The organism is Sphingomonas folli, from assembly GCF_019429525.1.
GTDB lineage: Bacteria > Pseudomonadota > Alphaproteobacteria > Sphingomonadales > Sphingomonadaceae > Sphingomonas > Sphingomonas folii.
Window position 1 is genome coordinate 171,466 of record NZ_JAHXZL010000005.1, and the last position, 57,541, is coordinate 229,006.

The following is a 57,541-nucleotide window of genomic DNA, read 5'->3' on the forward strand; positions in this document are numbered from 1 at the left end:
CGCCGGCAGGAGTTCGTGATCGTCGGCTGGACCTCGTCGGACAAGCGCCGCGGCTTCCGCTCGCTGCTGCTCGGCGTCAACGAGGGCGGCGCGCTGCGCTACGCCGGCAAGGTCGGCACGGGCTTCTCTGCCACGCTGATCGAGGAGCTGGGCGCGAGACTGGCGAAGATCGAGCGCAAGACGCCGACGGTCGAGGCGCCGCGCGCGGCGGTGCGCGGCGCACATTGGGTCAGGCCCGAGCTGGTGGCCGAGATCGCCTTCGCCGAGACCACCCCCGACGGCGTGCTGCGCCACTCGAGCTTCCTCGGCCTGCGCGGCGACAAGCCGGCGCGCGAGGTGGTGGTGGAGCGCCCGGCGTCGGCGCGAGAGACCTCGACGCCGAGCACCTCGATCAAGGTGTCGAGCCGTGACCGCGTCATCTTCCCCGAGAGCAAGGTGACGAAAGGCGACCTCGCCGACTATTATCTGACGGTCGCGGGCATCATGCTGCCCTGGGCGGGCCACCGCCCGATCAGCCTGGTGCGCTGCCCGCAGGGGCGCGGCAAACACTGCTTCTTCCAGAAGCACGACGCCGGCTCGTTCGGCGACACCGTCCACCAGGTGCCGATCCGCGAGAAGGACGGCTCGACCGAGAACTACCTGTACGTCGACTCGGCCGACGGCCTCGTCGCCTGCGTCCAGATGGGAACGATCGAGTTCCACGGCTGGGGCGCGACGGTCGAGTCGCTCGAGCGGCCCGACCGCCTGGTGTTCGACCTCGACCCCGACGAGGGGCTCGACTTCGCCGATACCAAGCGCGCGGCAGAGCATCTCAAGGAACAGCTGGCCGAGCTCGGCCTGACGAGCTTCCCGCTGCTGTCGGGCGGCAAGGGCGTCCACGTCGTGGTGCCGCTGACGCCGGCGGCGGCATGGCCCGCGGTGCGCGACTTCGCCGAGCGGTTCGCGCGCGCGCTGGCGCAGGCCGAGCCCGATCGCTTCGTCGCCAACATGAGCAAGGCCAAGCGCACGGGCCGCATCTTCATCGACTATCTGCGCAACCAGCGCGGCGCGACCGCGATCATGCCCTATGCCGCGCGCGCGCGGGCGGGCGCCCCGATCGCCGCGCCGGTCTCCTGGACCGAGCTTCGCGACCTCGACACTGCCGCGCGCTGGCACGTCACCGACGCCGCCGAGTTGATCGCCCGCGCGAACGGCCGCTCGCTCAAGGGCTGGGGGGTGGCGGATCAGGTGCTGCCGGAGGTGTGAGGCGGCGGCGGCTCACTCCTCCCCGCTCGCGGGGAGGGGGACCGCTGGCGAAGCGAGTGGTGGAGGGGCCTTTCCCCTCACGCAGCGCCCGCGGAAGCCCCCCTTCACCATGCTGCGCATGGTCCCCCTCCCCGTGCCGGGGAGGATCTCGGATCACATCGGGCTCGCACGGTCCAGTCCCGTTATAATGGTCGCATGCACCACCCCCTCCTCCTCGCAGCCTTCCTCCTCGTCGTCACACCCGCTGCCGCCGCGACGCTCCCGCCCAGCTGGGTCGGCACGGTGCAGGGCCGGCTCGCCGCCGATGCCGCGCTCCACGCGCTGAGCGACCGGCTCGCCGCCAGCGACAGCGCCACGCTGGTGCTCGACGGCTGGTGCGCCGAGCATCAGATGGCGGCCAACCCGAAGATCACCGCCGAGCGGGTCCGCGGCGAGGAGCGCCCCGCGCCGCCCGAGATCCGCACCCTGCTCAAGGCCTCCGCCACCGAGCGGCTCGGTTATCGCCACGTGCGGCTGCGCTGCGGCACGCACGTCCTGTCGGACGCGGACAATTGGTATGTCCCCGCGCGGCTCACCACCGACATCAACCGCCAGCTCGACACCAGCGACACGCCGTTCGGCCGCGCCGCGCAGCCGCTCCGCTTCCGTCGCTACACCTTGTCCAGCCAGCACCTGTGGTCGCCGCTGCCGCGCCGATGGGAGACGTTGGCATCGTGGCGGTGGCCGCGGCGCGCCGAGGTCGACGTGGCCGATACCGTGATAGAGAACCACGCGGTGCTGCTGCTCCCCGACGGCGTCCCCATCAGCGCGGTGGTCGAGCGCTACACCGGCGCGGTGCTCGCTTACCCCGCGCCCCCGGTCGCGCGCTGAATCATCGCGCCGCGGCTTTGCACTGCACCGCGGCATCGCCTAGGGTCCCCCCTGCCCGTGCACGGAGGACCGAGTGGCGACCCAGCCTGCCCTGTTCGATGCCGGCACGAACGCGCGCCGCTGGCTCGACGATTACGCCGGGCGCGCCGACGACGCGATGCGCGCGGGCGCGCACCGCGCGTCGCTCGCGATGCTGGAGGAACTCGCCGCGGTCGCCGGCGACGACCTCGGCCACGCGCGCGAGCGGGTGCAGCGCCACGCCGCCGACATCGGCACTGGCTTCCGCATCATCGGCGAGGACAGCGAGCGCCCCTGGCCGGTCAGTCCGATCCCACTGCTGCTCGACGCCGACGAATGGTCGCGGATCGAGCGCGGCGTCGCGCAGCGCGCCGACCTGCTCGAGGCGATCCTCCAGGACCTGTACGGCGCGGCGCAGCTGGTCGAGCGCGGCCATCTGCCTGCCACGCTCGTCACCGGCAGCCCCTATTTCCTCCGCCCGCTCGTCGGCCTTCAGCCGCCGGGTGGCTATCACCTGCGCTTCGTCGCGGTCGATCTCGGGCGCGGGCCGTCGGGCGAGTGGCGCGTCCTCGCCGACCAGCTGCGCAGCCCCACCGGCGCGGGCTATGCGCTGGAGAACCGGCTGGCGGTGAGCCGCACCCTCGGCGGGTTGCAGGGCCGGCTCAACGTGCGGCGCCACGCGCCCTTCTTCGCCGCCTTCCGCGACGGGCTCGCCGCCGCCTGCCGCCGCAGCGACCCGCGCATCGGGCTGCTCACGCCGGGTCGCTACAATCCCAGCTACCCCGAACAGGCGCATCTGGCGCGCTACCTCGGGCTGCTGCTGGTCGAGGGCGACGACCTCGCCGCACTGGAGGACCGGCTCTACGTCCGCACCATCGGCGGGCTGAAGCGGGTCGACGCCTTGTGGCGGCGGCTCGACCCGCGGCTGCTCGACCCGCTCGCGTTCGACTCGCACTCGCGCATCGGCGTGCCCGGGCTGATCGACGCCTGGGCGGCGGGCAACGTGGTGCTCGCCAACGCCCCGGGCGCCGGCGTGCTGGAGAGCGCCGCCTTCGGCGCCTTCCTGCCCCAGCTCGCCACGCGGCTGACCGGGGCGGACCTGATCCTGCCCAACATCGCGACCTGGTGGTGCGGCCAACCGCGCGAGGCGCAGCATGTCGCCGCCGAGCTGTCGTCGCTGCTGCTCTCCTCCGCGTTCGGTGCGCGCACGCTCGGCCTGCCGGGCGAGGCGCCGGTGGCGGGCGCGGACCTCTCCGAGGCGCAGCGTGCCGCGCTGCTGGAGGCGATGGTAGCGCGCCCGCAGGACTATGTCGGGCAGGAGATCGTCCGCCTCTCGACCATGCCCGTGGTGATCGCCGACCGGATGGAGCCGCGCCCCTTCACGCTCCGCGTCTTCGCCGCGCGCGACCGCGACGGGCGCTGGCAGGTGATGCCCGGCGGCTTCGCGCGGATCGGCGCGCACCCGGACTCGCGCGCCGCGGTGATGGGCGAGGGCAGCTGGTCCGCCGACGTCTGCGTCCACGGCCGCGAGCCGGTCGCGCCGGTGTCGCTGCTGCCCGCGGTCGACACGCTCCACGTCCGCCGCAATCCCGGCACGCTGCCGAGTCGGGTCGCCGACAATTTCTTCTGGCTCGGCCGCTATCTCGAGCGCGGCGAGGCGATGCTCGCGGTGATCCGCGTGATGCTGGGCAACTCGATCGACGCCGACGCGGGCGCCGCGCTCGGCACCGCGACGGTCGCCAAACTGGTCGACGAGCTGGTCGGCGCCGGCGCGGCGCCCGCTCCGCCCTCGCTGCGCCGCGCCGACCTCACCCAGTTCGCGCGCACCGCGATGGAGGCGCGCGCCGACGGCTGGCAGTCGGTCGCCGCGATCAACGCGCACGCGCAGCGGATCGCGGGAGGCTCGCGCGACCGGCTCTCCGCCGACATGATACGGCTGCTCGACGCCCCTTTCCCCACGCACCGTGGGCTGCTCGACCGCGCCGGCTCGCTCCAGCGCCGCTATGCCGCGATCGCCGGCCTATCGGCCGAGCATATGGGGCGCACCGCGGCGTGGCGCTTCCACGACCTCGGCCGCCGCATCGAGCGCGCCCAGGCGATCGCGCGCGCCGCGCGCGTGTTCGGCACCGTCGGCGCGGGGCTGGACGACCTCTCGACACTGCTCGACCTCGGCGACAGCCAGATCAGCTATCGCCAGCGTTACCTCACCGGGATCGCGCGCGTGCCCGTGCTCGACCTGGTGGTGCTCGACCCTGGCAACCCGCGCGCGCTCGCCTTCCAGGTGGAGGCGATCCGCGACCATCTCGCGCGGCTTCCCGTGCTGGAGGACGACGGCATGGCCGAGGCGCAGCAGATCGAGGCGACCGAGCTCTACGCGATGGTCGCGCCCGAACAGGCGGCGACGCTCACCGGCGAGCTGCTGCTGGCGGTCGAGCGACGACTCGGGCGGCTGTCCGACGCGGTGGCGCGGCGCTATTTCCTGCAGGGCGCCGAGCCGCTGCGCGCGGGCGGGTTGACGCTGGCATGAGCGAGGTGCTCGCGTCGCCGTCGCTCGCTACCGACCCGGGGCACGCCATGCGCTACGACATCGTCCACGTGACGCGCTTCGAGTACGGCAACGCGGTCAAGTTCGCGCGCTGCAACCTGCGCCTGCGCCCGATCGACTGGCCGGGGCAGCGGGTCGAGTCCTACGCGCTGACGGTCGCGCCCACCGGCCGCGTCCAGCCCGCGCGCGCCGAGGCGGGACTGGCGCATGTCGCGCGGCTGGTGATCGAGGAGCCGGTGCGCTCGCTGACGATCGAGAGCCGCGCGCGCGTCACGATCGAGCGCGACGTGCCCGTGCCCCAGTCCGGCGACCCAACCCTCGCCGAGGTGGCGGCGCTGGCGCGCGCGTCGGGCGACCTCTCCGCCGCGGGACCGGCGGCCTATCTCTTCCCCTCGCCGCTGATCCCGCTCGATCCCGCGATCGCCGATTATTGCCGCGCCGATCTCGCCCCCGAGCGCAACGCGCTGGAGGCGGGGATCGCGCTGGCGCGGCGGATCCAGCGCGACTTCGTCTTCGATCCCGCCGCCACATTGGTCGACACGCCGCCGCACGAGGCGTTCCGCCAGCGCCGCGGCGTGTGCCAGGACTTCGCGCAGGTGATGATCACGGGGCTGCGCGCCGCCGGTCTGCCCGCCGCCTACGCCTCGGGCTATATCCGCACCTTGCCCCCGCCGGGGCAGGAGCGGCTGGTCGGCGCCGACGCGACGCATGCCTGGGTCCTGCTGTGGTGCGGTCCTGCGCGCGGCTGGGTCGGGCTCGACCCGACCAACGGCATATGGATGGCGAGCGACCATGTCGTCGTGGCGATCGGGCGCGACTATGCCGAGATCGCGCCGGTCGATGGCGTGGTGCTCGGATCGGGCGCACAGGCGATGGAGGTGAGCGTCGACGTCGCGCCGCTGGCGGACTGAGCCGCCGGCTCAGCCACGTCGCGCGATCGTGGTGATCGCATAGGCCGCGGCGCGGCGCGCGCTTCCCGCGAGCCCGCTCTCGCCCTCGGAGAAGCGCAGCCACAGCCGGCCCAGCGCGGCGAAGCCGAGCGTGCCCGCGATGCCGGCGACGCGATGCGCCATTCCCGCCAGCGCGGTCGGGTCGCGCTCGGCGCGCACCGCCGCCAGCATCACGCCGAAGCGTCCGAGCAGCGACTCGATCTCGGCGGCGCCGAAACTCGACTCGAGCCGATCGAGAGTCGCCAGCGTGCCGGCGCGGTGCCAGTCCGCCAGCGCGTCTGCCATGGCCGCGGGCGACGCGTCTGCCGCGACCGCACCGTCATAGCCGAGCGCGCGCCAGTCCTCGCGCTCGATCCAGTCGACGGGCGCGAGCGCGATGATCGGGAGGCATGACGCCCCGGGCCGCGCACGCAGCGCACTCGGTGAGACCGTGCCGCCGCCCACCGCCACCAGCGCGACATCGATCTCGTCGAGCGCGGGCAACGACGCGGGGCAGCGCACGCCCACCTGCCAACCGGGCACCGCGGGTGGGTCCGAGCCGGTTCCCACGAGCAATAGACAGTGAGTCTTCATGACCTGCATTAAAGTTCCCGCCATTACGGTCCAAAAACCGCTCGACAGCCCCGTCTCGGCGGGAAACCTTTGTACCGCAAAAAAGATAAGTAAATCGGTATGATGGCGGAACAGGAGCCGAGATTAGGGGGACGCGCCCTCGTCGCTGACGATCACCCTCTCACGCGCGAGGGGCTGTCGCTCGCCGCGCGGGCGGCGCTGCCGGGGGTGGCGGTCACGGCGGTGGGCACGGTGCGCGAGGCGCGCGACGTCGCGGCGCGCGGGCCGCTGCGCATGATCCTGCTCGACTTCCACCTGCCCGACGCGAACGGTTTTTCCGGCCTGCTGACCCTCCAGATGCACGCGCCGCGCACGCCGGTGGTGATCGTCACCGCGAGCGAGGAGCCCTCGCTGATCGAGGCGGCGCGCGCGCTCGGCGCGGCGGGCTATCTGTTCAAGAGCCTGGCGCTCGACACGCTGGCCGAGCGGCTGCGCCGCGTCGACACCGGACACACCGCTTTTCCCCCGATCAGCGGCGCGGCGCCTCAGCTGGGCGACCTGCGCGCGCGGATCGAGACGCTCTCGCCGGCGCAGCGCGGCGTGCTGCTCGCGCTCGCCGACGGCCGCTCGAACAAGCAGCTGGCGCGCGACCTCGACGTCACCGAGGCGACGATCAAGGCGCATATGACCGTGATCTTCCGCAAGCTGGGAGTCACCAACCGCGCGCAGGCGATGCTCGCGGTACAGCCGCTGCTCGGCGCCGCACCGGGATGAGCGCGGCGGTGCGCCCGCGGCCGCCCTCGCCCCGGCGCTTCCTCCTGGTCGCCGCGCTCGTCCCGCTGCTGATCGCGGCGCTGGTGGTGTGGACCGACAGCGAATATGCGCGCTCGCTACGGTTGCAGGCGGCGGCGTCCCGATCGTTCGACCGCGAGCGCGCGCAGGTGATGCTGCTCTCCGCGGTGAAGGACGCCGAGACCGCGCAGCGCGGCTATCTGCTCACCGGCAACGCTGCCTTCCTCGGCCCCTATGCACCCGCGCGCCGCGCCGCGACCCGGCTACGCGGCGTGGAGGGGGTCGCCTCCCCCGAGGTGGCCGCGCTCATCGACGCCAAGTTCGCCGAGCTCGACCGCACGCTCGCGCTGTTCCGCGCCGGGCAGCATGAGGCCGCGCGCGCGACGGTGGCCGACGGCGAAGGACGCCGCGTGATGGATCGGCTGCGCCTCGCCCTCGCGCGCGCAGGCACCGGCGAGCGCGCGCTGACCGCGCAGCGCCGTGCCGCCTTCGAGCGGCAGCGGCGCCAGCTGCGGCTGCTGCTCCTCGCCACCGGTGCGGTGCTCACGCTCGCGCTGGCGGTGACGCTGCGCTCGCTGTGGCGCTCCCGCCGCGACGCCTATGACGCCGCGCTCGACGCCTATGAGAATAGCGAACGCAACGCCGCGATCCTGCGCGGCACCAGCGACGCGCTGCTGATCCTCAATCCCAGCGGCACGATCGAGATGATCAACGCCGCCGCGAGTGCGCTGCTCGGCTATGCCCCCGAGGAACTCGAGCGGCGCGACGTCGCCACCGTGCTGCGGATCGCCGAGGGCAGCGGCGCCTTCCACGAGCGGATCGGGCTGCGCGACGGTCGGCTCGAGCGCGCGCTGCTGACCGACCGAGTCGCCCGCCACCGCGACGCCAGCGAGCGGCACGTCGACGTCGCGATCGGCGTGATGCGCGTGCCGAGCGGCGACCATCTCGTGCTATCGCTCCGCGACGCCTCCGAGCGCGCCCGCATCGAGCGCGCCAAGGACGATCTGATCTCCACGATCGGCCACGAGCTGCGTACGCCGCTCACCTCCGTGGTGGGGTCGCTCGCGCTGCTGCGCGGCGGTGCGGCGGCGGACCTGCCGCCGCAGATGGCGCGGCTGGTCGACATCGCCGACAATAACGCACGGCGGCTGATCCGCCTGATCAACGACCTGCTCGACGTCGATCGGATCGAGTCCGGTCAGCTCGCGATGGCGCGCGAGGCGATCGACCTGCGCGAGGTGGTGGCGCGCGCGGCGCTCGACAGCGACGGACTGGCGCGCAGCCGCGAGGTGTCGCTCGCCGACTCATCGGCGGACATGCCCGTGCCGGTCGAGGGCGACGCGGGGCGGCTGCTCCAGGTGGTCACGAACCTCGTGTCGAACGCGATCCACGCCTCGCCCGTTGGCGCGACGGTGACACTGGCCGCGCTGGTGGAGGGCGGCCGTGCGCTCGTCGCGGTAGACGATCGCGGCGGCGGCATCCCCGCGGCGGTGCGGCCGCGGCTGTTCGAGCGCTTCGAGAGCGGCCGCGCCGCCACCCACGCCCCGGCCTCGGGGTTGGGGCTGGCGATCTCGCGAGAGATCGTGCGTCGCCACGAGGGCGCGATCTGGTTCGAGGATCGCGTCGGCGGCGGGACGCGCTTCGCCTTCTCGCTGCCGCTGCTCGGCGCGCCCGACACCTTAGCCCGTCGGTCCGAGGCGCCACTGCCATTGATGCTCCACCTCGACGACGACCCGGACGTCCGTGCCACGGTCGCCGCCGCGCTGGCGAAGGTCGCCAGGGTGGTGCCGGCCGCCAGCCTCACCGCGGCGCGCGCGCGCCTGCGCGAGCGAGCACCGCGGCTCGCGCTGCTCGACATGCAGGTGGTCGACGGGCACGGCCCCGAGCTGATGCCGGACCTGGTCGATGCCGAGGGTGCGCCCGTGCCGGTGGTGATCTACTCGGGCCAGGCGGTACCGCCCGCGCTCGCCGCGCGCGCCGCCGCGGTGCTCACCAAGGGGCGACACGACCTGCCCGAGCTGGTGGCGACGGTGCGGCGGCTGCTCGCCGAGCAACGCGCGGGGGCGGACGCCTGATGGCGGTGCTGCGGCTGCTGTTCGTCGACGACGACGCCGACATCCGCACCATCGTCGAGCTCGCGCTCGGGCTCGACCCGACCATTACCCTGCGCGTCGCCGCCAGCGCGGCGGACGCGTTGCAGATGCTCACCGCGGCGCCGCCCGACGCCGCGCTGCTCGACGTGTCGATGCCCGACATCGACGGCCCCGCGCTGCTGGCGGCGCTGCACGACCGCATCCCCGACCTGCCCGTGATCTTCATGACCGCGCGCGGCCGCGAGCGTGACGTCGCGGGGTTGCGCGAGCTCGGCGCGCGCGGCGTGATCGTGAAGCCGTTCGACCCGATGTCGCTCGCCGCGCAGATCCGGACGCTGCTCAGCGGCTGAGCGTCGCCTCCAGCCGCGCGATCGCGCCGGCGAGCTGGCGCACGCTGAGCGGCGCGGCGAACTCGATCGCGAACGCCCCGTCGCGGCTCCAGGCGAGCTTGCCGCGCACGACCAGCTCGGCGTCGATCACCACCTCGATCGCGCTGCCCGCGTCGGCCGGCGGCGACCCGGCGACGCGGACCCCGCCCAGCCCGAGGTCGATCGCGCGGTGCTCGGTCAACCGCGCGTCGGTGACGAGCTCGACCGGCCCGTCATAGCTGAAACGCGGGCTGCGCGGCGTCTCGGCGACCGCGCGCAGCGTCTCCTCGCCGAGCGGCTCGTCGAAGGTGAGCCCCACCATCGGCTCGCGCACCCAGCGCACCGCGGCGGCGCGCGCGATCAGCCCGCGCGTCTCGATCGTCACCGCGGTGCCGATCGCGGGCGGCGGGTCGAGCTCGATCCCGGCGCCGCCCGGCCCGAGGTTGCGCACGGTGCAGACATGCTGTCGCCCCGCGATCATCAGCCGGCCGAGCGCGTAGAGCGTGCGCTCGCGCGGCGCCGCGCGCTGCTCCTCGCCCCCGCGCGACGGCACCTGGTCGGCCCCCTGGGTCATCCCGTCCTCCGTCATGCGCGCCGCGTACATCGTCATCCTGCCCGCCCCAACAATGATCCGACGCCGTCGCGGCCGAAGGTCAGCCGCCGCGTCACATACGGCCCCCGCCGCGTGCAGCGATCCTGACCGACGTCGCGGTCGCGATAGCCACTGACCTTATAGCCCGCGCCGATCCACAGGTCACGTGCCGGCGACACGGCCACGTCCGATCCGGCGCCGAACGCCGAGGCGTGGCCGGAGATGCCGCGCGGCACCGAGCCCCGCACGCCGAGCTCGAATCGCCGGCCGTGATCATGTCGCAGCTCGACGCCCATCACCTATGTGCCCAACGTGATCGTCCGCGCGCGGGGCACCGCGCACCCGACACGCGCGCTCGCGCCAGCGGCGAGCGTCGCCGCCGCGTCGCCTCTGTCGACGGTGGACACGATCGCGACGACGCGCGCGTCGGTGCCGCGTGGATCACCGCCTTCCCCGCGAACTTACCCCGTGCGACCGCCATCGTCGTGCCCCTGCCTCTCACCCCTCATGAGCGTGCGGGAGCGATCAGCGGCCGACCTGGTTAAGCAGGTGCTAGCGACACGCGTGGACCGTCGCGCTTTCGACCTATGTCTGAAGGGCCGGGCTCGGGATACGCCGAGACGAGCGGCTGCGGCGACCGCCGCCGAGCCATGATCTTGCTTTAGCGTAACGCCCCGCCCAGCATCGCCCCGCGACGGCGCCGGCTGAACGCGATGACGTCACCGGGGGGTGAGATGATGACCGATGCGCCCGCGATCCTGGTCGGCTGGAAGCGCGACCGCACGCGTCACGGCTTCGTCGTCACGCTGCAGCTGGCGCGCTCGGCCGAGGACGTGCGCCGGCAGGACTATGAGCGCGTGAGCCTCGTGGTGAACGACCGTCAGCTGCGCTCGCTCACCCGCGACCTGGTCCGCGCCCTCGACGATCGCGGGCTCGATACCTTCCACCGCCCGACCGGCTGGCGCCGCTGGACCGCGCTGCTGCGCGGCGGCGGACGGAGGAACTGAGCGGTCGTGCGCCTGCGCACGCAGGAGGCCGGGGCCAAGACCGTCGCACGCCGTCGACCCGGGCTCCAGCGGGCGCAGGCGCACGGCTCGCGCGTGACGCCGTCTCCAGCGAGCGACCCTATTTCCCCTCCCCCGGCTCGACGGCGTGGAGCGGCGCGTGGATTCGCGCGAAGGTGGCGGGCGGCAACTTGCTCTCGGCGCGGTCGTAGGTGAGCAGGCCGTTGATCTCCCCCTCGACGTCGCTGGTCTGGGTGTAGACCGCCGCGCTCAGGCCCAGCTCGCGCGCCTGGCGGATCACCTCGCCATATTTGCGCTCGTAGCGCGCCTGATAGTCGGCCTTGTCCTTGGCGGTCTGATAACCCCAGTTGTTGCGCGCGGGGAACCACAGATGCCCCGTGACCGGCAGGCCGATGCCGCCGAACTCGCCGATCACGATCGCGCGATGCGTCTGGTGGGTCGGCGCCTTGGGCACGTCCTCGTAAGTGTGGATGTCGTAGAGGTCCGAGCCGGCGTCGCCGGTGTCGAGCCAGCCCGACACCTTGTTGACCAGCCGGCTGGGATCGAGCTCGTGGACCATCTTGGCGAGCCGCGTCGAGGCATACTGCCCCCAGCCCTCGTTGTTGACCACCCAGGTGACGATCGAGGGATGGTTGCGCAGGTCGCTGATCATCCGCGTGAGCTCGTACTCGAACTCGTTGGTGGTCTCCTGCGGCATCAGCGCCTCGCCCTGCGACGAGGGACGGACGAACTGGTCGAGGCTCTCGTCCTCCTCGCCCGAGGGCATGTCCTGCCAGATCAGGATGCCCATGCGATCGGCCTCATAGTAATATTGCGCAGGCTCGACCTTGATATGCTTGCGCAGCATGTTGAAGCCCGACGACTTGAGATAGTCGATCTCGAAGCGGATCGCCTCCTCGGACGGCGGGGTGAGCAGCCCGTCGGGCCACCAGCCCTGATCGAGCGTGCCGTTCTGGAAGAGCGGCTTGTTGTTGAGCATCATCACCGGCTGACCCGGCACCTTCCCCGCGCCGATCGAGCTCTTGCGCATCGCGAAATAGCCGTCGACCGTGTCGCGCGCGCCGCCCTGCACCGCGGCGGTGCGATAGAGCGCCGCCTCCTGCGCGGTGAGGATCGTGTCGCCGCGCTGGCGATGCGGGCTGTTGTCCGGACCGGTGTACGGGCTGCGCACCTTCACCAGCTCGACCTTGAGATCGTAGAGGTAGGGATCGTCGGGCGACCACAGATGCGCGTCGGGGATCGCCAGCGTCGCGGGCCGGTTGCCGCGCACCAGCGTGGTCGCGACGGTGCGGCCCTTCTGCGAGGCGGTGATCCGCACCGCGTCGTCGTCGGCGGCGCTGCGGTTGAGCGCGACGTCGACCGACAAGGTGCCGCGGTCGATGTCGGGGGTGATCTTCATGTCCTCGACGTGGAGCGCGGGGACGGGCTCGAGCCACACCGTCTGCCAGATACCGGTGACGGGGGTGTACCAGATGCTGTTGGGCTTGAGCACCTGCTTGCCGCGCGGCTGCGCGCCGGTCGAGGTCGGGTCGGTGACCTGGACCACCAGCTCGTTGTCGCCGGGCTTCAGATAATCGGTGACGTCGAGGCTGAACGCGTCCGACCCGCCGCGATGCGCGCCGACGAGGCTGCCGTTGACCATGATGCTCGCCTCATAGTCGACCGCGCCGAAGTGGAGCAGCACGCGCTGGCCCTGCCAGTCGGCGGGCACCGCGAATCGGCGCTTGTACCACAGCCGGTCCTCGGGGGTGACCGGGCGCGCCACGCCCGACAGGCGCGACTCGATCGCGAAGGGGACGAGGATCTTGCCGTCCATCTCTGCCGGCTGCGGTGCCGCCTTGGGGCGCACCGCATAGTCCCACTGGCCGTTCAGGTTGAGCCACTTGCTGCGCTTCATCTGCGGGCGCGGGTAGCTGCGCCAGGCATTGTCGGGGGTGACCGCCCGACCCCAGCGCGTGACGAGGTCGCTGGTGTAGACCTTGCCCGCCGGCGCCGCGGGACCAGCCTGCGCCGCCGCCAGTGGCGAGGTCGCCGCGCCGGCGAGCGCCGCGAGGATGGTGGCCAGCTTGCTCATATCTCTCTCCCTGCGAGGCGTTCCGCCCATCTTGTCAGCGAGATGGCACAGGCGATCCGATAAAGGAAAGAGAATTGTCAGATTATTGGGTGTCGTGGTTCCGCGGGCGGAGGGACACCGTCACGTCAGAACAGCTTGATCTCCGCCAGCCGCATCGAGCGCGCCGGGGGCACGTCGAACAGCACGCGCACGCGGCTGGCAATGATCGGGCGCCACGTCGCGTGGGTGATGCCGTTCGCGACCGGCGCAGCACCGCGCGCCGCGAGGTCCTGCCATCGCGCGCCGTCCCACGCCTGAACCTTGTAGCCTCGCGGCGCGGCGAAGCGCGCGTCGTCGGCGAAGAAGGCGAGCTCGGCGCGCTCGAGCCGGGTCGGCTTCCCGAGATCGACCGCGAACCACTGGGGTCCGCCGCCGTCCGAGGACCAGCCGTTGGGCAGCTCGGGGAAGAACCACACGCGCCCGTCGACCGCGTCGTGGAGGTTCTCCGCCGCGGTGCCGCTCGACGCCGAGGGGTTGGGGAACTGGCCGCGCACCAGCTGCACCGCGCGATCGATCGGCCGCGCGATCGGCGCCGGCGCGGCGCGCGGCACCGCCACGGTCAGCCGTCCGAGCGTCGCGCGGTGCGCCAGGCGCCGGCCGTCGAGCTCGACCGTCAGCCCGCGCTCGCCATAGTGGCGTCCGTCGGCGTCCCAGGTCACGTCGAGGCGGTGGCCGTGATAGGGCACATCCTGGACGCGGAACCAGGCGAGCGCCTGCGGGTCGCCCACCGCGGGTAGCAGCGGGTTGACCGCGACCGTATCGTCCGCCTGCGGGCGGATGCCGACGAGGCCGCCGAGCACCAGGTCGACGAAGCCCGAGTGGAAATAATGGTGGCTGCGCGCGAGCCCGACGATCGGTCGGCCGGTATCGGGATGATAATCCTCCTCCAGGTCGAGCCGATCACCCTGATAGTGAAGCCCGGCATATTGCCGCAGCAGCCGCAGATAAGCGGAGCGCGACACGTCTCGCTGGTCGTAATGATCGAGCACATTGGCCATGCCGAGCAGCAGCTGCGTCGTCTGGAACGGCCAGCTCGGCCCGTTCCACTGGCACTCGGGTGCGCTGCCCTCGTAGCGGTACTGGCGCATGTAATGGGGATAGCTCGGCTCGACGGTGCGCGGCCCCGCCGCCCCGCCGAGTTCGTCGCGCGATAGCACGTGGCGCCACGCCGCGGCGAAGCGTGCGTCGTCGTCGGGGAGGTCGAAGGTCCAGGGGACGTAGCCGACCAGTTCGCGCCCGCGGATCGGCGCCCAGTAGCGGACATACTGGTTCTCCACTTTGTAGCGGTCGATGAAATGGCCGAGCGCCCGGCTCCACAGGTCGCGCTGCACCAGCGCCTTGATCGTCGCGGCGCGCGCGGCGAAGTCGGCGCTCGCGCCGCGGTCGCCCGCCAGCGCGTACAGTCGCGACAGCGCGCGCGCGTTGGCGAACATATAGCTGTTGACGGAGGGGCGGAACGAGTCGCCGCCGCGGAACCCGTCCTTCCCGCCCGAGGCGTCGATCGACGAGATCGTGTACTCGGTCGCGTCGAGCAGCGGCTCGACCCAGTAGAGCCGCTTGGCCGGATCGCGGTGATCGTCCCAGGCGTCGTACAGCCCGCGCATCGCGGCGAGATGACGGGTAGCCGCCGCACGATCGCCGTCGACGAGGTAGCGGCCCCACACCGAGTCCGCCATATAATCGGTGAAATGGCGGTCGTTCCCGCCGGCGTACATGTGCGCGATGTAGTCGTCGGCGAAACGCCGGTCGCGCAGCCAGCGGCCCTCGCCGAGGTGGAAGCCGGTGGCATCGTTCAGGCTGGCCCAGGGCTCGAGCTGCCACGATACGTCGTCGAGGAACTCGGTCGAGATATAGCCGCGCTCGCCGAGGTCGCGCTGGTGCGCGCGATACAGTTGCCAGCGATAGTAATAGACCGAGTCGAGCCGCGCGTCGGCGGACTCGAAGAAAGGGATGCGGTCACGATACCAGGGTGCGTCGTTGCCGAAGCGCTCGCGCGCCACCCGGTCGGCGTCGATCGCCTGCGCCGGCGCCGCGAGCAGCAGCGCCGCGGCGACGAGCCGGCGTGCGGTGCGGATCATCCTTCCCTCCCCTTGTTCCTCGGCCGTTGTGACAGCCGTGGCGACGCGCGCAACCCATGGCCGCCGCCGCGCCGGCCTGACCTCCTCGGGACGGTAGCGCTCTCAATAGTTCGGCCACAGCCCCGGCGTGGCGATCTCGAGCACGTGGCCGTCGGGATCGTTGAAGTAGACGCTGCGCCCGCCCGCGGGCCAGTGGATCTCGCTCAGCTCGCGGACGCCGTGCTCCCGCAGGTGCGTGCGCCAGGCGTCATAGTCCGACGCCGCGGTCTTGAACGCCATGTGGAGCGGGCCGGCGCCGTCGTGGCCCGGGATATGGCCCTGCGGCGTGTCCTCGCCCGCGGTCGACCGGCCGCGCGCGAAGATCAGCAGCACGCTCCCGCCCCCGGCGTCGAAGGCGGTGAGCCGCTCCTCGTCGCGCAGGATCGCCAAGCCGATCACGTCGCGGAAGAAGGCGATCGAGCGCGGCTTGTCGTCGACGTATAAAGCGGTCTCGAGTACCCCGTTGAGCTGCGGCATCGTCGTCTCCCGTCACGCGACGCCCGCGCGTCGCCGCTCGACGAAACGACGCGCGTCGCGGTGGCGATCCGCCTCGACGATCCCGAGGCCGTGGCGCCGCCAGCCGCCGCGCCGCGCCGCCGTTGGAGTCAGCCTGGTACGCCGCGATCGGGGCGAGCACGCCGCGCCGCGACGGGCGGACAAGGCTCGCGGTTCTCAGAGCAGCAGGCGCAGCGCGAGCGAGGTCGTTCGGCCGTTGATCGAGCGCGCCCGCACGATCCCGGTGGCGGGGATGGACGGGTCCTCCGCCTCGGTGAACCCGATCGTATCGAACAGATTGTTGCTATTGACCGAGAATTGCAGCCGTTCACCGAGGTGCCAGGTGGCGAAGGCACCGACGGTGGCGAAGCCGGGGAGCGTCAGCTGATTGACGTCCTGCGCGAAGCTGCTGGTCGTCCCCACGACATTGGCGCCGAGCTCGATCGGGCCGAGCGCCAGTTCCGGCGTCGCCTGGTAGATGAAGCGGGCCTGGCGACGCGGGACATGGCCGACATAGGCGGGGGTGATCTGATCGGCGACGATCTTGGCATCGGTGTAGGTGCCGCCGGCGGAGAGGCGGAAGACGCCGAGGTCGAGCCCGCCCTCGGCCTCGATGCCATGCGCGCGGTAGACGCGGTCGACGAACTCACCCGGCGCCGTGATCTGGGCGTTCTTCTCCCCCGTGCGCGCCCAGAAACCGGTGAGATCGAGATGCGCCTTATCGCGGCGGTATTTCAGCCCCGCCTCCGCCTGCTCGACGCGGTCGACCGCGGCGGTGGGATTGGTCGGGCGCCCCGTGACAGTGTTCAGCGACGGGCCGAACCACAGGCGGTCCGCGTTGGTCCGCCCCCCGCGACTGTAGCGCGCGAAGACCGCGAACGGCTCGGCGACGCGGAAGTTGATGCCGGACGAATAGGAGACGTAATCCCAGTCGTAATCGACGGGCGCCGGGCGATCGAGCGGGACCACCGCCACGCGCTGCTCGGCGCGCGAGATCCTGCCGTCACCGTTCATGTCGCGTGCGACGAGGCCGACACGACCGTCACCCAGGTCGGCACTGTAGATCAGCCCCTGGGCGTGACCGAGATCGTAGCGCACGCTGGCACCGATCGAGACCCGGCCGATCTTGTAGTTGAGCGAGCCGAACGGTGCGTTGGTGTAGAAGTCGACCCGGTGCCGCCGCCGACAGCAGTTCCCCTTGAAGGCGCTTCCGCTATAGCCATGGACGCCGTCCTGGGTCTCCGCCACGCCGTTCGCGTCGAAGACGTCGATCAGCGCACCGTCACCGTGGCCGCGCACCTCCATCACCCGCGATATCCACAGCCAATCGGTGTCGATGCTCTGTCGCGAGTCGTAGAGGCCGAGGGTAGCGGTCAACTCGCCCGGGCCGATCGGATCGACGCGGCTGCCCCGCAGATCGTTGACGATGTTGCCCAGCCGGTCGAGCTTGGCGTTGAAGATCACCGCCTTGGCAAGCAATCCGTTCCCCTCCCCAAGGAGATCGGGGCGCGTGACCGGTTGCCCCGCGCCGGGGCCGCTGGCGTAGCGCATCGTCGCGCCTGCCCCGGCGATGGTGGCGGCGATGTCGTTCGCGGCGCCCACCGCCGCCGGGAAGTCGCCCCCGGCGCGGCCGCGGATGGTGCTGTACCGGAAGCGATCGATCACGGTGAAGCCGGCGAGCGTCACCTGCGCCTCGGCGCCGACCGAGTAGACCGCCGATCGGCGGCCGCGACGCTCGTCGAAGATGCTCGGGCGGTTGTCGCCGTCGAGGGTCAGCGCGCGCAGGGCGTAACGTGACGCGAGCGCGTCATGCGCGATGTCGAAACCGGCGAGGCTCTCGTAATGCGGGTCGGCGTCGGTGCCGGTCACCCGCACCGGGTAAGGCCGGTAGCCGACGGTCTGATCGTCCAGCACCTTGCCGTACAGTCGCACGTGGCCGCCGTCGAACTCCCGGGTGAGGTTCAGCTTGAGCTGGCCGCCGCGGTTGCCGTCGTAGCCGATCCTGCGCGGCCCCTGGCCGTAGCGGAGGAAGCCGCCGAAATGGTAGCGCCACGTGTCCCCGAGCCGCCCGCCATAATCCACGTCGAGGCGGTGCTCGCCGTAGTCGACGCCTTCGAGCAGCTGCACCGCGCCGCCCTCGGTCTCGCCGGTCTTGGAGATCAGGTTGATCACGCCGCCGGGCGCGTTCGAGGCGAAGGTGGAAGCCGAGCCACCGCGCACGGAGGCGATCGTCGCCAAGTTGAGGTCGGCGCGCATGAACAGGTCGGCGTTACCGTAGACGATGTCGCCATATTCCAGCACGGGCAGGCCGTCCTCCTGGAGCTGCAGATACTTGCCCCCGCCCGTCGCCATCGGCAGGCCGCGGATCGAGAGGTTGGCGCCGCCCTCGCCGCTCGAGCTCTCCGAGCGGATGCCGGGGATGTTGCGGAACACCTCGGCGAGCGAGCGCGGCGCGATCTTGTCGATGTCGCTGGCGAGCAGCTGGCTGGTCGACACCGCGGTGTCGAGCCGGTCGCGCCCGCGCGCCACCGCGGTGACGACCACGTCGCGGCGCGGCGCCTCCTGCTCGGCGCGCTCCTCGCGGGCGCTGGTGTCCGCGGTCGTGGACGGGGCATCGGGCGTGGCCTGGGCGCGCGCACTCGCGGGCGCGACGATCGACAGGGGAGCCGCCGCCACGAGCAGGAGGGTCTTCATACGCATGTCAGTGGGTGTCCGTGATCGAAGGTGGAGGTCGTCCGGGGGCGGCGCCGCGCTCAGAGCAGCAGGCGCAGCGCGAGCGAGGTCGTCCGGCCGTTGACCGAGCGTGCGCGCACGATCTGGTCGGGGGGGATGGTGGCGTTCTCGGACTCGGTGAAGCCGAGCACGTCGAACGCGTTGTTGCAGTCGAGCGAGAGCTGCAGCCGCTCGCTGAGGTGATAGGTCGCGAAGGCGTTGACCGTGGTGAAGCCCGGCAGCTTCAGCTTGTTCTCGTCCTGCGCGAAGCTGCTCGTGGTGCCGACGACATTGGCACCGAGCTCGACCGGGCCGAGCGTCAGCTCGGGCGTGGTCTGGAAGATGAAGCGCGCCTGGCGCCGCGGCATATGGCCGACGGTGGCGGGATTGATCTGGTCGGTCGCGATCTTGGCGTCGGTGACGGTCGCGCCGGCGGTGAGGCTGAAGAGCTTGCCGGTGAGCGCACCCTCCGCCTCCACGCCATGCGCGCGATAGACGCGATCGATGAACGATCCGGGCGTCGTGATCTGCGCGTTCTGCTCGCCCGTGCGCGCCCAGAAGCCGGTGAGGTCGAGCCGTGCGCCGTCTCGGCGATATTTCAGCCCGCCCTCGACCTGCTCGACCCGATCGATCGCGGCGCGGCGGTTGGTCAGCGCGCCGGTGGCGACGTCGAGCCCGGGGCCGAACAGCAGGCGGTCCGAGTTGGTGCGCGCACCGCGGCTGTAGCGCGCGAACATCGCGAACGGCTCGGCGACGCGCCAGTTGATGCCGGTCGAGTAGGACAGGTAATGCCAGCCGTAGAAGACCGGCGCCGGGCTGCCGAGCGGCAGCGCCGCGACCCGACGCTCCGCCGCCGCGATCGTGCCGTCGCCGTTCATGTCGCGCGCGACCAGCCTGGCGCGGCCGCCGCCCAGGTCGGCGCCGTAGATCAGCCCGGCGGCGTCGCCGAAGTCGTAGCGCAGGCTGCCACCGATCGAGACCCGGCCCAGCTTGTAGTTGAGCGAGCCGAACGGCGCGTTGGTGTGATAGTCGACGCGGTGCTTACGACGACAGCAGTCGCCGAAGAAGCTGGCGCTGTAGCCATAGACGCCGTCCTGAGTGACCGGCACGCCCCGCGCGTCGTACACGTCGATCATCGCCGCGATACCGCGGCCGCGCACCTCCAGCAGATCGGACGTCCACAGCCAGTCGGTGTGAACGTCCTGGCGCGAGCGATAGAAGCCCATGGTGCTGGTCAGCTCGCCGCGCCCGATCGGATCGACGCGGCTGGCGCGCAGATCGTTGATGATACTGCCGAAGCTGTTGATCTTGGCGTCGAAGACGATGTTCTCGGCGAGCAGGCCGTTGCCCCCGCCGAGCTGTCCCGGGCGCGCGACGATCTGGCCGGGCTGCGCGCCGCTGGCGTAGCGCAGCGTCGCGCCGGCGCCGCCGAGCGCCGTCGCGATGTCGCTCGCGGCGTCGATCGTCGCGGGAAAGTTGGCGATGAAGCGGCCGGTGATGCTGGTGAAGCGGAAGCGATCGGTCACGGTCCAGCCGGCCAGCGTCGCCTGTGCCTCGACCCCGATCGAGTCGACCACCGGGTGCATGCCGTCGCGCAGGTCGTGGACCCGGCGGCGGTTGGCGCCGTCGAGCGTGACGTGGCGCAGCGCGTAGCGCGAGTAGAGCGCGTCGTGGCCGATGTCGAAGCCCGGCAGGCTCTCATAGCGCGGATCGGCGTCGGTGCCGGTGACCCGCACCGGATTGGGCAGGTAGCTCACCGCGCGGTCGTCGAGCGCCTTGCCGTAGACGCGGACATAGCCGCCGTCGAACTCCTTGGTGAGGTTCAGCTTGATCTGGCCGCCGCGGTTGCCGTCATAGCCGATCCGGCGGGGTCCCTCGCCCTGGCGGACGAAGCCGCCGACGTGGAAGCGCCAACCGCCGTCGAGCCGACCGCCATAATCCATGTCGAGGCGGTGCTCGCCATAGTCGAGCCCGGTGAGCAGCTGCACCGCGCCGCCATCCTCTTCGCCGGTCTTCGAGATCAGGTTGATCACCCCACCGGGCGAGTTGGAGGCGAAGGTCGAGGCCGAGCCGCCGCGCACCGAGGCGACGCTGGCGATGCCGAGGTCGGCGCGCAGGAAGATGTCGGCATTGCCGAAGACGAGGTCGCCATATTCAACCAGCGGCAGGCCGTCCTCCTGCAGTTGCAGGTACTTGCCGCCGCCGGTCGCCATCGGCAGGCCGCGGATCGAGAGGTTGGCGTTGCCCTCGCCGCCCGAGCTCTCCGAGCGGACGCCCGGGATGTTGCGGAAGATCTCGGCGACCGAGCGCGGCGCGATCCTGTCGATGTCGCTGGCGAGCAGCTGGCTGGTCGACACCGCGGTGTCGAGCCGATCGCGCCCGCGCGCCACCGCGGTGACGACCACGTCGCGGCGCGGCGGCGACGTCTCGCCGGCATGCGGCGTCGGCTCGTCGCTGTCGCCGGCGGGTGCCTGCTGCGCCGCGACGGGCTGCGGCGCGCCGATCGCGGTCGGCAAGCAGGTAAGCAGAAGCAAAGTCTTGAAATGCACGGCGCGCCCCCGGTAGCTGGCGCACCTATGATAAGTCAGTTTAGGAGATGCGTTGCGGCATCAGAGAAAGAACCGAAAGAGATGGAAAAGCCAAGCTACTGAATAGCCGCACGTTCTTATCAGTTTCTCTTCCCCGAAATCACCGATATGCGTCACTGTTCACGCTGACGACCGCGGATAACGCCCGATCAACCGAGTGAGCCCGGCTCGACCGCGCGGATCAATCGTTGCAGCACCGCGATCCGGTCGCGCTCGCGCGCGAGGTCGGCGGAGGGGTGGTGCGCCACCCGGTCGAGAAGGACGCGCATTTCCTTATGCCACGTCTCGCGCACGCTCGTCGTCATGATCACTCTCCTCACCGCGCCGTCGCTCGCGGCGCCACCGGGCCAACGCCGACGGCGGCGAAGCGATGCGAGGCGGGCGATCAGTCCTCGCCGGTCGCGCTCGCCGCGCGGGCGCGATCCGGCGTGGTGCCCTCGCCCACGAACGGCGTGAGGCGGAACGACACCCGCGTCGGCTCCAGCCTGGTGCGATACTGCGGCATCGGCAGCCCCGCCTGGCTCCACTCGGTGTCGCCGCCGACGCCCCATTGCGCCGAGTCGACCAGCAGGGTCACCTGGCCGTGCGGCACCACGTCGGTCGACTTCCACGTGCCCGGCGTGTGGCGGTCGAGGTCGGCGTAGGGGAAGGCCAGCGCGTTCATCATCAGCGGCTGGTCGCCCTGCACCCGTACGCCGCGCCCGCCGCCGGAGAGCTCCATCCACCGCACGTCGACCTTGTTGCCGGTCTCCTGCGGGCGGATGAAGTCGTGGTTCTGCTGAGCGATCATGCCGCGCCACAGTCCGATGGGGGCCGAGGTCCGGCGATCGACATAGCTCTCGTGCGGGCCGCGGCCGTACCATTCCACCTCGGTCACGTCGGTCGGCATGGCGAAGGCGAGCCCGACGCGGAACGGCGCGGGCAGGTCGGTCTTCACCGGCGTGAACTGGCCGTCGACCGCGACGCTGCCGTCGGCCGCCATGGCGTAGCGCGTGGTGAAGGTGGCGGCGCCGTCGCCCAGCGCATAGTCGACCGCCACCTCGGCGCCCGCGTCCGAGCGCGCGCTGCGCACCGCGGTGACGCGTCGCGTCTCGCTCATCGCCTTCCACATGGCGAGCTTGCGGTCGGTACCGATGCCGATGTCATTGTCGGTCACCGCGCGCCAGAAATGCGGCGCGCCGCCGCTCGCGACGGTGCGCCCGCCCTGCGCATAGTCGCGCACCAGTCCGGTGGCGCGATCGATCGTGAGGGTCGCGCCGTTCGCCGACAGCGTCACCGCGCCGCGTGCCTGCTGGAGCGTCACCGCGCCCGTCGCCGCGGCGGCCGCGCCGGCGCCCCCGGGCTGCACCTGGAACTGCTCGAAGCCGAGCAGGGTGCCGCCCGCCACGCCGGGGATCGCGGCCTCCTTCGCGCGGACGTTGACCGTGACGAAATACTCCGACCCCGCCCGGCGTTGATAGCCGGAGAGCGGCAGCGTGATCGTCTCGGCGCCCCGCGCGGGCGTGGCGAGCGGCGCCAGCGCGCCCTTCGCGACCGGCACGCCGTCCTCCTCCAGTTCCCAGTCGAAGGTGAAGCCCGACAGGTCGCGGAAATCGTGCCGGTTGCGCACCGTCACGCGGCCGGTGGCGGGATCGAAGCCGTCGAACTGCGCGGGCGCGTAGACCTTGCGCAGCTCGTACAATTGCGGGTTGGGCGTGCGGTCCGACTGGAGCAGCCCGTCGCCGAACTCGATATCGCCGCCCGGGTTGGGGCCGTACTCGCCGCCGTCGCCCCAGTAGCGCCGCCCGTCCTTGGTGTAGCGATACATCGACTGGTCGACCCAGTCCCAGACGAAGCCGCCCTGCAGCTTGTCCGGATGGGCGTAGATCGTGTCCCAATATTCCTTCAGATTGCCGCCGGTCTGGCCCATCATGTGCGCGTACTCGCACTGGATCATCGGCTGCTTGAAGCGCCAGTTGACCGCATAGTCGCGCATCTTCTCGACGGTGTCGTACATCGGCGCGTAGATGTCTGCGAAGTAATTGGGTCGATGGTCGTGGACGCCCTCCCACGTGCCCCAGCCGAGGTAGCTGAGCAGCCGGGACGGATCGCGCCGCTTGGCCGCCGCCGCGCCCGCCTCGAAGTTCGGCCCGATCCCGGCCTCATTGCCGAGCGACCAGAAGATGATCGAGGCGTGGTTCTTGTCGCGCTCGATCATGTTGGTCACGCGGCTGACGTGCGCGTCCTTCCACGCCGGATCGAAGCCGATCTGATATTTGGCGCGGTCGTCGGGATGGTTGTTGCCCGCCTCCATATAGGCGTGGCTCTCGACGTTCGCCTCGTCCATCACATAGAGGCCGTAGCGGTCGGCGAGTTCGTACATATACGGGTCGTTGGGATAGTGCGACATGCGCAACGCGTTGATGTTATTGCGCTTCATCAGCTGGACGTCGCGCTCCATCGACTCGCGCGTGATGGTGTGGAAGGTCTCGGGATCATGCTCGTGGCGGTTGACGCCGCGGATCGTGATCGGCTTGCCGTTCACCGTCACGCGTCCGTCGATGATCGCGACGGTACGGAAGCCGATCTGGCGCGCGCTCGACTCGATCAGTGCCCCCTTGGCGTCGTACAGCTCGACCAGCAGCGTGTAGAGGCTCGGCGTCTCCGCGGTCCAGGGGCGCACGTTCGCCACCGTGCCGCGCAGCGTCACCGCGCGCGCGCCCGCGCCGGCCGGCACCGCGGCGCGCGCCTGCTGGAGCAGGCGGTCGCCGTCCATCAGCACGTAGCGGGCGCTGGCCGCGCCGGTCCCGCCGACCGCCACCTCGACCGCGAGCGTGCCGTCGCGATAGGCCTCGTCCAGCCCGGCGTGGACGAACACGTCGCGCACGCGCGTCTTCGGCGCGGCGAGCAGATACACCGAGCGCTCGATCCCCGAGACGCGCCAGAAATCCTGATCCTCGAGATAGCTGCCGTCGGACCAGCGGTGGATCTGGATCGCCACCGTGTTGCGGCCCGGCTTGACGAAGCGCGTGACGTCGAACTCGCTCGGCAGCTTGGAATCCTCGGAATAGCCCACCGCCGCGCCGTTGACCCAGACCTCATAGGCCGATCCCGCCGCGCCGACGTGAAGGATCACGTCGCTGCCCTGCCAGCCCGCGGGCACTTCCACGTCGCGGCGGTAGGAGCCCACCGGGTTGGTCGCGCGCGGGATCAGCGGCCGGTTGGCGGGAAAAGGATACGTCACGTTGTTGTAGCGCGGCTGGTCGAAGCCCTGCGCCTGCCAGTCGCCGGGGACCTTGATGTCCTTCCACCCCGCCACGTCGTAGGCCGGCTTCTCGAAGCCCGCGGGCAGGTCGTCCGAGCTGGGTGACAAAGCGAACTTCCACGTCCCGTCGAGCGTGACGTAGCGCGACGAGCGCGCCTCCGCACCCGCCAGCGCGAGCGCGCGAGTCTCGTACGGGAAGCCGGTGGCGTGAGCGGGCATCTTGCCGCGCGCGTTCACCGCCGGGTTCTCCCAATCGGGCCGCGACGGGTCGACCTGCACCGGCTGTACCTGCGGCACGTCCTGCGCGGCGGCCTCCGAACCCAGTGGCGCGACCAACGAAGCGGCGGCAACGCCGGCGAGCAACAGCGAGCGCATTCCCTCTTTCCTCCCCCAGCGGATGGCCGTCCGCCATCCCGCTGTTGTCTGACAATAATACCACGCCGCGACCGCACAAGCGGTCTCGCGCAAGTGGCTGAAGTAGAGGCCAAAGCTCAGGAGGACTCGGGCGCGGCGACGGTGTCACGCCAGTTTCACGCGCCCTTCCTAGGGCCGCACCCATGATCCGTCTCACCCGCGCGCTCGCGCTCGCCGCCCTGCTCCCCACCGCCGCCGCCGCGCGCGACGCCGCCCCCCTGCGGCTCAACGACCTGCAGGTGATCGGCACGCACAACAGCTACAAGCGCGCGATGCCCGCCGCGACGATGGCGCGGCTGCGCGCCGCCGACCCGAAGCTCGCGGACGCGCTCGATTACGCGCACCGGAACCTCGACGAGCAGCTCGACAAGGGCGCGCGTCAGCTCGAGATCGACGTCAATTACGACCCGAAGGGGGGCCATTACGCGCGCGGGTCGGACGACCCGCAACTACGCCGGCGGGGCTACAAGGTGCTCCACATCCCGGCCATCGACAATTCATCGAGCTGCGTGCTGCTGACCGAGTGCCTCACGATCATCCGCCGCTGGTCCGACGCGCACCCGCGCCACGTGCCGATCATGCTGATGTTCAACGTCAAGGACGAGCAGAACGCGGCGCGCGGCGGCATCGACTCGGTGGTGCCCGACGCCGCCGGCTATGACGCACTCGACGCCGAGATCCGCTCGGTGCTGCCGCCGTCCAAGCTGATCACGCCCGACGACGTGCAGGGCCGCTACCCGACGCTGCGCGCGGCGGTGCTGGCGAACAACTGGCCCACGCTCGCGAGGGCGCGCGGCAAGATCCTGTTCGCGCTCGACGAGACACCCGCGAAGGTGGCGCTGTACCGCGGCGCGCGGCGCTCGCTCGAGGGGCGCGTGTTCTTCATCAACACCGACGAGGCCTCGCCCGCCGCTGCCTATCTGACGCTCAACGAGACGATGGCAGACGCGGCGCGGATCCGCCGCGACGTCGCCGCCAACTATCTGGTGCGCACCCGCGCCGACGCCGAGACGCGCGAGGCACGGCGCAACGACACGCGCCGCCGCGACACCGCGCTGGCGAGCGGGGCGCATTATGTGTCGACCGACTATCTGTGGCCCGACCCGCGCTTCGCCGGGGGGTATCGAGTCTCGCTGCCCGGCGGCGGCGTGGCGCGCTGCAATCCGGTGCGACGGCCGACGGGGTGCGCGGTGGACGAGCGCTGAGGCGCTTCGACCAAGGTCGCACCGCGTCGCTAACCGTGCGCTAACGGCCTCGCCCTAGGGCGAGGTGATGACCGCGCAGTTCCTCATCGACGTCGACGTGCCGCACGCGCTGATACGGATCACGATGGCGGGCTTCTTCGACGCGCCCGCGATCGCGCGCTTCGTGACCGCGCGGGACGCCGCGCACGCCCGGCTCACCTGCCCGGCCAACGCGCATCTCACCCTGGTCGACATCCGCGCGATGGACATCCAGGCACAGGACAGCGTCGCGCAGTTCCGCGCGGTGCTGGCGGATCCTCGCCATGCCTCGCGCCGCCTCGCCTTCGTGGTGGCGCGCTCGCTCGCGCGCTCGCAGATCCGCCGCGCCGCCGCCGAGCGCGAGGCCTGTTATTTCGAGACGGTCGAGCAGGCCGAGGCCTGGCTGCTCGGCGCGGCCTCGGCCGCGGCGTAGCGCCAGCGGCCTGGGGGAGCAGCGCCTGCTCCCGCCGATGCCGCCGATGTGCTCGCTCCGCGCGACCATGCCGCGCGCGACGGCGCAGGCTGCCGTGGCCCAGCGCAGCCCCGCGGCGCGGCTGGGACGGCGGTTCCGCGACCCGCTCACCTCCCCCGACTCGGCCCCCGCCTGCATCTAACCGTCGGACTGCATGCCGTTTTTCCGTCGCGACCCACCGCTTTGCGCTGTCCTACACGGAACAAGCGTGGAACATGGAGTCGACGGCGTGACCCGATTCGGCGATCACGCCCGCTGCGACGGAGGTAAGCCGACCGCCATGCGAGGACCCGTTCCGCCCTCAGCCGCGCTGGCCGTCGCGCTGCTACTCACCGGCTGCGCCACGAACGCGGTGCGGATCGAGGCCGCCGGCGACGTCGCCGCGCGTGGGGGGGAGGCGGTCACCGCCACCGCCGCCTATCTCGACTCGGTCGAGCAGCGCCGCCGCGACGCCGCCGCCGCGCTGGTCGCGAGCGACGCCAGCTGCCTCCCCGCCACGCCGCTACGGATCCAGGTGCCGACGAGCGCCGCCCCCCCGCCGGCGCCGCTCTGCTTCGACGGCGACACCCCCGCCCCCGGCTACACCGCGCTGAGCATCGACGTCGGCACCAGCCCGCGCGCGCTGCTCGCGCCGCGCGTCGCGCTGATCGCGGCGGTCGGCGACTATATCGAGGCGCTGGCGACGATCCTCGCCGAGCCCAAAACCGACGTCTCGTCCGAGCTGACCGCCTTCGCCGAGCGGGTCGGCCGGGTCACCGCCGCGGCGGGCATGCCCGACACCGACCCGGCGTCGCCGCGCGGCGCGGGCCTGGTCGCGCTCGCCGCCTTCGCCGCCGAGCTGGCGCACGAGGCGCGTACCGCCGGTCGCGTGCGCGCGCTGGTGGAAGCGCGCGGCGACACGGTCGACCGCGCCCTCGCCGAGCTGCGCGGCGAGGTGGAGGGCTGGGGCCGCACCGCGGCGCGCAGTGCCGAGGACCTCTACGGCAACGCGCTGTTCCGCACCTATCTGCGCCAGCGCGCCGACCTCACCGCCGAGCAGCGCGAGCAACTCGCCGCGCGCGTGTTCGCCGCGCGCGAGGCGGCGCGCACCGGCCCCGCGCGCGTCGCCGCGGTGGCGGACGCGCTGGCGCTCGCCGCCACCGCGCAGGCCGACCTGCGCGCGGCGCTGACGGGGCGGTTGACCCCGACGCAGCGCCGCGCCGCCGCCAAGCTCAACCTCGATCGGATCGCGCGCGCGCTCGGCCTGGTCGCCACGATCGCGCGCCCGCTGTGAGGAGGACGGCATGACCCGCTATTCCGAGGCGCTCGCCGCCGCCAACGCGCTCGCCGACCAGGTGCAATCCTATGTCGCCGACGGGCGCTTCCTGCCGCGCTATTTCGACCGGCTGTTCGGGCTGCGCACCGCGCTGGGCGACGCGCTCGACCATTTCGCCGCGACGCTGATCACGGTGCCGGGTGACGCCGCGGTGTTCGCCGCCGTGCTCGACCGCGCCGTCGAGGCGCGGCGCGAGGGCGAGCGGCTGATGCCCAGCGACGTGGCGGTCGAGCGCTACGCCGCCGCGGTGTCACGCGCCACCGCCGCGCTGCGCGCCGAGCTGCCCGGCGCCGCCGCCGCCCCGGCCGCGCCGCTGCTGCGCGGCGCGCTGCGGCTCGACCGCGCGCCCGCCCCGCCGGATCGACCGACGCTGGGGCTGCCCGCGGCGACTATCCCGGCCGAGCCCTATTACACCAGTCTCGCCAAGCTGTTCCCGGTCGAGGCGGTGGCGCTCTACCCGCTCGCCCAGACGATCGCGGGCGAGGACCGGTCGCTGCGGCTGATCCTGATCGCGGTGATCGGCCTGTTCGTCGTGGCGCTGCGCTGGCTCGGCACGCAGGACAGCGGCGGCCAGCCCGACCCGTCCGCGATCGCGGTCGCGCTCGCCTCGTTCCTGCTCTACGCGGCCTCGCTCGGCGGCTTCGGCTACCTGCCCGGGGGCGCCGAGCAGACGCGCCAGCTGCTCGCGTTCGCTACAATGATCTGGGTCGCGCTCGCGCCGCTGCTGCTGCGCCGCGCGCGCCGCTGATCTGCCCCCGCCGCTGATCTACCAAGGAGAGACGCCGATGTGCACGCTCACCCACCGCCACGCGATCCACTGTATCCTGCCACCCTACATCCTCTCGCGCATCGCCGAGCACGGCTCGCCCGAGCTGCGCGGCAAGGCGATCCGCGCGTTGTTGGTGGACCCCTCGATCCGTATGGTGCGCGCCACCACCGCGGGTCCGGTCATCGGCAGCGTCGCGCGGCTACGCAGCGCCGCGGGCAACGTCCTGACCCCGAGCCCGCTGCGCACCATCCGCGACGCCAAGGGCAAGCCCGAGGCGCCCGGCGCCACCGTGGTCCGCCGCGAGGGCGAGGCGCCGACCGGCGATCCCGCGGTGGACGAGGCCTATGATGGGCTCGGCGCCACCTTCGCGCTCTACTGGGAAGCCTATCAGCGCGACTCGATCGACGACGCCGGCCTGCCGCTCGACGCCACCGTCCACTACGACCAGGACTATGACAACGCTTTCTGGGACGGCACGCAGATGGTCTTCGGCGACGGCGACGGGGAGCTGTTCAACCGCTTCACGCTCGCGCTCGACGTGATCGGCCACGAGCTGACCCACGGCGTCACCGAGCGCGAGGCGGGCCTGGCCTATTTCAACCAGTCGGGCGCGCTCAACGAGAGCATCTCCGACGTGTTCGGCTCGCTGGTCAAGCAGAAGGCGCTCGGCCAGGACGCCGCCGCCGCCGACTGGCTGATCGGCGAGGGGCTGTTCACGCCCAAGGTGAAGGGCAGCGCGCTACGCTCGATGAAGGCGCCGGGTACCGCCTATGACGACCCCGTGCTCGGCAAGGACCCGCAGCCCGCCCACATGGACGATTTCGTCCGCACCAACCAGGACAATGGCGGCGTCCACATCAACTCGGGCATCCCCAACCGCGCCTTCTACCTCGCCGCGACCGCGATCGGCGGGAACGCCTGGGACCGCGCCGGGACGATCTGGTATAATGCGCTGCTCGACCCCAATGTCAGGGCCAACACGGATTTCGCCGGCTTCGCGCGCGTGACGGTGGACGTGGCCGGGCGCTTGTACGGGGCGGGCAGCGCCGATGCGACCGCGGTCGGCGCGGCGTGGAGCGATGTCGGAGTGAGCTGATGACGGACGAGGCGGGGTGCGGCGGCGAGGCGCGGATGCGGGTGGACGGCGGCTTCGCGCATCTGCCCGGTCGCGCGAGCGACTCGTGCGTGCCGCTCGAGCGACTGCCCGGTGACGAGCGCGCCGAGCTGACGCGACTCGCCGACGCGGCCGGCTTCTTCGACTGCGCGCCCGAGCCCGCCGTGGCGCGTCCCGACGCACGCACCTACACGATCGGGCTGACGATCGACGGCCGCAGCCGCGATTTGCAGGTCGCCGAGCCGATCCGCGATCCGGCGCTGGCGGCGCTGGTGTCGACCGTACGCCGCATCACGCGCGAGCGCGGCGGCGTCTAGCCGCGACGGTCAGGCGACCGCGGCGACCCGCTCGTCGCGCGCTTTCTCGGATCGGCGGCTGCGCGACGCCATCGCGATCCAGGCGGCCTCGGCGCGCAGGCAGCGGTCACGCACGTTGTCGAGCGTCGCCGATGCCGCTTCCTCGCGGCAGCGGTCGGCGTTGGCGGTGAAGGTCTCGCTGTCGCGCATCATCTTTTCCTCCTCGCCGGCGCGGGCGAAGTCCCGGGCCGGGCGGCCGCATCGGTCGCGATCGTCGGCAGCGAGCGCGGCGCGCGTGCTGGGTCGTTCGCCGCGACGATGATGCGCCTCCGCTTATTGCCTCAACGCGCCGTCGCGCGATCCGGGCGCATGATGGTTGAGATATACCGACGAGACTGCCGCCGGTGACATGGCCCGGCCCGCGGCCGCGGCCGAGCGCGCGCGAGCGGTCGAGCGCGCTCGCCGCCAGCGCGGCGTGGCGCATCCCGGACCGCGTCCGAGTGGACGGCGAGATGATCTGGGTCCCCGTCATTGATCCGCGTCAGCCTGGCCGCGGCGAAGGGAACGCCCCGCCCCGCTCACCCGTATCCTCATCCTCAGTCACCCGCGGGAGAACGCATCCATGGCGCTCAGCCCGCGCCTGTCCGGCCAGGTCGCCGCGCGCGCGCATCACTCGCCCGCCGCCAAGCTGCTGCGCAAGGTCGAACCCTTCTTCGCGATCGGCCAGGTCTCGGGCGGGCCGCTGCTGATCGCCTCGCTGGTCGCGCTCGTCGCGATCAACTCGCCGTGGAGCGCGGATTTCGCGCGGTTGTGGGATCGGCCGCTGCGGGTCAGCTACGGCAGCTGGGCGATCGAGCGATCGGTCGCCGAATGGGTCAACGATGCGTTGATGCCGTTGTTCTTCCTGATCATCGGCACCGAGGTGAAACGCGAGTTCGTCAAAGGGGCGCTGAGCTCCTGGCAGACCGCGGTGTTCCCGGTCGCGGGCGCGATCGGCGGACTGGTGGTGCCGGTCGCGCTCTACCTCGCCTTCAACTATGCCACCCCGACCCAGCACGGCTGGGGCGTGGTGGCGGCGATGGACACCGCTTTCAGCCTCGCCATCGTCGCGATGTTCACCACCCGGCTGCCGCCCGCGGTGCGCGCCGTGCTGCTCGCCTTCGCCGCGATCGACGACGTGTTCGGGCTGCTCGTCATCGCGGTGGCCTACACCAGCGCGCTCCACGCCCATTTCCTGCTGCTCGCCGCGGCGGGCTATGGCGCCATGGTCGTGCTGCTGCGGCTGCGCTGGGTGGCGCCGATCCTCTACGTCGCCTGCGGGCTGGTGGTGTGGGTCGGCGTGCTCGGCTCGGGCGTCCACCCGACGATCGCGGGGGTCGCGATCGGGCTGCTGCTACCCACCAGCTCGCGCCTGTCCGAGAAGCGCTTCGTCGAGCGCGTGCAGCAGCCGGTCGACGAGCTCAAGGCGGCGCAGCGCGCGGCCGACCAGGCGCGCGACGAGGGGGAGGCCGAGCAGCATCGCGGGGAGGCGCAGCAGTCGCTCGGCTATCTCCACGAGATGGCCGCCGCCACCGACGAGGCGGCGGAGCGGCTGGTGCGCATCCTCACGCCCTGGGTGTCGTATATCGTGCTGCCGCTGTTCGCGCTGTCGAACGTGCGGATCCACTTCTCGCGCGAGCTGATCGGCGGCGCGCTCCACTCGCCGCTCGCGCTCGGCATCGTCGTCGGGCTCGCGCTGGGCAAGCCGATCGGCTTCCTCGGCGCGACGTGGCTGGCGACCCGGATAGGACAGGCGCGGCCGCCCGAGGGGGTGACCTGGCGGATGGTGCTCGGCATCGGCGCGGTGGCGGGGATCGGCTTCACCATCTCGCTGTTCATCGCCGAGCTCGCCTTCGCCGACGCCGGGCTGACCGAGATGGCCGCGCTGGCGGTGCTGGCGGCGTCGCTGGTGTCGGGGCTGTTCGGCTATGGCGTGCTGTGGCGTGCCGCCGCGACCGCCGCGGCGGCGGAACCTGACGCTTGATCGCTTCCCGTCCGTTTCGGCTGACCCGGCCGCGCCCAAGCCGCGGAGGGTTCAGGGGCGTCGCCCCGACGTGGGAGAGGCGTCAGGCCGCCTCCTCGTACGGCACCCCGGCCGCGGCAGCGAGCAGCCGCTTCTCCAGCGCGCGCAGCCGCGCCCCCGGGGCCAGCTTGTCGCCGGTGAGATCGGTCAGGTAGAAGACGTCGACCGCGCGCTCGCCATAGGTGGCGACATGCGCCGAGTGGATCGTCACCTTCGACAGGAACAGCGCGTGCGCCAGCTGGTTGAGCAGCGCCGGCCGATCCCGCGCCGCCACCTCCACGACGGTGAAACGGTTGGAGGCCTTGTTGTCGACCAGCACGTTGGGCTCGATGCGGAAGGCGTCGGCGCGCGCGCGCGGCAGCGGCTTGGCGCGCAGCCGGTCGGTCAGCTTGCCGCGCCCCGCCAGCGCGTCCTCGATCGCGGTCTTGAGCCGCTCGAGCTGCCCCGCCTCGTCGAAGGGGCGGCCGAGCGGGTCCTGCACCAGGAAGTTGTCGAGCGCCATGCCGTCGCGCGTGGTGTGGATGCGCGCGTCGATGATGTTGCCGCCGGCGACGTGGATCGCGCCGGCGATGCGGCTGAACAGCCCGGGATGGTCGGCGGCATAGACCGTCACCAGCGTCGCACCGCGCTCGGGATAGACCTGCGCGTCGATCGACAGCGGCGCGTCGCCCGCGCGCGCGACGAAGGCGGCGTTGTGCGCGAGCACGTCGCCGGGCTCGGCGATCCAATAGGCCTCGGGCAGGCGGTGCGCATAGGCGGCCAGATCGACCTCGCTCCACGCCATCGCCGCGCGCAGCCCGTCCTGCTTGGCGAGCAGCCGCTCGCCGCGGCCCTTCTGCTTGTGGCCGAGCCGCAGCACCTCCTCAGCGCGATCGTAGAGGTCGCCGAGCAGCTGGCCCTTCCAGCCGTTCCACGTCCCCGGCCCCACCGCCCTGATGTCGACCACGGTGAGCACCAGCAGCAGCCGCAGCCGCTCGGGGCTCTGCACCACCTCGGTGAAGTCCAGGATCGTCTTGAAGTCGGTGAGGTCGCGCCGGAAGGCGGTGGCGCTCATCAGCAGGTGGTGGCGTACCAGCCAGGCGACCGTCTCGGTCTCCGCCGGGCTGAGGCCGAAGCGCGGCCCGAGCCGCTCCGCCACCTCGGCACCCAGGATCGAGTGATCGCCGCCGCGCCCCTTGGCGATGTCGTGGAGGAACACCGCGACGTAGAGCACGCGGCGCGACACGATCTGCTCGATCACCGCGCTGGGCAGCGGGTGTTCCTCGGCGAGCTGGCCGTGCTCGAGCCGGCTGAGCAGGCCCAGCGCGCGGATGGTGTGCTCGTCGACCGTGTAGTGATGGTACATGTCGAACTGCATCTGCGCGACGACGCGGGCGAAGTCGGGCACGAACTGGCCCAGCACGCCGGCCTCGTTCATCCAGCGCAGCGCCAGCTCGGGGTCGGCGTCGCCGGCGAGCAGCTCCAGGAACAGCGCGTTGGCACGCGAGTCGCGGCGCACCGTCGCGGCCAGCTTGGCGTCGCGCGTGGCGGCGCGCATCGCCAGCGGGTGGACCTCCTTGCCCTGCTGCGCGGCGAGCGCGAACAGCTCGACCAGCCGCACCGGATCGGCGCGGAGGAAGTCGTCGTCGGGCAGCGCGATCCGGCCACCCTCCACGGTGAAGCCGTTGAGCTTGCGCGGGGCGCGACGCAGCCGCGGCAGACCATAGCGGCGGCGCGGCGCGAACCGTTCCTCCAGATGCGCGAGGAACAGTCCGGTGAGCGAGCCCACCGCCTTGGCCTGGAGGAAGTAGAATTGCATGAAGCGCTCGACCGCGGGCTTGCCCGGACGTGCGGCGTAGCGCATCCGCTCGGCGATCTCGCGCTGATAGTCGAAGGTCAGCCGGTCCTCGGCGCGGCCCGCTATCAGGTGGAGATGGCAGCGCACCGCCCACAGGAAATTGTCGGCGCGATGGAAGGCGCGATACTCGACGCGGGTGAACAGGCCGATGTCGACCAGCTCGGCGGCGCGCTGGACGTCATACACATATTTGCCGATCCAGAAGAGCGCGTGCAGGTCGCGCAGCCCGCCCTTGCCTTCCTTGACGTTGGGCTCGACGACGTAGCGCGTGTCGCCCATGCGGACGTGGCGCGCGTTGCGTTCGGCCAGCTTGTCGGCGATGAACTGGCGCTCGGTGCCGCGCCGCACGTCCTCGTTGAAGCGCTTCGCCGCCTCGGCGTACAGCGCCTCGTCGCCCCAGACGTAGCGGCCCTCCAGCAGTGCGGTGCGGACCGTCACGTCGGCCTTGGCCTGGCGCACCATCTCGTCGAGCGAGCGGCTGGAATGGCCGATCTTCAGCCCCAGGTCCCACAGGGTGTAGAGCATCGACTCGATCACCTGCTCGGCCCAGGGCGTCTGCCTGCCGGGCGTGAGGAAGCCGATGTCGACGTCGGAGAAAGGCGCCATCTCGCCGCGGCCGTAGCCCCCCACCGCGATCAGCAGCAGCCGCTCGCCCGCGGTCGGGTTGTGGACCGGGTAGAGCCGCTGCGTCGTCACCTCGGCGAGAACGATCAGCAGCTGGTCGACCAGATAGGCCTGGGCGTTGGCGGCCTCGAGCCCGCGCGACGGCGTCGCGGCGAGGCGTCGCGCGATCTCGGCGCGGCCGGCATCGAGCGCCTCGCGAAGCAGCTGGCTCAGCCCGCGCCGCAGCGTCGCGGGGTCGTCGCCGGGAAGCGCCGCGGCGGCCTCGGCGAGCGCGCGGCGGCTGACGATCGCGCGGCGGTGGGGAAGATGGTCGAAACGCCCGGTCATGCGCGCTCCCATAAGACCCGGAGGTGAGCGAGTCGCCCCCCGTCTCGCCTCGCCGGATGGCGCGCGGCTCTCGCACTCCCGCCAGCCTTGTCCCGGCTTGGTCCGGGATGACGGGGGAGGCCGCGAATGGTCGAGCCACGCCCGACCCGAGATTGCCCACAAGCGCCTTCAATCCCGCGCCGTCCCGCTCTACCATCCGCCGCATGGCAGCACAGAGCGAGCACGCGCGACTGGCGCAGGCGGGATATGCGGCGTTGCAGCGCGGCGATGCGGCCACGGCGCGCGACGCGTTCGAGGGCGTCGCGGCGGCAGGCGTGGCGACACCGCAGCTGTGGTTGCTGCTCGCCCAGGCGCGCGCGGGCACCGGCGCGGAGCGCACCGCGGTGGCCGCCGCGCTCGATCGCGTGCTCGCGGCCGAGCCGCGCCACCGCCAGGCGCTGGTGCTGCGCGGCGACTATGCCGAGGACGATCGCGCCGCCTGCTCCTTCTACGCACTGGCGCTGTCGGGCGCGCCCGAGGCCGAGCGCGCGCAGCCGCTGCTCCGCGCCGCGCAGGAGCGGCTCGCGGCGGCGTCGCGGCGGTTCGCCGATCACCTGCGCGCACAGGTCGCCGCCGCCGACGCGGGGCCGCGCTTCGCCGAGGCGGTGGCGCTGGTGACGGGCGAGAAGCAGCTGTACCTGCAGCAGCCGACGAGCTTCTTCTTCCCCGGCCTGCCGCACCGTCAGTTCTTCGACGCGGACGAGTTCGACTGGGCGCCCGCGCTCGTCGACGCCGCGCCCGCGATCCGCGCCGAGCTGGAGGCGCTGATCGCAAGCGGCAGCGGCTCGGCGCCCTACGTCCAGGCCGATCCGACGCGCGCCAGCCGCGGCCACGCGCTGCTCGACGACCCGCGCTGGAGCGCCTTCCACCTCCTCGAGAACGGCGTGCCCCACGCCGATAACGCGCCGCGCTGCCCCGCGACGCTCGCCGCGCTGGCCGGCGCGCCGCTGCCGCGGATCGCGGGACGTTCGCCGATGGCGCTGTTCTCGGTGCTGCGGCCGCACACCCACATCCCCGCGCACAACGGGATGCTCAACACGCGACTGATCGTCCACCTGCCGCTGATCGTACCCGAGCGCTGCCGCCTGCGCGTCGGCAACGAGGAGCGCGCGGTGCGCGCGGGCGAGCTGATGATCTTCGACGATTCGATCGAGCACGAGGCGTGGAACGACAGCGACGAGCCCCGCGTGGTGCTGCTGTTCGAGGTGTGGCGCCCGGAGCTCACCGCGGCGGAGCGTGCCGGGCTGACGACGCTGTTCGGCGCTGTCGGTCTGTACCAGGGCGGGCAGTAGCACGATCGCTGGCCTGTCGACCCGCTCGCCTGGCAGGAGCGCGCGGCGACGAGCGGCTGACCCGAAAGGAGAAGAACCGCAACGGCGCGACCGCTTCCCCTAGGTGCACCCGCCCTATAAGCCTGGGGGCGGGGACTATCGGGGGGCACGTCGGGATGCGACGCACAGCGTTCGTGGCAGCATTGTTGGTGGGCGTCGCGTTCGCGCCGCGGGCGAATGCGGGCGAGCGTCCGCTCTATGAGGGCGCCCCGTCATGGGTGTTAGCCGCACCCGCGATCGACGCCGCCACGCTGACCGAGGGCTCGCCGGTTCTGCTCCGGCTCGACAATCAGCAGCGGCTGGAGGGCGGGCGCGTATGGAGCTACTTCGACACCGCGACCCGTGCGGCCTCGCCGCAGCAGCTCGCCGAGATCGGCAACATCAAGCTGGCATGGCAGCCCTCGCAGGGCGATCTGATCGTCCACGCCGTGGAGATCATCCGCGGGTCGCAGCACATTGATCTGATCAAGCGTGGCTCTCCCTTCACCGTCCTGCGCCGCGAGACCGAGCTCGACCAGCGCATGATGGACGGCTCGCTGACGGCGACGCTCGCCGCGGAGGGCTTGGCGGTCGGCGACGTGCTCCGCGTCGCCTTCTCGGTGACTCACGCCGATCCGACGCTCAAGGGCGATGTCCAGACGGCGGCACCGCTGCTCGCCGAGCCCGTGTCGATCGGCTTCGGGCGGGTGCGACTGAGCTGGCCGGAGACCAGCGAGATCCGCTGGAAGTCCTATGCCGCCGGGGTCGAGGCCAAGCCGGTGACCGCCGGCGGCTATCGCACGCTCGACATCGCGCTACCGCTCGCCAAGCAGCCCGAGCTGCCCGACGATGCGCCCGCGCGCTTCCGCAAGCTGCCGCTGCTCGAGGCCACGTCCTTCGCCGACTGGGCCGCCGTGTCGAGGGCGATGGCACCGCTCTACGCCACCGACGGCCTGATCGCCGCCGGCTCGCCGCTCGCCGCCGAGGTGCGCCAGATCGAGCGCGCGAAGCCCTCGCCGCTCGAGCGCGCGGCGCTGGCGGTGCAGCTGGTGCAGGACAAGATCAGCTACCTGTCGCTGGGGATGGATACGGGCAACTACATCCCGCAGACCCCGGCGCAGACCTGGGAGCGCCGCTACGGCGACTGCAAGGCCAAGACGCTGCTGCTGCTCGCGCTGCTGCGCGCGTTGCAGATCGAGGCGGAGCCCGTCGCGGCGAACCTGCAGATGGGCGACATGGCGTCCGAGCGGCTGCCGAGCCTCGGCGCCTTCGATCACGTGCTGGTGCGAGCGACGATCGACGGCAAGTCGCTCTGGCTGGACGGCACCGCCGCGGGCACGCGGCTCGCCGATCTCGGAGACACGCCCCGGCTCGGATCGGTGCTGCCGCTGCGTCCCACGGGAGCAGCGCTGATGCCCGTGGTACTCCACGCCGACGCGCGTCCCGACCTGACGATCGCGGTGGATCTGGACGATCGCGGCGCACTCGACACCCCGACCATCGTGAAGGCCGCGATCACGCTGCGGGGGCGTCTCGCCGAACAGGTCGGGACCGCCGCGGCACAGGCGAGCCAGACCCAGCGCGCCGAGATGGTGAAGCGGCTGCTGGGGCAACAGGTCGGCAACGGCAATTACATCGATCCGACGATCCGCTACGACCCGGCCGAGGGCATCGCCGTGGTCAGCGCGACCGGCATCGCCTCGACACGCTGGACCCGGCGCGACGGCCGCTATCGGCTGGTGCTGGACGCCGCGGTCGGGAAGCTCGACTTCACGCCCGATCGCGCGCGCGCCGCGTGGCAGTCCATCCCCGTGGCGCTGTCGGGTCCCGCCAGCATCGTCTATCGGACGACCCTGCACCTCCCCGACGGCGGCAAGGGCTTCGCGGTCGACGGCGACCGCACCTTACCGGAAACCTTGGCCGGCACGAGGCTGAAGCGCTCGCTGGTCATGAGCGGTGACACGATGACGATTGAGGACCGCATCGATCAGGTCGGCGGCGAGATCGAGGTGGCGCAGATCCCCGCGTTCCGAGCCGCGGTGGCGCAGGCGCGAAGCCGCCTCCTCACCGTGCTCGCGCCGACCGGTCCGGCGGGCACGCGGGCCTATTACGAGAGCGCGCGCAAGGCGGGGGCGCTGGCGCCGACCGACGCCATGTTCGCGCGCGTCGTCGCGGACGATCCGAAGGACGCGGACGCTCTCACCTGGCGCGCCCGCTATCGATCGGCGACCGGCGACCGCGCCGGCGCCATCGCGGACTATGGCAGCGCGATCGCGATCGAGCCGGGGACGGGGCGTTACCTCTCGCGCGCCGCGCTCTATGCCGCGCTCGGCGACGAGACCCGCCAGCACGCCGATCTCGACGCCGCCTACAAGCTCGACCCCGAGGCGGACGAGGTGTTGAGCGCGCTGGCGAACTACCGGGCGAATCACGGCGACGGTGCCGGTGCCGTCGCCATGCTCGACCAACGGATCGAGCGGGCGGGCAGCAAGGATCGCTATGGCTGGATCGTCTCCAAGGCCAGTGTCATGGCGGATGCCGGCCAGCGCGATGCCGCGCTGGCGCTGCTGGACACGGTGATCGCCGAACGTCCGGGCAACGCCGACCTGCTCAACATGCGCTGCTGGCTGCGTGGTACCGGCAACGTCGCGCTGGAAGCGGGTCTCAAGGACTGCACCAAGGCGATCGAGCTGGCCGACAATCCCGATGCCGCGCTCGATAGCCGGGCGATGATCTACTACCGGATGAACCGCTTCGAGGACGCGCTCGCCGACGTGAGCGCGGCGCTGACCGACTCGCCGGACCTCGCCGCGAGCCTGTACATGCGCGGCGTGCTGCTCGGTCGGCTGGGTCGGAAGGGCGAGAGCGAGGCCGCGCTGGCCAACGCGCGGCTGGTCTACCCGCAGATCGACCGCGACTATCGCCGCTACGGCATCGCGCCCTGACGTGAGGCGCCGATGAGCGCGCGACCGCGGGCGCCTCACCCCTCGCGGGCCAGCGCCTTCAGCCGGTACAGGGTGTCGAGCGCCTCGCGCGGGGTCAGCGCGTCGACGTCGAGCGCCTCCACCTCGGCGCGGATAGCGTCGCACTGCGCCTCCTCCGCCTGCGCCGCGGCGGCGAACAGCGGCAGGTCGTCCAGCCCCGCCGCCAACCCGCCGGTCCGGGCGCGCCCCGCCTCCAGCTTGGCCAGCACCGCCTTGGCGCGCTGCACCGTCGCGGGCGGCATCCCCGCCAGCCGCGCCACCGCCAGCCCGTAGCTGCGGTCCGCCGGCCCGTCGGCGACCTCGTGGAGCAGCACCAGCTCGCCCTTCCACTCGCGCGCGCGGACATGGTGGAGCGACAGCGACTCGCAGCGCTCGGCCAGCCGCGTGAGCTCGTGATAATGCGTGGCGAAGAGGCAGCGGCAGCGATTGTCCTCGTGGATCGCCTCCACCACCGCCCAGGCGATCGCCAGCCCGTCATAGGTGCTGGTGCCGCGCCCGACCTCGTCGAGGATGACGAGGCTGCGCTCGGTCGCCTGCGCCAGGATCGCCGCGGTCTCGACCATCTCGACCATGAAGGTGGAGCGCCCGCGCGCGAGATTGTCCGAGGCGCCGACGCGGCTGAACAGCCGGTCGACCAGCCCGAGCCGCGCCGAGGCGGCGGGGACATAGGCGCCCGCCTGCGCCAGCACCGCGACCAGCGCGTTCTGGCGCAGGAACGTCGACTTGCCGCCCATGTTAGGGCCAGTGACGAGCCACAGCCGCGCCGCCTCGCCGCCGAGCGCGCAGTCGTTGGCGACGAAGCGGTCGCCGCTTCGCGCCAGCGCGGCCTCGACCACCGGGTGTCGACCCTCGCGGACGTCGAAGCACGCCTCCTCGGCGAAACTCGGCCGCGCCCAGGCGCCCTCCGCCGCGCGCTCGGCCAAGCCAGCGGCGACGTCGAGCCGGGCGAGCGCGTCGGCGGTCGCGGCGATCGCCTCGCGGCCGGCAAGCGCGGTGGCGGTGAGCTCCTCCAGGTGCGCCGCCTCCGCCGCCAGCGCGTGCGCGCCGGCCTGGGTGACGCTGGCGGCGACCTCGTGGAGCTCGGGCGCGTTGAAGCGGACCACGCCCGCGAGCGTCTGGCGGTGCGTGAAGCCCGAGTCGGCGCGCATCAGCGGGTCGGCGGCGCGCGCGGGCACCTCGATATGATAGCCGAGCACACCGTTGTGGCGGATCTTGAGCGCGGCGATCTTCGTCCGCTCGCGGAAGCGCGCCTCCAGCGCGGCGATGGCGCGGCGCCCACCGCTGCCGGTCTCGCGCAGCGCGTCCAGCGCGGCGTCGTAGCCCGCGGCGATATAGCCGCCGTCGCTCGCCTCGATCGGCGGCGCGGGGACGAGCGCGCGCTTGAGCAGATCGATCAGCGCGCCGTGGCCACGCAGCCGCGGTGCCAGCTCGCGTAGCAGCGCGGGCGCGGGCTCCAGCGCGCCGAGCCGCTCGCCGATCGTCCAGGCGCCGTCGAGCCCGTCGCGGAGCTGGCCGAGGTCGCGCGGGCTGCCGCGCCGCGCCGCCAGCCGCCCGAGTGCACGGCCGATGTCGGGCAAGGCGCGCAGGGCGGCGCGCACGCGCTCGCGTAGGCCGACGTCGTCGTGGAGGAGCTGGACGAGGTCGAGACGCGCCTCGATCGCCTCGCGTGCCATCAGCGGCGCGCCGAGGTCGGCGGCGAGCAACCGTGCGCCCGCGCCCGTGACGGTGCGGTCGACCGCGTCGAGCAGGCTGCCCTTGCGCTGGCCCGCGGCGGTGCAGGTCAGCTCGAGGCTCTCGCGCGTGGCGGCGTCGATCGCCATCGCGTCACGCGCGGCGGCGAGCACCGGCGGGCGCAGGAACGGCAGCTGGCCCTTGGCGGTATGATCGAGATAGGCGACCAGCCCGCCCGCCGCGGCCAGCGCGGCGCGGCCGAACTGGCCGAAGCCGTCGAGGGTCGCCACCCCGAACAGCCGCCTGAGCCGCGCCTCGCCCGCGCCGCTGTCGAACTCGCCGCGGGGGCGCCGCACCGTGGCGGGGGCATCGCTCTCCTCGGCGGCGATCACCTCGGCGGCGCCGAGCCGCGCCAGCTCGGCGGCCAGACCGGCGCGGTCGCAGGCGATCACCTCGAAGCGCCCGGTCGAGACGTCCGCGGCGGCGAGCGCCACCTCGCCCCCGGCATCGCCCACCGCGACGCACCAGTTGGCGGCGCGCGAGTCGAGCAGCGTCTCCTCGGTCAGCGTGCCGGCGGTGACGACGCGGACGATCGCGCGATCGACCAGCGCCTTGGAGCCGCGTGCCTTGCGCGCCGCCTCGGGCGTCTCGGTCTGCTCGGCGATGGCGACGCGGTGCCCCGCCCTGATGAGGCGCTGGAGATAAGCGGTCGCGGCGTGGACGGGCACGCCGCACATCGGGATCTTCTCGCCCGCATGCTCGCCGCGCGAGGTGAGCGCGATGTCGAGCACCTGCGCGGCGACGCGCGCGTCGTCGAAGAACAACTCGAAGAAATCGCCCATGCGGTAGAACAGCAGGCAGTCCGCCGCCTCCGCCTTGAGCGCGAGATATTGCGCCATCATCGGCGTGGGGGCGGTCATGCGGTCTGATCCGGGAGGCGGGCGCGGTGACGGGTCGGACGCACGAAGACCCGCGGCCCGTTCATCTCATCGCGCAGGATAGAGGGAGGCACGGTCGTCATCTCGCGACGACCATCGGCACCCGGCCGGGGGCGCGGGAAAGCCCGCAGGCTCGCTCCGCGGGCGATCAGCCGTTCAGCGACCCGCCGCGCGGCCTGATCCTCATGAGGAGCGGTGAAGTGGAAGAAGCGGTCGAGATCATCGAGCACCGCATTGCGCCAGATATTCCTAGCCATCCGAGGCAGCGAGCCACTCTCCGAACGCCTGGCGCCGCGGCATGCCCCAGCTCGCGCGCCACAAGGCGACGACACGCTGCTCGACGCCGTCCGCATAGCGGGCGCGAGCGCGCGCGATCGCCTGCGGCAGCAGCTCGTCGACACTCTGGTCATCGGTCACGGCGGGACTCGTCATCTGTCGGAACATAGCCACGCGGTCTTCCCTCTGCCAGTCGGCTGCGAGCGGCTGGCGTCAGCTTGGACGTCGTGCACCGTGGCGGACGGACAGGACATAGACCATGTCGCCGGCGACGTCATACCGCAGTAGATAGGGCGGCACCGTCGCCAGCTCTCGTGAGCCGTCGCGCATGGGTCGCCCTCGTTTCGGAAAGTCGCTTAGGCTGTCCGCCACGCGGTGAAGGCGCTGTTTCAGGCGCTCAGCCGCGGCGCGGTCGAACAGCTCGATATAGGCGACGATCTGATCGACCTCAGCCAGCGCAGCCGCCGACCGGATGACCTCAGCCATCCCGCTGCGCGAGCCACTCCCTGAACGTGGTACGCCCCGGCTTGCCCCAGGTCTCCATCCACTCGGCGACGATCGCGTGGGGGTAGACGCGCCCGGCCGCGACGTCGGCGCGAGCGCGCGCGATCGACGCTGCCTCCGCGAGCTCATCATCGTGGTCGAAGATGCCGTGCTCGCGCGCCATGCGCCCTCCCTACACTCCCTGACCCGACACCACCACCGCCGCTTTGACCGCAAACGGCGGGATGCGCCCCCTCCCCGCTCCCGCTACACCGCTCGCATGCTCTACCGCACCACCATGGACTCGCCCGTCGGCACGCTCACCCTGGTCGCCAGCGACGAGGGACTCGTCGCCGTCCTGTGGCCCGACGACGCGCCCGGCCGCGTCCGCCTCGCCGCGACCGAGGACCGCCCCGACCATCCCGTGCTCGCCGGCGCGGTGACCCAGATCGGCGAGTATTTCGCCGGCGAGCGCCGCGCCTTCGACCTGCCGCTGGCGCCCAGCGGCAGCGCCTTCCAGCGCGCGGTCTGGGCCGCGCTCGCCGCCATCCCGCACGGCGAGACGCGCAGCTACGGCGAGATCGCCCGCTCGATCGGCCGCCCCACCGCCAGCCGCGCGGTCGGCGCCGCCAACGCGCGCAACCCGCTCTCGATCGTGGTGCCGTGCCACCGCGTCATCGGCAGCTCGGGCACGCTCACCGGCTTCGCCGGCGGGCTCGCCGCCAAGCAACATCTGCTCACGCACGAGCGACGCTAGCGAAGGTTCCCAAAGCCCCCGGCCTTCCCTAGAGGAAGGCCATGACCGACGATCGCACCGCCACCGAGACGCGCCACGACCAGTTCTCCGAGCGCGAGGCCCTGCTGTTCCACTCGGAGGGGCGCCCCGGCAAGATCGAGATCGTCGCGTCCAAACCGATGGCGACGCAGCGCGACCTGGCGCTGGCCTATTCCCCCGGGGTCGCCGTGCCGGTGCAGGCGATCGCCGACGATCCCGCCACCGCCTATGATTACACCGCCAAGGGCAACCTGGTCGCGGTGATCTCGAACGGCACCGCCATCCTCGGCATGGGCAATCTCGGCGCGCTCGCCTCCAAGCCGGTGATGGAGGGCAAGGCGGTGCTCTTCAAGCGCTTCGCCGACGTCGACTCGATCGACATCGAGCTGAAGACCGAGGACGTCAACCGCTTCATCGACGCGGTCGAGCTGATGGAGCCGAGCTTCGGCGGCATCAACCTCGAGGACATCAAGGCGCCCGAGTGTTTCATCATCGAGCAGACGCTGCGCGAGCGGATGAACATCCCCGTCTTCCACGACGACCAGCACGGCACCGCGATCATCTGCGCCGCCGGTCTGATCAACGCCTGCCTGCTCACCGGTCGCCAGCTGTCCTCGGTCAAGGTCGTCGTCAACGGCGCGGGCGCGGCCGCGATCGCCTGCACCGAGCTGATCAAGGCGATGGGCGTGCGCGCCGACAACGTGCTGATCTGCGATCGCACCGGCGTGATCTACCAGGGTCGCGACGACGTGAACCAGTGGCAGTCCGCGCACGCCGCCAACACCGACCGGCGCACCCTCACCGAGGCGCTGCACGGCGCCGACGTGTTCCTCGGCCTCTCCGCCGCGGGCGCGCTCAAGCCCGAGATGGTGAAGGACATGGCGCCCGCGCCGATCATCTTCGCCATGGCCAACCCCGAGCCGGAGATCCGCCCCGAGCTCGCCAAGGCGGCGCGCCCCGACGCCATCGTCGCCACCGGCCGGTCGGACTATCCGAACCAGGTCAACAACGTGCTGGGCTTCCCCTTCATCTTCCGCGGCGCGCTGGACGTCCGCGCCACCGGCATCAACGACGAGATGAAGATCGCCGCCGCCAACGCCATCGCCGAGCTGGCGCGCGATCGCGTGCCCGAGGAGGTCGCGGTCGCCTATGGCACGCGCCACACCTTCGGACCGGAGTATATCATCCCCGCGCCGTTCGACCCGCGGCTGATGGAGATGGTGTCGGTCGCGGTCGCGCAGGCGGCGATGGACTCGGGCGTCGCCACCAAGCCGATCACCGACATGAACGCCTATCGCGACACGCTGCGCGCGCGGCTCAACCCCACCACCGCGGTGCTGAGCCTCGCCTACGAGGGCGCCAAGGCCAACCCCAAGCGCGTGCTCTTCGCCGAGGGCGAGGAAGAGGTGGTGCTGCGCGCCGCCATCGCCTTCAAGGAGGGCGGCTACGGCATCCCCGTGCTGGTCGGGCGCGAGGACGTGTACGACAATCTGCGCGCGCTCGGGATCGACAACCCCGAGGAGTACGAGCTGCACAACAGCCGCGTCTCGCCGCTGGTGCCCAAGATGGTCGACTTCCTCTACCAGCGGCTCCAGCGCCGCGGCTTCCTGCGCCGCGAGGTGGAGCGGATGATCAACCAGGACCGCAACATCTTCGGCGCGGTGCTGCTCCAGCTCGGCGAGGCCGACGCGATGATCACCGGCGTCACCCGCCCCTGGGCGCAGTCGATGCGCGAGATCAAGCGCGTGATCGACCCGGCGCCGGGCCGCACCGCCTTCGGCATCCACGTGCTGGTGGGCCAGTCGCACACCGTCTTCATCGCCGACACGACGGTGAACGAGCGCCCCAACGCCGAGGAGCTCGCCGACATCGCCGAGCAGACCGCGACCGTGGCGCGGCAGATGGGGCACGAGCCGCGCGTCGCCTTCCTGAGCTATTCCACCTTCGGCAACCCGACCGGCCAGTGGCTCGACAATATCCGCGAGGCGGTGAACGTGCTCGACCAGCGCCAGGTCGGCTTCGAGTATGAGGGCGAGATGGCGCCCGACGTCGCGCTCAACCCGAAGCAGCTGGCCAACTATCCCTTCGCGCGGCTGTCGGGGCCGGCCAACATCCTCGTCATGCCCGGGCTGCAGTCGGCCAACATCTCGGCCAAGCTGCTGCGCGAGCTGGGCGGCGACGACATGATCGGGCCGATGCTGGTGGGCATGGAGAAGCCCGTGCAGATCGCGCCGATGACCTCCACCGCGAGCGAGCTGGTGACGCTGGCGGTGCTCGCCGCGGGCGGCATCGCGCGCTGAGGCGCGGCGCCGGCGCGCGGGTCGCGCCGGCGGTGGCGGTGGCGACGCGGGCGCGGGCTGAGCCCGCTGTCCGCGGGCCGCTGCGCCACCTCGGTTCGAGCCGCCGTGCCATGGCGTGACCGCGCTTCGCCCCAGGTGGCCCACCGTATGCGCCGCGTCGCCCCACGTCGCTCCAACATGACTCAACATTCGCCCGCGGTCGGCCGGCGCCGCTCCAACGTGACTCAACATTCGCGTCGCCCGGTCGTCGCCGCGGCACGGGCGTCAAGCGCTTGGAGTCACTTCCTTTCGCCCGCGTGGCCCTCGCGGCAGCCTTCGGCGAATGTTGCGAATGTTGAGTCGCTGGCGCGTTCGCGGCGACGCGCGCGGCGATCGTCATGGTACCGGGCACCGGCGCACGCGCCGGCGATGAGACAGAGCGTCCACGCTCCTGCCACATCGCGCGCAGCGTAGGACAGTCGCCGCCACCGATCAGACTGTGCTCGTGAGACGTCCGCTCCAGCGTGTTCCTGCGCGCGCAGGAGCGCGGGGCCACGCACGTCGCGCCCGAGCCCAGGGGCAAGCGTCGAGGCGCTACCGCGCGCCTGGCGCCTCCGCGGCAGTCCAGAACCTCGACAGGTGCGAGAGGTATCGCCGCGAGAGGCGGCCGGCACGCTCACGGCAGCAGCAGCGACGCGTCCCCATACGAGTAGAAGCGATACTCTCGCGCGATCGCGTGCGCGTAGGCCGCCTGCATCCGCTCCAGCCCGATCAGCGCCGAGACCAGCATGAACAGGGTCGAGCGCGGCAGGTGGAAGTTGGTCATCAGCCCGTCGACGCCGCGGAAGCGATAGCCCGGCGTGATGAAGATCGCGGTGTCGCCCTCGAACGGCCGCACCTGCCCGTCCTTCCCCGCGGCGCTCTCGATCAGCCGCAGCGAGGTGGTGCCCACCGCGATCACGCGCCCGCCGCGCGCGCGCACCGCGTTGAGCCGGTCGGCGGTGGCCTGGTCGATCCGCCCCCATTCGGCGTGCATGCGGTGGTCGGCGGTGTCCTCCGCCTTGACCGGCAGGAACGTGCCCGCGCCGACGTGGAGCGTCAGCGTCGCATGCTCCACCCCCGCCGCGGCGAGCCGCTCGAGCAGCGCGGGCGTGAAGTGCAGCGCCGCGGTCGGCGCCGCGACCGCGCCGGGCGCGGCGGCGAAGATCGTCTGGTAATCCTCGGCGTCGCGCGCGTCGGCGGCGCGCCGGCCCGCGATATAGGGCGGCAGCGGCATCCGCCCGGCGCGCTCGAGCAGCAGCTCGACCGGCGCGTCGCCGGCGAAGTCGAGCGCCCAGCTGCCGTCGTCCGCGCGGTCGCGCGCGGTGGCGCTCACGCCCGCGCCGAAGTCGATCGCGTCGCCGTCGCGGAGCCGCCGGGCGTTGCGCACGAAGGCGCGCCAGCGGCGCGGCCCCTCGCGCTTGTGCAGCGTCGCGCCGATCCGCGCCGCGCCGCGCGTGCCCTCGAGCTGCGCGGGGATCACGCGCGTGTCGTTGAACACCAACAGGTCGCCCGCGCGCAGCAGCTCGGGCAGGTCGGCCACGACGCGGTCGTCGAGCCCGTCGCCGCGCACCGCGAGCAGCCGCGCGGCGTCGCGCGGGCTCGCCGGGCGCAGCGCGATCCGCTCGGGCGGCAGGTCGAAGTCGAAGAGGTCGACGTTCATCGGCGTCGCGCGCGCCGGCTCAGCGGCGGCGCGGCGCCGGCCTGGGGCGGGACGCCGGGGCAGTGGTCGCCGCCCCCGCCGCCGTCCCCGGCAGCGTCGGCGTGGTGCCCGGCAGTGTCGGCAGCGTGGCCGGCGCGGCGGCGGGCAGCGGCTGATAGGCCGGCGGGTTGTCCGAGGCGATATAGGCGTGGACGATCCGCGACGGGTTGGCCGGCGGCTCGCCGCGCTCGATCGCGTCGACGTAGTTCATCCCCGATGTGACGCGGCCGAACACGGTGTACTTCTTGTCGAGCGAGAAGCGCGGCTGGAAGATGATGTAGAACTGGCTGTTCGCACTATCCTCCTTCTCCGCGCGCGCGGCCGCGACCGATCCGCGCACGTGCGGCAGATAGTTGAACTCGGCGGGCAGGTCCGGCAGCTGGCTGCCGCCGGTGCCGTCACCCTTGGGATCGCCGCCCTGCGCCATGAAGCCGTCGATCACGCGGTGGAACACGAGGCCGTCATAGAAATGCTGGCGGGTGAGCTGCTTGATCCGCTCGACCATCTTGGGCGCGACGTCCGGGCGCAGCGCGATCTCGACGCGGCCGCCGGTGGAGAGGTCGAGCAGCCAGATGTTGGTCTTGTCGCCCAGCGGCGGCGGCGCGAGCCGCTCCTGCGCCGCGGCGGGGGCGGCGGTGAGCACGGCGGCGGCGAAGAGGGCGGACAGGAGGGCGGACGGGCGCATCGGTGCTTTCGGGTCTGTCGGGAGGGAGTCAGCGGCGGCGTCTAGACCAGATTCACGCTTGCGCCAAACTGAATGGCGGAGGCGGTGCGGTGCGGCCACGCCTGCACGAGGCGATCCCATCGTCATCCCCACTTCCATCATCCCGGACTTGGTCCGGCATCCATCTCTCCGCATATCGCGCGGCCGGTGAGTTTGCGGAACGGTGGATCCCGGACCGAGTCCGGGATGACGGGAGAAGAGAGCGGGATGGCGGGAGAGTCAGGCAGCGTGACGCCGCCTCTCACCCGCCGCGCCGCCCCACCAGCGCCACGCGGTCGACCACCTCCCGGCACACCGCGGCGGTGACGAACTTGCGGATGTCGCCGCCGAACAAAGCGATCTCCTTGACCAGCTTGGAGGCGATCGGCTGCAGCCCGACGTCGGCCATCAGGAAGACGGTCTCGATCCGGTCGTTGAGCTGCTGATTCATCCCCGCCATCTGATACTCATATTCGAAGTCGGCGACCGCGCGCAGCCCGCGCACGATCATCGTCGCGCCCTCGCGCTCGGCGAAGTCCATCAGCAGCGAGTCGAACTCCACCACGTGGATCTCGCCGCCGATCGCGGCGACCTCGCGCTGCACCATCGCCATCCGCTCGGCGACGCTGAACATCGGCGACTTGCTGGGATTGGTGGTGACGCCGATCACCAGCCGGTCGACCAGCTTGGCGCCGCGGCGGATGATGTCCATGTGGCCGAGCGTCACGGGATCGAACGTCCCCGGGTAGACGCCGACGCGCGCGCCCACGCCGCTCACCCGCGCCGCTCGGTGACGAAGCGCGCGATCGCGCGCAGCAGCTCGGCCTCGTCGCCGTAGCTGCGCAGGTGATCGATCGCCTGGTCGACCAGCATCTGCGACTGCTGGCGCGCGCGGTCCACGCCGAGCAGCGAGACGAACGTCTCCTTGCCCTTCTCGCCGTCCTTGCGCAGCTTCTTGCCGGCGAGCTGCTCGTCGCCCTCGACGTCGAGCAGGTCGTCGACGATCTGGAAGGCGAGGCCGAGGTCGTGCGCGTAGCCGCGCAGGTGGCGGCGCCCCTCGGGCGGCACGCGGCCGAGGATCGCGCCCGCCTCCACCGCCGCGCCGATCAGCGCGCCCGTCTTCATCTGCTGGAGCCGCGTGACGGTGCCGAGGTCGAAGGCGGCGCCGTCGGCCTTGAGGTCCATCGCCTGCCCACCCGCCATGCCGCCCGGGCCCGAGGCGCGCGCGAGGTCGGCGACCAGCTCGGCGCGGACGAACGGGTCGGCGTGGGTGGCCGGGTCGGCCAGCACCTCGAAGGCGAGCGCGTGGAGGCAGTCGCCCGCCAGGATCGCGGTCGCCTCGTCGAACGCCTTGTGGACGGTGGCCTTGCCGTGGCGCATGTCGTCGTCGTCCATCGCCGGCAGGTCGTCGTGGATCAGCGAGTAAGCGTGGATCGCCTCGAGCGCGACCGCGGCGCGCGCGGCACCGTCGCGCGCCACGTCGAACAACCGCGCGGTGGCGAACACCAGCAGCGGGCGCAGCCGCTTGCCGCCGCCGATCGTGGCGTGGCGCATCGCGCGGTACAGGTCGGCGCGGGGATCGTCGGGCACCGGGAGCAGCGCGTCGAAGCGACGGTCCATCTCGGCCGCGACTTCCTTGAGCGCGGCCTGCAACCGGGGCGACGCGGTGGCGGTGATGGTCATCCCGCGGCGAAAGGCTCGGTGGCGGCGGGGCGGCCGTCGGCGCCGAGCCGGATCGCCTCGATCCGCGCCTGCGCGGCGTCGAGCCGGTCGGCGCAGCGCTGGCGCAGCGCGCTGCCGCGCTCGTAGAGCCGGATCGCCTCCTCCAGCGGGGTATCGCCCGACTCGAGCCGGGCCACGATCGCCTCGAGCTCGCGTAGGCCGGCCTCGAACGACAGCGTCTCGATGTCCTGCTCCATCAGGCGGCTATGCGATGGGGGGTGCGCCGGGTCAAGAAGATGGGGGTGCTGGCGGGGTGGCGGGGGTGCGGGGCTCACCTTCCGATCCCTGCGTCATCCTGAGCTTGTCTCAGGATCCACCCTTCCGCTCACCCATGCGCGGCTGGATATGCGGCACGGTGGATCCTGAGACGAGCTCAGGATGACGGAGGTGAGGTAAGGTGAAGGTTCGTTCCCTCACCCCCGTTCGTGCTGAGGAGGCGCTGAGCTTGTCGAAGCGCCGTCTCGAAGCACTTGGCGCCCCGCTCGTGGCCGCGCTTCGAGACGAGGCTTCGACAAGCTCAGCCTCTCCTCAGCGCGGACGGGAAGGCGAGCCGGCAACCTAGTCCCTACCGCCGCCACGCCTCCACCGCCGCCGCATAGGCCCCCGCCGCCCGCTCGCGCGCGGCGTCCAGCCTCGCGCGCTCGCGCTCGTGGCGGCGTCCCGCCTCGCGGCGCTCGCGGTCGAGCGCGGCCTGGCGCTCGGCCAGCGCCTTCTCCTCGGCGCGGCGGCGCGCGTCCTCCTGCTCCAGCGCCGCCTCGGCCGCCTCCAGATCGGCGCGGCTCGGGCGCGGCGCGGGCGGCTTGGTCGCGGCCTTCGCGCGCGCCGCCCGCCCCCGCCGCGGCGGCCCCTCCTCCTCCGCCGCCGCCGCCGCCCGCGCGCGCTTGGGTCGATCCGGCGGCAGCGCCGCGAGCTGCTCCGCCGCGCTGCCGCGCGAGCGGCGCACCACCTCGCCCGGGTGCGCCAGCGGCTCCTCCATCAGCGCCGCGTCGGTCACCTCCTCCGCCACGCCGCGCGCGAACAGGTCGGCGTCGGCGCCCCAGGCGACCAGCGCGGCTCTGCGACTCGGTGCCGCGACATAGGCGTCGTGGAACCCGGCGGGCGTGCGGAACACCTTTAGCTTGCGCGCCATCCCTCGCCTCCCGGGCGTGACCGCCCCCCGCGGCCACAATCGCTTACGTTGCCGTGCCGTTCCACCCTTCCCCGCCCGGTCCCCCGCTGCTATCGCCCGCGGCGATCGAGAGTTTCGCCCGCCCCCGCGCGCACGCGGCCGTGCCGCATCGACGCGGGCGCGAGGCTCCCACGAGGAAGGACAGCTGCCCATGACGGCCATCGGCCACGATACGCTCAACGCCCGCACCACGCTGACGGCCGGGGGCAAGACCTACGACTATTTCGCGCTGAAGACCGCGGAAGCGAAGTTCGGCGACATCTCGCGCCTGCCCTTCTCGATGAAGGTGCTGCTGGAGAACATGCTGCGCTTCGAGGACGGCGTGACCGTGACCGAGGCGGACGTGAAGGCGATCGTCGACTGGCAGCAGGAGCGCCGCAGCGACCGCGAGATCCAGTATCGCCCCGCGCGCGTGCTGATGCAGGACTTCACCGGCGTACCCTGCGTGGTCGACCTCGCCGCGATGCGTGACGCGATCACCAAGCTCGGCGGCGACGCCGCCAAGATCAACCCGCAGGTGCCGGTCCATCTCGTGATCGACCATTCGGTGATGGTCGACGAGTTCGGCACGCCCAAGGCGTTCGAGGAGAACGTCGACCTGGAATATGCGCGCAACGCCGAGCGCTACGAGTTCCTGAAATGGGGCTCCAAGGCGCTCGACAATTTCAAGGTGGTGCCGCCGGGCACCGGCATCTGCCACCAGGTGAACCTCGAGTATATCGGCCACGCCGTGTGGGCCTCGGAGGAGACGGGTGACCACGCCAAGGGCGGTGCGACGATCGCCTATCCCGACACTTTGGTGGGCACCGACAGCCACACCACGATGATCAACGGCCTGGGCGTGCTCGGCTGGGGCGTCGGCGGGATCGAGGCCGAGGCGGCGATGCTCGGCCAGCCGGTCTCGATGCTGATCCCCGAGGTGGTCGGCTTCAAGCTGACCGGCTCCCTGCGCGAGGGCATCACCGCGACCGACCTGGTGCTGACGGTGACGCAGATGCTGCGCGCCAAGGGCGTGGTCGGCCGCTTCGTCGAGTTCTACGGCCCCGGGCTCGACCAGATGACGCTCGCCGACCGCGCCACGATCGCCAACATGGCGCCCGAATATGGCGCGACCTGCGGCTTCTTCCCGGTCGACGACAAGACGATGGACTATATGCGCCTGACCGGCCGCCCCGACGAGGTGATCGCGCTGGTCGAGGCCTACGCCAAGGCGCAGGGCATGTGGCGCTACGCCGACAGCCCCGATCCCGTCTTCACCGACACGCTCGAGCTCGACATGGGCACCGTGGTGCCGTCGCTCGCCGGCCCGAAGCGCCCGCAGGACAAGGTCAGCCTCGACACCGTCGACGAGGTGTTCAACGGCGACCTGTTCAAGCTCTACCACAAGGAGAAGCCGGCGCGCGTCGCGGTCGACGATCGCGGCCATGACATCGGCGACGGCGACGTGGTGATCGCGGCGATCACCAGCTGCACCAACACCTCCAATCCCTCGGTGCTGGTCGCCGCCGGGCTGGTGGCGCGCAAGGCGCGCGCGCGCGGCCTGACGCCCAAGCCCTGGGTCAAGACCAGCCTCGCGCCCGGCTCGCAGGTGGTCACCGACTATCTCGACAAGGCCGGCCTGTCGGAGGATCTCGACGCGATCGGCTTCAACCTGGTCGGCTACGGCTGCACCACCTGCATCGGCAACTCGGGCCCGCTCGCCGCGCCGATCAGCAAGGCGATCAACGAGAACGACCTGGTCGCCGCCTCGGTGCTGTCGGGCAACCGCAACTTCGAGGGCCGCGTCTCGCCCGACGTGCGCGCCAACTTCCTCGCCTCGCCGCCGCTGGTGGTCGCCTACGCGCTCAAGGGCACGGTGACGACCGACATGAACGAGACGCCGATCGGCCAGGGCACCGACGGCGGCGACGTCTATCTGCGCGACATCTGGCCGACCAACCAGGAGGTCGCCGAGCTGATGGCGGCCAACATCGACGACGGCATGTTCCGCGCGCGCTACGGCAACGTCTACGCCGGCGACAACAAGTGGCAGGCGATCGACGTCACCGGCTCGGACACCTACGGCTGGCGCGCCGGCTCGACCTATGTCGCCAACCCGCCCTATTTCGAGGGCATGGAGATGACGCCCAAGCCGACGACCGACATCGTCGATGCCAAGCCGCTGGCGATCCTGGGTGACTCGATCACCACCGACCACATCTCGCCGGCCGGCTCGATCAAGGCCGACAGCCCGGCGGGGACGTGGCTGCAGGAGCACCAGGTCTCGCGCCAGGACTTCAACAGCTACGGCGCGCGCCGCGGGCACCACGAGGTGATGATGCGCGGCACCTTCGCCAACATCCGCATCAAGAACGAGATGGTGCCCGGCATCGAGGGCGGGATGAGCCGCTACGACGGGCAGGTCATGCCGATCTACGACGCGGCGATGCGCCACAAGGCCGACGGCACGCCGCTGGTCGTGGTCGCGGGCAAGGAATATGGCACGGGCTCGTCGCGCGACTGGGCAGCGAAGGGCACCAACCTGCTCGGCGTGCGCGCGGTGATCGCGGAGAGCTTCGAGCGCATCCACCGCTCCAACCTGGTCGGCATGGGCGTGCTGCCGCTGCAGTTCGCCGAGGGCGTGTCGCGTCAGTCGCTCGGGCTGACCGGCGACGAGACGTTCACGATCGAGAACGTGGCGGGGCTGCGCCCGCGCCAGAACGTCACCGTGACGCTGAAGCGCGCCGACGGCTCGACCGAGACGTTCGCGACTCGCTGCCGAATCGATACCGTCAACGAGCTGGAATATTTCCTCAACGGCGGCATCCTCCAGTACGTGCTGCGCAAGCTCGCCGCCTGAGGCGAGGCGTCAGCGACGGGATGAGAGGGGGAGGGTTCCGCGAGGGGCCCTCCCTTTTTCTTCGGGGATGCGGTTGGCCGCGGCGCTAAATCCTCCCCGGCACGGGGAGGGGGACCAGCCGCAGGCTGGTGGAGGTGGCTCGCCGCAGACGCTGCGCTCCGTGGAGAACCCCCTCCACCACTCGCTTCGCGAGCGGTCCCCCTCCCCGCGCGCGGGGAGGATCTGCTCACAAAAATACTTGCTCCGACTTCTCAACCACTTCCCTCCCCTAACCTAACGCAAGCCCGGCCGCTCCCGGATCGCGCCTCGTGACGGAACGTTGCCCGCGAACCCTCCCGCGGAGCCCGGATCGAATGGCCACGCTCGCCCCCACCCGCCCGGCACCGCCAGACGCCGCGCCGCACCCGCCCGGACGCGCGCTCGACGCGCTCAACTTCTTCCTCGCCGACGTGCGCGACGGGCTCGGCCCGTATCTCGCCATCTACCTCGTCGCGGTGCGCGGTCCGACGCACGGCTGGAACGAGGCCACCGCCGGGCTGGTCCTCACCATCGCGGGCATCGTCGGCCTGCTCGCGCAGACCCCGGCGGGCTGGATGATCGACCGGTCGACGCGCAAGCCCGCGATCGTCATCGCCGCCGCGCTGGTAGTGACGCTCGGCGGCGTGTCGCTGCCCTTCGTCAGCGGCTTCGGCCCGGTCGTCGTCACCCAGTCGCTCGCCGCCGCGGCGGGCGCGCTGTTCGCGCCGGCGATCGCGGCGATCACGCTGGGGCTGTTCGGCGCGCGCGCCTTCTCCGCGCGGGTCGGGCGCAACGAGGCGTTCAACCACGCCGGCAACGCGGTCTCGGCCGCGCTGGCCGGGGTGCTGGCGTGGCGGTTCGGGCCCGTGGTGGTCTTCTACCTGATGGCGGGATTGACCGTGGCGAGCGTCTTCGCCGCGCTGCGGATCGACTCGCGCCAGATCGACGATGAGGTCGCGCGCGGTCTCGACTGCGCGCCCGACGAGGGCGAGGCCGAGTGCGACCCCGCGCCCGGCTGGCGCGTGCTGCTCGAGCAGAAGGCGCTGCTGCTATTCGCCGCGCTCGCCTTCCTGTTCCACCTCGCCAACGCGGCAATGCTGACCTCGGTGAGCCAGCTGCTCGCGCGCACCGTGGGGAAGGACCAGGCGACCTCGCTCACCGCCGCCTGCATCGTCGCGGCGCAGCTGGTGATGGTGCCGATGGCGCTGCTGGTCGGGCGCAAGGCCGATTCCTGGGGAAGCAAGCCGCTGTTCCTCGCGGCCTTCGCGGTGCTGGGCGCGCGCGGCGCGCTGTACACCGTGTCGCGCGACCCGTGGTGGCTGGTGGCGGTGCAGGCGCTCGACGGCGTCGGCGCCGGCATCTTCGGCGCATTGTTCCCGGTGGTGATCGCGGACCTGACGCGCGGCAGCGGGCGCTTCAACGTCGCGCAGGGCGCGGTGGCGACCGCGCAGGGGCTCGGCGCGGCGCTGAGCGCGACGCTGGCGGGGACGATCATCGTCGGCGCGGGCTACACGCCGACCTTCCTCACGCTCGCGGCGATCGCGGGGGGCGGGCTGCTGCTCTACGCGCTGGCCATGCCCGAGACCCGCGACCGAACCGGCTGATCGAAAGCAAGTTACTGTATTGTAACGGAACCTTGCTTGCTCCCCGCCGCTCTGGCGAGACATCGACGAGGAGCATTGCCATGAACCGCCCCCTCCACCTGCTGATCGGCGCGGTGTTGTCCGCCGCGCCGCTCGTCGCCGCCGCGCAGACCCCGCCGCCGCCCCCGCCCGCCGAGGCGAAGACCATGGCCGACGCCTATGTCACCGCCGCGGGCATGAGCGACCTCTACGAGATCAACGCCAGCCAGGTCGCGCTGCAGCGATCGCAGAACCCCGCGGTGAAGAAGTTCGCCCAGATGATGATCGACCATCACCAGAAGACCACCGCGGCGACGGTGAAGGCGGCGCAGAAGGCCGGGCTGAACCCCGCGCCGCCCGCGCTCGACGCCGGGGCGACCGCCTCGATCAACGAGCTCCAGAGCGCGTCGGGGGCGGATTTCGACCGCCTGTACCTCGGCCAGCAGGTGCCCGCGCACCAGGCGGCGCTCGACCTCAACCAGAGCTACGCCTCGGGCGGCGACAAGGCGCCGCTGAAGGCCTCGGCCAAAGCGGCGGTGGCGATCGTGAAGCGCCATCTCGCGGAGGCGACCAAGCTGCAGGGCGGCTCGGGCGCCGCGGGGATGTGAAGGATGGGGTCACGCCAGGACGCGAAGGAGGGTGATTGACGCGACGGCGCGACGACACGGAGGAGGTCAGACCGGCGCGCGGCGCCTGTTCATCAGGCATGTGAAAGGCGCTGACGCGCCCAGAACCGCGACACCTCCGCGCCTCCGCGCCTCGGCGTGCACCCCTTCTACCTCGCGCGCTCGCGTCTTCGCGTGAGCCCCTCTACGCCGCCGCCGCGATCGCCGCGCGGTGGCGGCCCCACAGCAGGTAGACCGCCAGCCCGAGCAGGTTCCACAGCAGGAAGTAGAGCTGCGTCCGCTGCGGCAGGCTGAGGAACAGATAGGCGCAGCCCAGCACCCCGATGGCGCCGACCAGCGGCGCGGCGGGGGTGCGGAACGTCCGCTCCGCCTCGGGCGCGCGGCGGCGCATCACCAGCATGCACACGCACACCGCGACGAACGCCGCCAGCGTGCCAGCGTTGGCGAGCGCGGCGATCGCGTCGATCGGCATCACGCCCGCGATCACCGCGACCAGCACCGCGGTGAGCAGCGTGATCCGCACCGGCGTGCCGCGCCTCGACACCTTGGCGAGCGCCTGCGGCAGCAGCCCGTCGCGCGCCATCACGAAGAAGATACGGCTCTGCCCGAACAGGAAACCGAGCAGCACCGTCGGCAGCGCGATCACCGCGCTGGCGGCGAGGAAGGTGGCGAAGCCGGGGCGGCCGATGCCGCGCAGGATCAGCGCGAGCGGCTCGGGTGAGTCGGCGAAGCGCGAGAAGTGGAGCGCCCCCACCGCCGCGACCGCCACGCCCATGTAGATCACCACGCACGCCAGCATCGAGCCGACGATGCCGATCGACAGGTCCCGGCCGGGATCCTTGGTCTCCTCCGCCGCGGTGGAGATGGCGTCGAAGCCGTAGAAGGCGAAGAAGATGATCGCCGCCGCCGCCATCACGCCGCGCTCGCCGCCGTCCGCGCTCACCGACTTGGCGAAGCCGTAGGGCATGAACGGGTGCAGGTTGGCCGAGTCGAAATGCGGCACCGCCACCGCGACGAACACCGCGAGCGCGACCAGCTTGATCGCGACCAGCACCGCGTTGAGCGTCGCGCTCTCCTTGGTGCCGAGCGAGAGCAAGGCGGCGACCACCGCGATGATGAACACCGCGGGCAGGTTGACGACGCCGCCCAGCGCCGGCCCCTGCGTCAGCGCGGCGGGGAAGCCGAGCGGGGTGAGCAGCGCCGAGGCATAGCCCGACCAGCCCACCGCGACGGTCGACACCACGAGGGAATATTCGAGGATCAGCGACCAGCCGATCACCCAGGCGATCACCTCGCCCAGCACGACATAGCTGTAGGTATAGGCGCTCCCCGAGGCGGGGATCATCGTCGCCATCTCGGCATAGGCCAGCGCGGCGCAGGCGCAGATCGCGCCGGCGATGACGAAGGAGAGGATCACCGCCGGCCCGGCGCGCTCGGCGCCGACGCCGATCAGCGTCAGGATGCCGGTGCCGACGATCGCGCCGACCCCGAGCGCGACGAGGTGCGGCCAGGACAAGGTGCGCGCGAGCACGGTGCCGCCGCGGTGATCGATCGCGACCGGCTTGCGCCGGAACA

The 57,541-nt window shown here is 71.9% G+C and carries 46 protein-coding genes (2 of these 46 running past the window's edge); 22 read left to right on the forward strand and 24 right to left on the reverse strand.

The genetic code is table 11. The features are described from left to right. The 4 genes from ligD to KZ813_RS09525 form a co-directional block, all read left to right on the forward strand. Positions 1-1,245, forward strand: partial view of a DNA ligase D gene (gene ligD, locus KZ813_RS09510; RefSeq protein WP_219754744.1) — the end only. It extends 1,245 nt beyond the left edge of the window; the window shows 1,245 of its 2,490 coding nt (coding positions 1,246-2,490); the start codon falls outside the window, past its left edge; the stop codon is at positions 1,243-1,245. A 195-nt stretch (positions 1,246-1,440) separates the two neighbouring features. Beyond that, positions 1,441-2,115, forward strand: coding sequence for a hypothetical protein (locus tag KZ813_RS09515; RefSeq protein WP_219754745.1), 675 nt, complete (start codon positions 1,441-1,443; stop codon positions 2,113-2,115). Positions 2,116-2,188: 73 nt separating this feature from the next. Further along, on the forward strand, positions 2,189-4,660 hold the full coding sequence (locus KZ813_RS09520) for a circularly permuted type 2 ATP-grasp protein (RefSeq protein WP_308461846.1): 2,472 nt from the start codon (positions 2,189-2,191) through the stop codon (positions 4,658-4,660). A gap of 47 nt (positions 4,661-4,707) precedes the next feature. Further along, complete coding sequence (locus tag KZ813_RS09525) at positions 4,708-5,589, forward strand: transglutaminase family protein (protein WP_219754866.1); 882 nt, start codon at positions 4,708-4,710, stop codon at positions 5,587-5,589. A gap of 9 nt (positions 5,590-5,598) precedes the next feature. Here the strand turns inward: KZ813_RS09525 and KZ813_RS09530 are convergent, their stop codons facing one another. Then, positions 5,599-6,201 carry a hypothetical protein gene (locus KZ813_RS09530; protein WP_219754746.1) on the reverse strand — a complete coding sequence of 201 codons (603 nt, stop codon included), beginning with the start codon at positions 6,199-6,201 and terminating at the stop codon, positions 5,599-5,601. Positions 6,202-6,303: 102 nt separating this feature from the next. Here KZ813_RS09530 and KZ813_RS09535 point away from each other — a divergent pair, with 102 nt between their 5' ends. From KZ813_RS09535 to KZ813_RS09545, 3 genes are read left to right on the forward strand one after another with little or no spacing between them, the layout of a single operon-like run. After that, on the forward strand, positions 6,304-6,954 hold the full coding sequence (locus tag KZ813_RS09535) for a response regulator transcription factor (protein ID WP_219754747.1): 651 nt from the start codon (positions 6,304-6,306) through the stop codon (positions 6,952-6,954). Positions 6,955-6,962: 8 nt separating this feature from the next. Continuing rightward, positions 6,963-9,047: an ATP-binding protein gene (locus KZ813_RS09540; RefSeq protein ID WP_219754748.1), complete on the forward strand. Its 2,085-nt coding sequence runs from the start codon at positions 6,963-6,965 to the stop codon at positions 9,045-9,047. Beyond that, the gene (locus tag KZ813_RS09545; protein WP_258046613.1) at positions 9,047-9,415 is read left to right on the forward strand and encodes a response regulator; all 369 of its coding nucleotides are present in this window, start codon (positions 9,047-9,049) and stop codon (positions 9,413-9,415) included. Before KZ813_RS09540 ends, KZ813_RS09545 begins: the two co-directional genes overlap by 1 nt. Here the strand turns inward: KZ813_RS09545 and KZ813_RS09550 are convergent. Next, on the reverse strand, positions 9,405-10,043 hold the full coding sequence (locus KZ813_RS09550) for a PilZ domain-containing protein (RefSeq protein ID WP_219754749.1): 639 nt from the start codon (positions 10,041-10,043) through the stop codon (positions 9,405-9,407). The genes KZ813_RS09545 and KZ813_RS09550 overlap by 11 nt on opposite strands. Then, the gene (locus KZ813_RS09555) at positions 10,040-10,321 is read right to left on the reverse strand and encodes a hypothetical protein (RefSeq protein WP_219754750.1); all 282 of its coding nucleotides are present in this window, start codon (positions 10,319-10,321) and stop codon (positions 10,040-10,042) included. Before KZ813_RS09555 ends, KZ813_RS09550 begins: the two co-directional genes overlap by 4 nt. Before the next feature lie 441 nt (positions 10,322-10,762). Between KZ813_RS09555 and KZ813_RS09560 the strand changes: the two genes are divergently transcribed. Continuing rightward, positions 10,763-11,032 carry a hypothetical protein gene (locus KZ813_RS09560; protein WP_219754751.1) on the forward strand — a complete coding sequence of 90 codons (270 nt, stop codon included), beginning with the start codon at positions 10,763-10,765 and terminating at the stop codon, positions 11,030-11,032. 118 nt (positions 11,033-11,150) lie between these two features. Here KZ813_RS09560 and KZ813_RS09565 read toward each other — a convergent pair whose 3' ends face one another. The 7 genes from KZ813_RS09565 to KZ813_RS09595 all read right to left on the reverse strand — a co-directional run bounded on the left by KZ813_RS09565 (position 11,151) and on the right by KZ813_RS09595 (position 24,694). After that, positions 11,151-13,124, reverse strand: coding sequence for a glycoside hydrolase family 2 protein (locus KZ813_RS09565; RefSeq protein WP_219754752.1), 1,974 nt, complete (start codon positions 13,122-13,124; stop codon positions 11,151-11,153). 125 nt (positions 13,125-13,249) lie between these two features. Further along, positions 13,250-15,241: an MGH1-like glycoside hydrolase domain-containing protein gene (locus KZ813_RS09570; RefSeq protein WP_219754753.1), complete on the reverse strand. Its 1,992-nt coding sequence runs from the start codon at positions 15,239-15,241 to the stop codon at positions 13,250-13,252. Between the two features lie 102 nt (positions 15,242-15,343). Beyond that, positions 15,344-15,757 (reverse strand): VOC family protein, encoded by a 414-nt coding sequence (locus tag KZ813_RS09575; protein ID WP_219754754.1) that lies wholly within the window; start codon positions 15,755-15,757, stop codon positions 15,344-15,346. A 195-nt stretch (positions 15,758-15,952) separates the two neighbouring features. Beyond that, entirely contained in the window at positions 15,953-18,475 is a 2,523-nt protein-coding gene (locus tag KZ813_RS09580) for a TonB-dependent receptor (RefSeq protein ID WP_219754755.1), read from the reverse strand. A 53-nt stretch (positions 18,476-18,528) separates the two neighbouring features. Continuing rightward, positions 18,529-21,003 carry a TonB-dependent receptor domain-containing protein gene (locus tag KZ813_RS09585; RefSeq protein ID WP_258046614.1) on the reverse strand — a complete coding sequence of 825 codons (2,475 nt, stop codon included), beginning with the start codon at positions 21,001-21,003 and terminating at the stop codon, positions 18,529-18,531. A gap of 221 nt (positions 21,004-21,224) precedes the next feature. Further along, entirely contained in the window at positions 21,225-21,380 is a 156-nt protein-coding gene (locus KZ813_RS09590) for a hypothetical protein (RefSeq protein ID WP_219754757.1), read from the reverse strand. A gap of 80 nt (positions 21,381-21,460) precedes the next feature. After that, a complete protein-coding gene (locus tag KZ813_RS09595; RefSeq protein WP_219754758.1) occupies positions 21,461-24,694 on the reverse strand; it encodes a glycoside hydrolase family 2 TIM barrel-domain containing protein in 3,234 nt (1,077 codons plus the stop codon). Between the two features lie 182 nt (positions 24,695-24,876). Between KZ813_RS09595 and KZ813_RS09600 the strand changes: the two genes are divergently transcribed. The 6 genes from KZ813_RS09600 (at position 24,877) to KZ813_RS09625 (ending at position 29,943) form a co-directional block, all read left to right on the forward strand. Next, positions 24,877-25,938, forward strand: a complete 1,062-nt coding sequence (locus KZ813_RS09600; protein ID WP_219754759.1) for a Ca2+-dependent phosphoinositide-specific phospholipase C — start codon at positions 24,877-24,879, stop codon at positions 25,936-25,938. Between the two features lie 67 nt (positions 25,939-26,005). Continuing rightward, on the forward strand, positions 26,006-26,389 hold the full coding sequence (locus tag KZ813_RS09605) for a hypothetical protein (protein ID WP_219754760.1): 384 nt from the start codon (positions 26,006-26,008) through the stop codon (positions 26,387-26,389). Between the two features lie 319 nt (positions 26,390-26,708). Beyond that, complete coding sequence (locus KZ813_RS09610; protein WP_219754761.1) at positions 26,709-27,701, forward strand: hypothetical protein; 993 nt, start codon at positions 26,709-26,711, stop codon at positions 27,699-27,701. A gap of 10 nt (positions 27,702-27,711) precedes the next feature. Continuing rightward, complete coding sequence (locus KZ813_RS09615) at positions 27,712-28,491, forward strand: hypothetical protein (protein ID WP_219754762.1); 780 nt, start codon at positions 27,712-27,714, stop codon at positions 28,489-28,491. Between the two features lie 37 nt (positions 28,492-28,528). After that, a complete protein-coding gene (locus KZ813_RS09620; protein ID WP_219754763.1) occupies positions 28,529-29,608 on the forward strand; it encodes a M4 family metallopeptidase in 1,080 nt (359 codons plus the stop codon). Then, positions 29,608-29,943 carry a protealysin inhibitor emfourin gene (locus KZ813_RS09625; RefSeq protein WP_219754764.1) on the forward strand — a complete coding sequence of 112 codons (336 nt, stop codon included), beginning with the start codon at positions 29,608-29,610 and terminating at the stop codon, positions 29,941-29,943. Before KZ813_RS09620 ends, KZ813_RS09625 begins: the two co-directional genes overlap by 1 nt. A gap of 9 nt (positions 29,944-29,952) precedes the next feature. On the opposite strand, the gene KZ813_RS09630 is transcribed toward KZ813_RS09625, so the two are convergent. Continuing rightward, a complete protein-coding gene (locus KZ813_RS09630; RefSeq protein WP_308461847.1) occupies positions 29,953-30,135 on the reverse strand; it encodes a hypothetical protein in 183 nt (60 codons plus the stop codon). Positions 30,136-30,544: 409 nt separating this feature from the next. Here KZ813_RS09630 and nhaA point away from each other — a divergent pair, with 409 nt between their 5' ends. After that, positions 30,545-31,945, forward strand: coding sequence for a Na+/H+ antiporter NhaA (nhaA, locus tag KZ813_RS09635; RefSeq protein WP_219754765.1), 1,401 nt, complete (start codon positions 30,545-30,547; stop codon positions 31,943-31,945). A gap of 82 nt (positions 31,946-32,027) precedes the next feature. On the opposite strand, the gene KZ813_RS09640 is transcribed toward nhaA, so the two are convergent. After that, entirely contained in the window at positions 32,028-34,772 is a 2,745-nt protein-coding gene (locus KZ813_RS09640) for a [protein-PII] uridylyltransferase (protein ID WP_219754766.1), read from the reverse strand. Between the two features lie 203 nt (positions 34,773-34,975). On the opposite strand from KZ813_RS09640, the gene KZ813_RS09645 reads away from it, so the two are divergent. Then, positions 34,976-36,103, forward strand: a complete 1,128-nt coding sequence (locus KZ813_RS09645) for an aspartyl/asparaginyl beta-hydroxylase domain-containing protein (RefSeq protein ID WP_219754767.1) — start codon at positions 34,976-34,978, stop codon at positions 36,101-36,103. A 257-nt stretch (positions 36,104-36,360) separates the two neighbouring features. Continuing rightward, positions 36,361-39,066, forward strand: coding sequence for a DUF3857 domain-containing protein (locus KZ813_RS09650; protein ID WP_308461848.1), 2,706 nt, complete (start codon positions 36,361-36,363; stop codon positions 39,064-39,066). Between the two features lie 35 nt (positions 39,067-39,101). Here KZ813_RS09650 and mutS read toward each other — a convergent pair whose 3' ends face one another. From mutS to KZ813_RS09675, 5 genes are read right to left on the reverse strand one after another with little or no spacing between them, the layout of a single operon-like run. After that, complete coding sequence (gene mutS, locus KZ813_RS09655; RefSeq protein ID WP_219754869.1) at positions 39,102-41,678, reverse strand: DNA mismatch repair protein MutS; 2,577 nt, start codon at positions 41,676-41,678, stop codon at positions 39,102-39,104. Positions 41,679-41,692: 14 nt separating this feature from the next. Further along, complete coding sequence (locus tag KZ813_RS09660) at positions 41,693-41,944, reverse strand: hypothetical protein (RefSeq protein ID WP_219754769.1); 252 nt, start codon at positions 41,942-41,944, stop codon at positions 41,693-41,695. Between the two features lie 19 nt (positions 41,945-41,963). Then, the gene (locus tag KZ813_RS09665; protein WP_219754770.1) at positions 41,964-42,146 is read right to left on the reverse strand and encodes a hypothetical protein; all 183 of its coding nucleotides are present in this window, start codon (positions 42,144-42,146) and stop codon (positions 41,964-41,966) included. Positions 42,147-42,203: 57 nt separating this feature from the next. After that, a complete protein-coding gene (locus tag KZ813_RS09670) occupies positions 42,204-42,476 on the reverse strand; it encodes a type II toxin-antitoxin system RelE/ParE family toxin (protein WP_219754771.1) in 273 nt (90 codons plus the stop codon). After that, entirely contained in the window at positions 42,469-42,657 is a 189-nt protein-coding gene (locus KZ813_RS09675) for a hypothetical protein (protein WP_219754772.1), read from the reverse strand. The genes KZ813_RS09670 and KZ813_RS09675 overlap by 8 nt, the downstream gene beginning before the upstream one ends. Before the next feature lie 96 nt (positions 42,658-42,753). Here KZ813_RS09675 and KZ813_RS09680 point away from each other — a divergent pair, with 96 nt between their 5' ends. Together KZ813_RS09680 and KZ813_RS09685 are read left to right on the forward strand one after the other, a co-directional pair. Next, on the forward strand, positions 42,754-43,230 hold the full coding sequence (locus KZ813_RS09680; protein WP_219754773.1) for a methylated-DNA--[protein]-cysteine S-methyltransferase: 477 nt from the start codon (positions 42,754-42,756) through the stop codon (positions 43,228-43,230). A gap of 41 nt (positions 43,231-43,271) precedes the next feature. Continuing rightward, complete coding sequence (locus KZ813_RS09685; RefSeq protein WP_219754774.1) at positions 43,272-45,548, forward strand: NADP-dependent malic enzyme; 2,277 nt, start codon at positions 43,272-43,274, stop codon at positions 45,546-45,548. A 655-nt stretch (positions 45,549-46,203) separates the two neighbouring features. On the opposite strand, the gene queA is transcribed toward KZ813_RS09685, so the two are convergent. The 6 genes from queA to KZ813_RS09715 form a co-directional block, all read right to left on the reverse strand. Next, the gene (gene queA, locus KZ813_RS09690; protein ID WP_219754775.1) at positions 46,204-47,229 is read right to left on the reverse strand and encodes a tRNA preQ1(34) S-adenosylmethionine ribosyltransferase-isomerase QueA; all 1,026 of its coding nucleotides are present in this window, start codon (positions 47,227-47,229) and stop codon (positions 46,204-46,206) included. Between the two features lie 19 nt (positions 47,230-47,248). Then, positions 47,249-47,953, reverse strand: a complete 705-nt coding sequence (locus KZ813_RS09695) for a peptidylprolyl isomerase (protein ID WP_219754776.1) — start codon at positions 47,951-47,953, stop codon at positions 47,249-47,251. 280 nt (positions 47,954-48,233) lie between these two features. Then, entirely contained in the window at positions 48,234-48,740 is a 507-nt protein-coding gene (coaD, locus tag KZ813_RS09700) for a pantetheine-phosphate adenylyltransferase (protein ID WP_219754777.1), read from the reverse strand. Positions 48,741-48,745: 5 nt separating this feature from the next. Further along, positions 48,746-49,654, reverse strand: coding sequence for a polyprenyl synthetase family protein (locus KZ813_RS09705; RefSeq protein WP_219754778.1), 909 nt, complete (start codon positions 49,652-49,654; stop codon positions 48,746-48,748). Beyond that, a complete protein-coding gene (locus tag KZ813_RS09710; RefSeq protein WP_183942527.1) occupies positions 49,651-49,890 on the reverse strand; it encodes an exodeoxyribonuclease VII small subunit in 240 nt (79 codons plus the stop codon). The genes KZ813_RS09705 and KZ813_RS09710 overlap by 4 nt, the downstream gene beginning before the upstream one ends. Positions 49,891-50,258: 368 nt before the next feature. Next, positions 50,259-50,822 (reverse strand): hypothetical protein, encoded by a 564-nt coding sequence (locus KZ813_RS09715; protein ID WP_219754779.1) that lies wholly within the window; start codon positions 50,820-50,822, stop codon positions 50,259-50,261. A gap of 190 nt (positions 50,823-51,012) precedes the next feature. On the opposite strand from KZ813_RS09715, the gene acnA reads away from it, so the two are divergent. The 3 genes from acnA to KZ813_RS09730 all read left to right on the forward strand — a co-directional run bounded on the left by acnA (position 51,013) and on the right by KZ813_RS09730 (position 55,948). After that, entirely contained in the window at positions 51,013-53,700 is a 2,688-nt protein-coding gene (gene acnA, locus KZ813_RS09720) for an aconitate hydratase AcnA (RefSeq protein WP_219754780.1), read from the forward strand. A 353-nt stretch (positions 53,701-54,053) separates the two neighbouring features. After that, positions 54,054-55,322: an MFS transporter gene (locus KZ813_RS09725; RefSeq protein ID WP_219754781.1), complete on the forward strand. Its 1,269-nt coding sequence runs from the start codon at positions 54,054-54,056 to the stop codon at positions 55,320-55,322. Positions 55,323-55,402: 80 nt separating this feature from the next. Then, positions 55,403-55,948: a DUF4142 domain-containing protein gene (locus KZ813_RS09730; RefSeq protein ID WP_219754782.1), complete on the forward strand. Its 546-nt coding sequence runs from the start codon at positions 55,403-55,405 to the stop codon at positions 55,946-55,948. Between the two features lie 202 nt (positions 55,949-56,150). Here the strand turns inward: KZ813_RS09730 and KZ813_RS09735 are convergent, their stop codons facing one another. After that, on the reverse strand, positions 56,151-57,541 hold the 3' portion of the coding sequence (locus KZ813_RS09735) for an amino acid permease (RefSeq protein ID WP_219754783.1). The gene runs 10 nt beyond the window's last position; the window shows 1,391 of its 1,401 coding nt (coding positions 11-1,401); its start codon lies beyond the right edge, outside the window; it ends in the stop codon at positions 56,151-56,153.

Bases quoted from the DNA above. Each gene is read 5' to 3' on its own strand.
- mutS (WP_219754869.1), bottom strand. From the start codon at position 41,678: ATGATGGCGCAATATCTCGCGCTCAAGGCGGAGGCGGCGGACTGCCTG.
- KZ813_RS09545 (WP_258046613.1), top strand. From the start codon at position 9,047: ATGGCGGTGCTGCGGCTGCTGTTCGTCGACGACGACGCCGACATCCGC.
- acnA (WP_219754780.1), top strand. From the start codon at position 51,013: ATGACGGCCATCGGCCACGATACGCTCAACGCCCGCACCACGCTGACG.
- KZ813_RS09620 (WP_219754763.1), top strand. From the start codon at position 28,529: ATGTGCACGCTCACCCACCGCCACGCGATCCACTGTATCCTGCCACCC.
- KZ813_RS09580 (WP_219754755.1), bottom strand. From the start codon at position 18,475: ATGCGTATGAAGACCCTCCTGCTCGTGGCGGCGGCTCCCCTGTCGATC.
- KZ813_RS09710 (WP_183942527.1), bottom strand. From the start codon at position 49,890: ATGGAGCAGGACATCGAGACGCTGTCGTTCGAGGCCGGCCTACGCGAG.
- KZ813_RS09665 (WP_219754770.1), bottom strand. From the start codon at position 42,146: ATGACGAGTCCCGCCGTGACCGATGACCAGAGTGTCGACGAGCTGCTG.
- KZ813_RS09640 (WP_219754766.1), bottom strand. From the start codon at position 34,772: ATGACCGGGCGTTTCGACCATCTTCCCCACCGCCGCGCGATCGTCAGC.
- KZ813_RS09630 (WP_308461847.1), bottom strand. From the start codon at position 30,135: ATGATGCGCGACAGCGAGACCTTCACCGCCAACGCCGACCGCTGCCGC.
- KZ813_RS09525 (WP_219754866.1), top strand. From the start codon at position 4,708: ATGCGCTACGACATCGTCCACGTGACGCGCTTCGAGTACGGCAACGCG.
- KZ813_RS09600 (WP_219754759.1), top strand. From the start codon at position 24,877: ATGATCCGTCTCACCCGCGCGCTCGCGCTCGCCGCCCTGCTCCCCACC.
- KZ813_RS09680 (WP_219754773.1), top strand. From the start codon at position 42,754: ATGCTCTACCGCACCACCATGGACTCGCCCGTCGGCACGCTCACCCTG.
- KZ813_RS09555 (WP_219754750.1), bottom strand. From the start codon at position 10,321: ATGGGCGTCGAGCTGCGACATGATCACGGCCGGCGATTCGAGCTCGGC.
- KZ813_RS09595 (WP_219754758.1), bottom strand. From the start codon at position 24,694: ATGCGCTCGCTGTTGCTCGCCGGCGTTGCCGCCGCTTCGTTGGTCGCG.
- KZ813_RS09625 (WP_219754764.1), top strand. From the start codon at position 29,608: ATGACGGACGAGGCGGGGTGCGGCGGCGAGGCGCGGATGCGGGTGGAC.
- KZ813_RS09515 (WP_219754745.1), top strand. From the start codon at position 1,441: ATGCACCACCCCCTCCTCCTCGCAGCCTTCCTCCTCGTCGTCACACCC.
- nhaA (WP_219754765.1), top strand. From the start codon at position 30,545: ATGGCGCTCAGCCCGCGCCTGTCCGGCCAGGTCGCCGCGCGCGCGCAT.
- KZ813_RS09550 (WP_219754749.1), bottom strand. From the start codon at position 10,043: ATGACGATGTACGCGGCGCGCATGACGGAGGACGGGATGACCCAGGGG.
- KZ813_RS09575 (WP_219754754.1), bottom strand. From the start codon at position 15,757: ATGCCGCAGCTCAACGGGGTACTCGAGACCGCTTTATACGTCGACGAC.
- KZ813_RS09590 (WP_219754757.1), bottom strand. From the start codon at position 21,380: ATGACGACGAGCGTGCGCGAGACGTGGCATAAGGAAATGCGCGTCCTT.
- KZ813_RS09570 (WP_219754753.1), bottom strand. From the start codon at position 15,241: ATGATCCGCACCGCACGCCGGCTCGTCGCCGCGGCGCTGCTGCTCGCG.
- queA (WP_219754775.1), bottom strand. From the start codon at position 47,229: ATGAACGTCGACCTCTTCGACTTCGACCTGCCGCCCGAGCGGATCGCG.
- KZ813_RS09705 (WP_219754778.1), bottom strand. From the start codon at position 49,654: ATGACCATCACCGCCACCGCGTCGCCCCGGTTGCAGGCCGCGCTCAAG.
- KZ813_RS09715 (WP_219754779.1), bottom strand. From the start codon at position 50,822: ATGGCGCGCAAGCTAAAGGTGTTCCGCACGCCCGCCGGGTTCCACGAC.
- KZ813_RS09675 (WP_219754772.1), bottom strand. From the start codon at position 42,657: ATGGCGCGCGAGCACGGCATCTTCGACCACGATGATGAGCTCGCGGAG.
- KZ813_RS09670 (WP_219754771.1), bottom strand. From the start codon at position 42,476: ATGGCTGAGGTCATCCGGTCGGCGGCTGCGCTGGCTGAGGTCGATCAG.
- KZ813_RS09605 (WP_219754760.1), top strand. From the start codon at position 26,006: ATGACCGCGCAGTTCCTCATCGACGTCGACGTGCCGCACGCGCTGATA.
- KZ813_RS09535 (WP_219754747.1), top strand. From the start codon at position 6,304: ATGGCGGAACAGGAGCCGAGATTAGGGGGACGCGCCCTCGTCGCTGAC.
- KZ813_RS09730 (WP_219754782.1), top strand. From the start codon at position 55,403: ATGAACCGCCCCCTCCACCTGCTGATCGGCGCGGTGTTGTCCGCCGCG.
- KZ813_RS09695 (WP_219754776.1), bottom strand. From the start codon at position 47,953: ATGCGCCCGTCCGCCCTCCTGTCCGCCCTCTTCGCCGCCGCCGTGCTC.
- KZ813_RS09560 (WP_219754751.1), top strand. From the start codon at position 10,763: ATGACCGATGCGCCCGCGATCCTGGTCGGCTGGAAGCGCGACCGCACG.
- KZ813_RS09530 (WP_219754746.1), bottom strand. From the start codon at position 6,201: ATGAAGACTCACTGTCTATTGCTCGTGGGAACCGGCTCGGACCCACCC.
- KZ813_RS09565 (WP_219754752.1), bottom strand. From the start codon at position 13,124: ATGAGCAAGCTGGCCACCATCCTCGCGGCGCTCGCCGGCGCGGCGACC.
- KZ813_RS09725 (WP_219754781.1), top strand. From the start codon at position 54,054: ATGGCCACGCTCGCCCCCACCCGCCCGGCACCGCCAGACGCCGCGCCG.
- KZ813_RS09610 (WP_219754761.1), top strand. From the start codon at position 26,709: ATGCGAGGACCCGTTCCGCCCTCAGCCGCGCTGGCCGTCGCGCTGCTA.
- KZ813_RS09645 (WP_219754767.1), top strand. From the start codon at position 34,976: ATGGCAGCACAGAGCGAGCACGCGCGACTGGCGCAGGCGGGATATGCG.
- KZ813_RS09685 (WP_219754774.1), top strand. From the start codon at position 43,272: ATGACCGACGATCGCACCGCCACCGAGACGCGCCACGACCAGTTCTCC.
- KZ813_RS09615 (WP_219754762.1), top strand. From the start codon at position 27,712: ATGACCCGCTATTCCGAGGCGCTCGCCGCCGCCAACGCGCTCGCCGAC.